The sequence below is a fragment of the Jannaschia sp. Os4 genome, assembly GCF_016820245.1.
Classification (GTDB): domain Bacteria; phylum Pseudomonadota; class Alphaproteobacteria; order Rhodobacterales; family Rhodobacteraceae; genus Jannaschia.
Genome location: NZ_JAFCAR010000006.1, coordinates 1 through 57,671 on the forward strand (window position 1 = coordinate 1; position 57,671 = coordinate 57,671).

The following is a 57,671-nucleotide window of genomic DNA, read 5'->3' on the forward strand; positions in this document are numbered from 1 at the left end:
CCCCGTCCACGTCGAGGGTGCCGTCCGTGACGGTGGTGCCGGCCGACACCGACGCCGCGCCGTCCACCGTGGTGGTCGCGCCCGTCACCTCCAGCGTGCCGGTGATGCTCCCCGCGAGGTCGCTGTCGCCCGCGCTGGTCACGTTGCCCGCGATCGCGCCGTCGAGGTCCAGCGCCCCGTCGGTGCGGACATCCACGTTCGAAGTCAGCGTCTGGTCGACGTCGAGCGTGCCGTCCGTGACCGTGGTGCCCGCCGAGGCCGAGGCCGCGCCGTCCACCGTGGTGGTGCCGCCCGTCACCTCCAGCGTGCCGGTGATGCTCCCCGCGAGGTCGCTGTCACCCGCGCTGGTCACGTCGCCCACGATCGCGCCGTCGAGATCCAGCGCCCCGTCGGTGCGGACATCCACCGCCGAGGTGAGGGTCTGGTCCACGTCGAGCGTCCCGTCCCGCACGACCGTGCCGCCCGTCACGGTGCTGTTGCCGTCCACCGTGGTCGTGCCGCCGTTCACGATCAGCGCGCCGCCGAGGTCGGCGGCCAGCGTCGTGGTCCCGGTCGAGGTCAGGTCGAACGCCCCCGTCAGGGCCGCGTTGACGTCGAGGACGCCCGCGTTGGTCGATGCGGCGCCGAGCGCCGTGGCCGCGTTCACCGTCAGCGTGCCGGCGGCGTTGCGGAACCCCGCCGTGAGGGTCGTGGCGCCGTCGATCGTGACCGACCCGGTGCCGTCCTGGCTCAGGCGGTCGGTGACGGTGCCGGCCAACGTGCTGGCGCCCGCGCCCCGGAAGCGGAGCTCGCCGTCGACGGTCCCGCCGTTCAGGTCGAACACGCCCGCGTCGTCGATGGTCGTCCTGCCGCGGAGCGTGCCCTCCACGGTCACCGTCCCCGCGAGCGAGCGGATCGTGTCCGCCTCCAGCGTCGCGTCCGCGGCCACCTCGATCGCATCGACCGAGGTGGAGCGGTTCGTCAGCGTCGTGATGCCCTCGACGGTCGTGGAGCCGTTCACGTCGATCGTGCCGGTGCCCCGCTGGGTCAGCGCGTCGTCGCCCACGGTCACGGTCGTGCCGGTGCCGTCGAACACCAGCGCGCCCTCGTTCGTGATCTCCTCGTCGCCCGCGTCGTCCGCGTCCGCGTCGAGCGTGCCGTTCCCCTCGAAGGTGATCGTGCCCGTCGCCTCGTTCACGATGGCGCCGTTGTCGACGATGGCGCCGCCGTCGGCGACCGTGGTCGCGCCCGAGTTGGTGAAGGTGTTGCCGGTGCCCTCGACCGTCGCGTTGGCGCCGATCTGGAGGGTGCCGTTCTCCTGCACGTCGAAGGAGCCGGCCGTGAGGGTCTGGCCCGCGCCCACCGCCACGGTGCCCGTCTCGGCCACCACCACGTCGGTGGAATCGTTCGCCGTCCCCACGGTGATCGAGTCCGACACCGTGACGGTCGCGCCGTTGGACACCTCGAGGTCGTTGGACTGGTCGGCGGAGAGGGTCGCGTCGATGCCGTAGTCGACGAGCGCCGTGTCGAAGGTCACGGTGCCGGTGGTCGCGTGCCCGGCCCGCAGCTCCACCCGCTCGGCTTGGATCGTCAGCGAGCCTCCCGCGACCGCCACGATGTCGCCCGCGCCGGTGTAGGTCTCGTCCAGCACGATCGTCCGGTCGACCGCGCCGCTCGAGCGGATGGTCCCCGCGTTGGTGATCGTGTCGCCGGTGACCGTGCCCGTCAGGCGCAGGAGGGATTCGTCGCGCACGTCGACGTCGCCGTCGAACGCGCCCTCAACGAGCAGCGTCGACGCGCCCGCCGCCGTCCCGTCCCCCACGACCACGCCCGACCGCGCCGAGAGGTCGCCCGCGGCCTCGACCGTCAGGTCCCCGCCGGCGAGGTCGATCTGACCCGAAACCACGCTGGTCCCGTCGACCGCCCCCGTGCCGCCGGTCAGGCGGAGCGTGCCCGTCAGGTCGCCGGACAGCACCACCTCGCCGGACGACTCGACGTTCCCCGCGAGCGTGCCCGCGCTGGTCAGGCGCCCGCCGCCCGTCACCGAGATGTCGATGTCCTCGCTCTCGCTCGAATCCGCCGTGAGCGTGCCCGCGTCGACCTGCAGCGTCCCGCCGGAGACGATCACCTGCTCGGCCACGTCGAGGTCGCCCGTCACCTGCGTCGTGCCGTCCGTCACCTCGAGGCGCCCGCCCACGGACCCGCTCAGCGACAGCGTGCCCGCCTGGCCGGCGGTGAGCGTCCCGGTCGGTCCCGTCGAGAGCGAGACGTCCCCGTCCCCCGCCGTCGCGAGGTCGCCCTGCACCGCGTTCCCGGTCAGCGTGGCGGACGCGCCGGTGCCCACCGTCAGCGCGCCGCCCACCGACAGCGTGTCGTCGCCCGCCGCGTCGATCGTGACGGTCCCGTCCACGGCGACGTCGTCGGCCTCGGCCTCGTAGGCCGCGCCCGCGTCGTTGATCGTGACGGTGTAGGTGCCGGCCCCGAACGTGGCGTCGTCCCCGGCCTCGAACGCGGCCGGATCGCCGCCCGCGTCGGTCCAGTTCTCGTCCGTCCCGTTCCAGTCGTTCTCGCCGATGGTCCAGGTCAGCGGCTCCGCCCGAGCGGGCACTGCCAGCGCGAGCAGCGCGCCGGTGGCCAGCACGAAGACCAGCTCCGTCGCGCGGCCCATCCGGCACGCGCGCGTCAGGCTGCGCTGGCGGATTCCGGTCTGGCGAACGGCGGCGGAGGGGGTCGCGGTGGAGCGGGGCATGGGCAGGGAACCGGTCTGGGAGGCAAACAGTTGGGCCTACCTTTGGCACCGACCCCGTGATGACAATGGGGATCGTGTCGCCTCGGCCACCCTATTGCCCCCGCGTCACACCCCGCCCCGCGATCGCCTCACGTCGGCACCGTCTCGCGGCCCCGTGCCCAGTCGGTCGCGGCGGTGGCCGCCGCCGCGCGATGCGCCCGCAGCGCGGCCTCCGCGCGCCGCGTGCGGGCGTCGACCTTCTCGACAACCTTCGGGTCGTCGAGTTCGCGGCGCACCCATTTCTTGGTCCCGTCGGGGCGGGTGACCTTCTTCAGGACGCTCCCCGGCGTCTCGTAGTTGCGCAGCACGTCCGACGTCGCCGTCCGCAGCCGCACCCCCCCGCGGTTCAGCCGCCGCCAGACGCCGCGGTAGTCGCGCCTCATCTCGTCCACGAGGTAGGCCAGCTGCATGTCCATCAGGAACAGCACCCCCGGGCCCGCCGGGATGCCGCGCCACGTGAACTCGAACAGCCCCCGCCGCCGCGCGCCGGACGTCCACTGCGCGAGGCCCACCCCCGCGGAGCGGGGCCCGCGCGTGCCGCGCCGCCGCGTCGCCACCGCCCGCGCCGAGAACCGGCGCCGGGCCTTGGACCCCGCGGCGCGCGCGGCGCGCGGGTCGGCGGCGCCCGATCCCTCGACCCGCTGGGGCAGGATCGAGCTCTCCGCGTCGAGGTTGCCGACGATCGCGGCGGCGGCCACGTCGGACAGGCCGTGGCGCCCGGTCAGCACCGTCATCGCGTGCCGCCGCCGGTCGTCGATGTCGACCATGGTCCAGTCCACCATCGGCCCGGCCCGGCCCAGCGAGCGCCGCAGCAGCACCATCGCCTTCGGATCGACCCGTGCCGGGGGCGTGCCGCCGAACCGGGCCGCCACCACGCCCCGCGCGATCAGCGCCCGCGCCGCCGCGGCGTCCGCCCCCAGGCGGACCGGACCGGTCCCCGCGCGGTTGCGGTCGTGCTCGCGCTCGAGGAACGCCGTCACCCGCCGCCAGTCGTCCGCGTCCATCGGCATCGCGGGCAGCACCGCGCGGGCCCAGCCCGCCGCGCCGGTGCCGAGGCCGCGCCACCCGGACGCGGCGTGGAGCGCCTCGCCCACCGACAGGGCGGCCCCGCGCGCGTCGCGCGGCAGCGCGACGGCGCCCGGCGGCACCCGGTAGGGCGGGCGGCGCGGCGGCAGCCGGAGCGTGCCGTCGTCCGGGCGGTAGCCCGCCGTCAGCCACGTGGCCACGGCGCTCCATTGGGTCTGCGTGAGGGTCGGGGTCATGGCATCGGTCTCCTTTGGGTGAAGGGAAGCGGCGCGGATGGCCGCGAGCGCGGCCTCGGGGCGCACCGCGCCGGCGGCGCTGCCCAGCCCCGCGCCGGGCGGGTCGGGCGGCAGGGCCGCCGCCGTCCGGGCGAGGGCGGCGCGCAGGGCCGCGGCGTCGGCCTCGGGCCGGGCCTGCAGCATCAGGGCGCAGAGCCCCGCCACGTAGGGGGCGGCCATGGAGGTGCCGCTCTTGCGCGTCGTGCCCCCCGTGGCCCGCGCCGGGCCGCCCGCCCGCGCCGCGCGGATCCACGTGCCGGGGGCCGCGATCACGGGGACCGCGCGCCCGTCGCGCGACGGCCCCGCCGACGAGAAGGACGCGATGGCGCGCCCCGTCCGGTCCAGCGCCGCGCAGGTCAGCGTCCGCCGCCCGTGGGCGATGGTGCCGCAGGTGTGGCTGTCGGAGACCGGGCCGCGCACGAAGCGCGACTGCTGCGTCCCGCGCCCGTCCCGCTCGATCCATGCGTGCCAGCGCCCGTCGCGGACGCGGTCCCCCCGCAGCCCGACCGTCCACAGGCCGGACGGGGCCGAGGGGTAGAGGAACACGTTGACGTGCGTGTCGCCGTTCCCCGGGTCGCGGAGCCGGTGGTAGGCCCGCCCGACGATCCGCCCGCCGAGCCGTAGGGCCCGTCGGGCGCCGGGCGGCACGTCGACCGCCCCGAGGCCCGGCCCCGTGAGCGTCACGCCGATCCGGTCCGCGCCCGGATACCAGATCTCGAGCTCGTTCGTGGTCGCGTCGCCCGGCGCCACCGCCCAGCCGAGCGCGTCCGCGCCGCCGCCGCCGAGGCGCCCGTGCGCGTGGATCGCTTGCCCGCGGTAGTTGCCGGCGCTCTGGACCACGACCGTGCGGGGCCGCCCGGCCACGTGGTCGAGCGCCTGCTCGATCAGGGTGCTGCCGTCGTGCGGACCGCCGTGGCGCCCCATCGAGATGTTGAGGACGCAGGGCCGCCCGCCCGCCGTGCGGAGCACGAAGTCCACCGCCTCCAGCACGCGCGCGCTGTCGCCGAAGTTGCGTCGTCCCCCGGTCCCGCGCGAGGCGACGTGGACGAAGACGAGGTCGGCCTCCGGTGCCATGCCCGTCGGCGCGCCGGGCCGCGCGCTCCCGGCGGCGATGTCCATCACGTGCGTCCCGTGCCCCGACCCGAGGGCCAGCGGGTCGTGGCCGGCCGCCGCGTACGGGTCCGGCGCGGCGAGCGCGGCGTCCAAGGCGGCCCGGTCGAGGACGCGCCCGTAGCCGAGATGCGTCCGCTCGCCCGGCGCCGGGCGCCCGTGCTGGTCCCACAGCGCGAGCAGCCGCGTGCCGCCGTCCGGGCGGCGGAAGGCGGGATGGACGAAGTCGCAGCCGTAGTCGATCACGCCCACGACCACGCCGCGCCCCGTCTCGGGCACGCGCGGGCGGCGGCGGTCGCCGCCGGGCGCGGCGCGGGCGCGGCCGTGGGGCGGCGCCGCGCCGTCCGGCGTCCGCAGCCGCCGCCCCGCCTTCAGCGAGGCCACCGCCGGGTGCGCGCGGACCGCGAGGATGTCGCGGCGGTCCAGCCGCGCCGTGACGATGGGGCCGAACCGGGCCCGCAGCCGGAGCGCGGCGGGCGGCGCGATCCCGGGCCGGAGCCGGGCGATCGCCTCGACCGACGAGTCCGGCGCGCCGTGCGCGATCTCCTCCCAGAGCTGCGGATCCATCCTGTCGGTCCTCGTGGCGGGGTGGGGAAGGGGGCGGCCCGGCGCACCGGGCCGCCGCGAAGGGCCTCAGCCCTTCTTCGCGGAGGCGGGAGGGGCCTCCAGCGCGACGAGGCGCCCGTCGAACGCGACCAGCCCCTCGCGCATCTCGTCGCGGCTCGCGCGGACCAGCTCGTGCAGGTCCTCCGCGAGCGGCTCCATCGCCTTGCGCACGACCTTCGGCTCGGCCTCGACCATCCGCTGCACCGACCGCGCGAGCGACTCCCGCCCCTCCGGGGTCCGGAAGAACCCCTCCACGGAGGCGGCGGTGACGACCTGCTCCGTCGAGGGGTCGTCGGCCACCACGACGTCGTCCGCGTCCCCGTCCGAGCCGATGGCCCTCGCCTTCGGCAGCCGGCTCTCGATGAGCCGGTCGGAGAGGATCAGCTTCACCAGGAGGTTCCCGGGGATCATGCTGGTCAGCAGCGCGACCCGGTCCGCCTCGGAGGCGTCGAGCCCCTTCTCGCGGCCCCGACGCTGGGCGAGCACGTAGCTCCCCACGTCGAAGCCGCCGGGGGCGGCGTCGAACACGCCCATGGCTCAGTCCCCCCCCTTGATGGCGTCCGCGAAGACGAGGAGCATCAGCGGGTTGTCGAAGCCCATCCCGCCGCCGTCCTTGCCGCCGAGGCCGCCACTCATCAGCAGCGGGAGCAGCTTGGAGAGCATGTCGCCCTTCTCGGAGAGCTTGACCTCCTTGCCGACGCCGAAGTCGGACCCGGCCTGCACCGTGTAGGTCTTGGTGCCGCCGTCCATCAGCGAGAACAGCATCTGCATCTGCGCCTGCGACGCCATGTCGGCGCGCATCTTGTCGATGGCCTTGGTCTGGACCTTGTCGACCCGCGCCAGCGTCCCGATCCGGCGCGCGTTGGCCTTGATCGCCTCGTCCGTGGTCCGGATCGCCGCGCCGTTGCGGCGCACGTCCACGCGCACCTTGCCCAGCGACTTCGCCAGCTCGGCCCGCGTCACGAGGCCCCGGATCTGGCGGCTCGTGACGTAGCCCCGCCCGGTCGCCGTCCGCAGCGTGCGCCGCACGCCGCGCCGCACCCGGCGCCGCCCGCGCCGGCGGATGTTGCGGACGAGCCCGCCGATGAACTCCGGCGCGTCGTCGTCGAACGCTTCGTCGTCGTCGTCGTCGTAGAAGCCCTCGTCCTCGTCGCCCCAGTCCTCGTCGTCGTCGTCGTCCCAGTCGAACGACCCGTCGAGATCGTAGGCGTCCAGGTCGCCCATGTCCTCCCAGTCGTCGTCGCCGCGGTCGAACGCCATGTCCTCCGGCGCGAGGCCCTCGGCCGCGCGGATCTCGTCGTAAGTCATGTCTCGTCTCCTTCGAGCAGGATGGCGCCGTCCCAGCGGACGCGGCGCGGATGGTCCGGGCGGCGGAGGCCGCCCGGCATGGCGGTCCGGCGGCCCCTGCGGGCCAGGACCGGAGCGATGAAGAAGGCGAACCCGTCCGGGTCCGGCGCCCGCGCTCCCGGCGCGCCGCGCCCCGCGCAGGCGGGACAGCCCCCGTCCGTGCCGAAGCAGCAGGCGCAGGCCCCGATCGCGGCGGCGAAGCGCGCGATCAGGTCCGCCCGCGCGTCGATGCGGTCGATGTCGGGCGAGGCGTCCCCCTCGGGCGGCGGGAGGTCCGCCCCGATCGCCTCGCCCGCGTCCGCCTCGGCGGACGATCCGGCCATGTGGTCGAGCAGCGCGCGCTGCAGCGGCGACAGGTCGTCGCGCCGCGCGCCGAGCGCCTCCATGAGCAGCTCCGGGGTCATCGGACGATGTCGAAGGGATGGATGTCCCCCGCCTCGTCCCAGTCGTCGTCCCCGTCATCGTCGTCGGACCAGTCGTCCCAGTCCCCGGCCGCCTCGGTCAGCGCCTCGAGGGCGGCCGGATCGCCCGGGACGGCGGCCAGGAGCGCCAGGGCGTCCTCCGCCTCCTCCCCCGCGCCGCCCTGCGCCGCGAGGCCCACGCTCGACATGACCGCGTCGACCGGCACCCGGCGCCCGCCCACGATCACGGTGCCCCGCCCGGCCCGCCCGATCAGCGCGGCCATGATCGACTGCAACACCTCGGGTCGCGCCAGCATCTGCATCAGCAGCTGCGCCGCGATCGCGCTCGCCGGAGCGGGGGCCTGCCGCGCGACCGTCCGGCGCAGCCGGACCTGCGGTCGCGTGGGCGGGCGCACGGGGCGGCGGCGGGGCGGCCCGTGCGGGCGCCGCACATGGGCGCGGGGCCGGGGCCGCGCGGACCAGGTCGGGCGGGGCGCGGGGCGCGGGGCCGGGCGGCGCGGGGCCGCGCCCTGCTTGGCGAAGCTGCCCAGCAGCGCGAGGCCCGCCCCGGCGCCCGCGCCGATCGCGGCCCCCTTCGGCCCCAGCATCATGCCCGACTGCGCCCCGGAGGAGGCGCCCTTCGCGATCGCCGGGAGCGCCTTCACCAGGGCGGGGCCGACCGTCTTGGCCACCTTGCCCACCGCGCGCCCGATGCTCTTGAGCGACCACTCCGCCTCCTCGGCCGAGAGGCCGGACAGCGCCTCGAACTCGACCGCGAAGGCCTCGTCGTCCAGCGGGCCCAGCTCCTCCGCCGCCACGGCGCGCAGGGTCGGGTAGCGCGAGCCCGGCCACCCCGCGTCCTCCGGGCCGGAGTCCGCCCAAGCCTCCGCGCCGTCGAGGCCGAACAGCTCGTCGTCGTCGTAGGGATCCCGCATCTCTCGTCTCCTCGCTGCATGTCGGATCGCGTCTCCCCACCCTCATCGCGCACCGAATCCACGACTCCCTCACGGGCCGCTCACGCCACGCTCACGGACGGGGCCGATCGTCGATTCGCACGGCCCCGCATGGGGGCCGAATTCGAAACGGAGCCTTTGATGACCCTTCGCATCCACCTCTTCGGCGGCCTCCGCCTCCAACGCGGCCCCCGCGCCCTGCCCCTCGCCGCCGACACGCCGCGCGCCCTGCTCGCGATGCTCGCGCTCAACCCCGGCCAGACCTTCGCCCGCGGCGAGTTGTCCGGACGGCTCTGGCCCGACCTCGACGGCGAGCGGGCCCGCGCCGCGCTCTCGACCGCGCTCTGGCGCCTCAAGCGCGCGACCGGCGGACTCGATCTCGTGGAGGCGCCCTCGCGCGGGACCGTGCGGCTGGGCGGCGCGGCGCGCCCGTGGATCGACGTTCCCGCCTTCGAGCGGCGGCTCGACCGGCTGCGCGCCCTGCCCGCGCCCGACCTGCGGCTGGCGCGCCGCGCGGCGGAGGCCTGCGCGCGGCCCGCCCTGCTTGACGTCGAGGGCGAGTGGGCCGCGACCGAGGCCGAGCGGCTGCGCGGCCTGCGGTCCGAGGCGCTGGAGGCATGGATGCGCGCGGCCCGCGCCGAAGGCCGCGCCACCGAGGCGCTGCACGCCGCCGCGATGCTGATCGAGGCCGAGCCCTTCGAGGAGGCGCCGCGCGCCCTGCGCTGCGCCCTGCTCGCCCGGCGGGGCAGCCGGGCGCGGGCGCGGATGGAGCACCGCCTCTTCTCGGCCTTCCTCCAGCGCGAGCTGGGCGTCGCGCCGGGGTTCGGCCCCGACGGCGAGCCCCACGCCGATCCGACCGTCCCGCCCGCCCCGCCCGTCGGCCCCGCCGCGCCGGCCTATGCCGTCAGATGAGGTCCGCGCGCGCGACCTGCAGCAGGTCGCGGCGGCGGAGCCCCGCGACCGGATAGTCCGGCTCCAGCATCCGGCGCGGGGCGAAGCCCGGCTCCAGCCGGGCCAGCACGGCGAGCGCCTCCGCCGCCTCCGCCTCCAAGCCGGCCCGGAACGCCAAGGCGGCGACGAAGCGGCGCGGGGCGCGCGCCTCGGGGGCGTGGGCGACCGCGCGGCGCGCGTGCTCGAGCGCCGCGCCGTCCCGCCCCGCCAAGACCGCCGCCGAGGCCGCGGCCAAGGCCGCGCTCGCAGGGCGCCGCTCGGACTGGACCCCGCCGCGCGCCGCGAGCGCGAGGCGGTACGCCTCCTTCGCCCGCCCCGCATGCGCGAGGGCCGCGACCGCCGCGAAGGTGGCAATCCCCTGCCCCGCGTCGCGCCGCCGCGCCTCGCCCACGAGGTCCAAGGCGGCGCCCACCTCCCCCTGCCGCAGGCGCACCAAGGCCAAGGACGACAGCACGATCGGGTTGCCCGGCTCCGCCTCCCGCGCGCGCAGGGCGAGGTCCGCCGCCTCCGTCAGCACCCGCGCCCCCGCCAGCCGCTCGATCTCCCGCGCGTGGTAGATCTGGGCGCGCAGGGCGTCGGCCACGGCGGGCCGCAGCCCGCTCCGCCCCGAGGCGAGCACCGCCTCGTCCCGGTCGAGATCGGCGGGCGAGAACCGCCCGAACGCGTCCAGCCCCCGCAGCCCCGTCACCTCCAGCGCGGCCAGCGCCATCCGGTGGCTCGCCCGGCCCAGCCGCACGCCGAGGCCGGGGCGGTCGAGGTCGATCGTCTCGAGATGCGACCACATCCGCCCGCTGCGCTCGTCGGTGGCGCGCAACTGCACGACCGTCGCGCTCCCGCCCGTCGCCACGGCCCCGAGGCGCAGCCCCGTGCCCGCCGCGTCCCGCGCCCCCGCCGCCACCCGCAGGTCGACGAGGTCGGCCAGCCGCTGCGCCGCCTCGTGGACCAGCATCTCCGCGATGGGGTGGGGGGCCGCGCCGAGGTCCGCGCGCAGCACGAGGGGGCCGTCGCCCGGCGGCGCGGCCCCCCGCCCGTCCTCCGCCTCGAAGCCCATGCGCCGCTCGCGGAGCCAGTCGTCGAACTCCGGGTCGGGGATGTCGAGGTCCGCGCAGAAGCGCGCGCCCTCCGCGACCGGGGGAAGGCGCACACGCACCGCCTCGGGGTCCAGCCCGATCCAGCCCGGCCCGCCCACGAGCGCGCCCCGCGCGTCCCTGAGGCCGCGCCGGATGGCCCCCAAGGTCGTGCGCAGGCTCGCCCCGCCGCGCGCCGCGTCGCTGTCCGACCACAGCCGGTCCTGCACCGCCGCCCGGCTCAGCCTCAGGCCCGGCGCGCAGCCGAGCAGCGCCAGCACCGCGCGGGCCTTGGCGCCGCGCGGCGTCAACTCCTGCCCGTCCGGCGTCAGAACCCGGACGGGACCGTCGAGGACCAAGTCGAGCACGGCCTCCCGCCCCTTGCCTGATCGGACCAGCCTAGACAGTATCGCCTCCACCGCAACGGCGCACCCCGCTCGCGGCGGGACGCGCCCCCATCCGGAAGGGGCCCGCCCATGTCGTTCCTGCACGCCGAGCACGCCGAACATGCGGAGCACGCCGAACACGCCGAGCATGCCGAGACCGCGCGCGGCCAGCGGGGCGGCGTCCTGGCGAGCGCCCTGATCCGGGCACGCGAGGCGCTGGTCGGCACCGACGAGATCGCGGTCGACCCGTCCATGGTCCGCGCGGAGGAGGACGAGGCCGGCGGCGAGGCCGCGCGCCTCGCCCGCCTCGCCGCCGGCCACCGCGCCGCCGTGCTCGCCTTCGCCGCGATGGAGGGGCTACGCGTCGCGCCCGCAGCCGGCGGCGTCGCGCTGCACCGGGACGGCGCCCCCCTCGCGACCTTGGTCCGCCCGTCGCCGGAGGTGCTGGCCGAGGGCCTCGCCCTCGTGGCGGGCTACGCCGACCTGCGCACCGACCGCGCCGCAGAGATCGACGCGCAGGTCACCGCGCTCCTGCCCTTCCTCGGCGCCGTCGCGGGCCTCTCCGCCGCCCGCACTCCGCGCACGCTGGACCTGCTGTCGCTCGTGATCGACTGGTCCGGCGCGGTCGGCCAGCGCATGAAGCTCGCCCTCGGCGTCCCCCGCCCGCACACGCTCTCGCCGCTGGTCCAGCCGATGATCCGCACGCCCGACCACGGCGCCTACCCGTCGAACCACGCGGTCCAGTCCTTCGCCGCCGCCGAGACCCTCGCCGCGCTCGCGGGCGACCCGACCGGCGACGGCGCGCTGGCCGAGCAGCTGCGCCGCATGGCCGCCCGCATCGCGATGAACCGCACCGTCGCGGGGGTCCACTACCCGGTCGACAGCGCGGCGGGCGCGGTGCTGGGCACCACCCTCGCCCGCCACCTGCGCGCCCGCGCCACCGGCGGCCCGGCCCCCGCGCCCGCGACCTTCGACGGCACCGGCTGGACCGCCGCCGACCTCCACGGGACCGGCGTGGCCGCCGCGCGCGACTTCCACCTCGACGCGATCCGCGACCGCCTCGCGGACGCACCCGGCGACCCCGTCGCCCGCGATCCGCTCCTCGGGGCGGCGTGGGACGCGGCGGCGGCGGAATGGCCGTGACCCCGCCCGACGCCCCCCGCTGGTCCGCGCCCCGCCGCCCGGAGGATGCGCCGGACCTGCCCTATGTCGACCACTGGTTCCACGCCCGCGCCGCCCGGACCGCCGCCGCGCCGGCATGGCGGAAGCACGTCGAGCCGCCCGCCGCGGACGTCCCGCGCGCTCTGTCCGACGCGGTGGAGCAGGTCCTGCGCGACACCGACGAGGCCGCATCGTGATCGCCCGCGAGCAGCTCGAGGCCTTCCGCCCCCTCAGCGAGAACCTCTCCGCCTTCCTGCGGCCCGACAGCGTCCATCCGCGCGCGGGCGGCCCCGGCGACCCGCGGGCGACCCACCCCCTCGCCTATCCCGACGGGCCCGAGCCGGACCCCCACGGCTTCCTGTCGGACGGCGCGGTCCCGGAGGACGAGGACTTCCGCATCCTCGCGGTGATCGACGACGTCCTGCCGCTCACCCACCGGACCCTGCAGGCCGCCGACGGCGCCTCGCGGATCGCCTCGGTCTGGCTGCAGGGCGCCCGCGCCGCCCCGTCCCGCGACCCGGACGCGCCCGGCCGCGACCTGCCCTTCGGCCGCGAGCTGCGCGGGCCCGCCATCGACGCGCTGCGCCACGCGCACACCCACGGCGGCACGCTCGACGAGGAGGCGATGCTGCGCGCGGCAGGCCTCGTCGATCCGGGGCGCGGCGCGCTCCACTGCGGGGGGCGCCGCGCCCGCCACGGGGCCGCGGTGACCGACCTCCTCGCCGGGGCCGAGCCGGGCGACCCGCTCGCCCGGTGCCCCGTGATCGGCGTCGGCCTCGCCCCCGAGGTGGTCCGCGACACCCTCGGGACCTTCGCGCCCTACTACATCCTCGCGGCGACGCTGCACGTCCTGCACCGCGCCCGCCGCCTCTGCCGCTGGATCGAGGCCCGGCGCGGCTGGGAGGCGGGGCGCCTCGCGCCGCCGGTGGTCGTCAACCTCAGCTTCGGCCTCACCGCGGGGCCCAAGGACGGCTACGGCCTCGTCGAGCGGTTCCAGGACGCCGTCGCCCGCGAGGCCGACCGTCCCGGCGCGGACCCCGCCGACCGCCTCGGCCCGGTGCGCTTCATCCTGCCGGTGGGCAACCACCGCCTCGCCCGGTGCCGCGCGGCGCTCCGCCCGCGCGAGACCGTGACGTGGCGCGTCGCCCCCGGCGACCGCACCCCCTCCTTCGCGGAGATCTGGGGCCCGCCGCGCAGCGCCCTGCCCGAGCGTCCGATGCAGGTCGCCCTGCGCCTTCCGGGCGGCGCGGAGATGCGGACCGCCTTCACCGCGCACGGGCAGCGCACGGATCTCGAGGCCCCGGACGGCACGAGCCTCGCCACCGCCTATCTCTCGCGGGCCTCCGTCGGCGGCACGGTGCGCGAGACGATCACCCTCGCCCTTCCCCCGACGGACGGCTCCGTCCCCACGGCGGGGCCGGGCGGCCACGGGATCACGCTGCACGCCGACGCGCCCGCAGACCTCTACGTGCAGCGCGACGATTCGGTGCGCGCCTACGCTTCCGGCGGCCGGCAGTCCCACCTCGACGACGGCGCCTACGCGCCGACCGACCCGTCGGGCCGCCCCCGCGCCCACGACCCCGGCACGCCCGGCCCCGTGCGGCGGAGCGGGACCGTCAACGCCTTCGCCTGCGGACGCCATCAGGTCCGGGTCGGCGCCGTGACGGAGGCCGGGGCGGAGGTGCCCTACTCCGCCCTCCCCGAGGGCGCGCCGGACGGGCGCGACCACGCAGCGGTGGCCGAACGCGGCGTCGCCCGGCGCGGGGTCGTCGCCCGGGGCCTCTATGCCGCCTCCGCCGAGGCCGCCTCCGGGACCAGCTTCGCCGCCCCCCAAGTGGCCCGCGCGCTCGTGGCGGACGGGGGGACGATCGGCCCCGCCGCCCTCGTCCGTCCGTGGCGCGCCCATCGGGAGTGGTGAGGGCGTTAGAGCGGCCCGAGTAGCCGCTCGATCTCGTGCATCACCGCCTCGACGACCTGCGTCGACACCGGCCCCTCGAAGCGGATCATGTGACCCTTGGCGTCGGTCACGTGCCGGGCCGACATGCCGTTGGCGAGCTCGACCCTACGATAACCCACTGATTTCGATAGTTTATCGGCGGGATCGATCCCCCCTGCCCCGCCGTCCTTCGCCCTCCTGCGCCGGGCGCCGTCCTCCGGCGGCAGGACCGCGGCCAGGACGGGGGCGAGCACCCCCCACTCCGCCTCCGCGTCGGTCCCCATCCCTGTCCCCAAGGCCTGCCGGAGCGCCGGCCCCTGCCGCGCCTTGATCGCCTTGGCGAGGCGTAGGCACTGCCGCTCCGACAGTTCCTGCGGGAAGGTCAGCAGGTCGCCCAGCTCCTCGTGGACCAGCGCGAAGGACCGGACCTTCGACCGCTTCGCCTTGGACGCCTGCGCGAAGAGCGCGTTGGTCGCCGCCTCGAGGTCGGGGAACGCCCCGTCCCGCACGGCGGTCGCGGCGATCCGCCCCCGCTCGTAGGAGGACAGGTCCGCGCGCATCTCGTTCTCCTCGACCATCGCGACCAGCGCCTCGGGTCGGCTCCGCGCGGGCCGGACGAAGGCGCGGATCGTGGCCCCCTGCCCCGCCACGTCCCGCGTCGCCGTCAGCCGCCGGAGCCCGGACACGAGGTCGTACTGCCCCCCGTCCCGCTCGGTCACCTCGATCGGCAGTCGCAGCCCGTTCTCGCGGATCGAGCCGCGCAGCTCCTCCATCCCCTCGGGATCCAGCCTCATGCGGTCCCGCGTCATCCCGTCCGTCCGGATCGCCTCGAGGGGCAGGTCGCGCACGAGCCAGCCCTCCGCCTCGGCGCGCCGCCACGCCTCCGCGTCGCGTCGGTCGCGGACCCGCGCCGCTTCCTGCTCGGGCGTCTCGGCGCTGCCCAGCGAGGCGGCCTCCGCCGCGACCTGCGCGATCGGCGCCATCCGGGGTTTCGCTGCGAAACCGCCGGCGGCCGTCTCCGCGTCCAGCTTCGCGAGGTCCTCCGCGGACGGGGCCTCCAGCTTCCTGCGCCGCGCCATCACTCGCCTCCCCCGTTCCGTTCCATCTCGTCGCGCCACCAGCATCCCAGCAGCAGGTCCTTGAAGTCGGCGTAGGTCCGGTCGAACGCCTCGCGCCCCCTCAGGTAGGTGTCGCGGTTGAAGTCCCGCGGATCGGCCTCGTAGATGCCCGAGACCCGCTCGCCGGCCTGCCCGACGAGTGCCGTGAACTCTTGGCGGTGGGGGGCCATCATGTCCCCGAAATAGGCCTGCACGACGTTCGCGAGATCGGCCTGCTGCCCCGCGTCGTAGCGGGTGAGCACCGTCCGGACCGCATCCCACTCGAACCGCTGCTCCGGCAGCCCCGCGGTGCGGCGCACGGCGTTGTCGCCCTCCTCGATGCTGGCGAAGGTCGCGTGGAGCATGTCGAAGAACCGGCCCGTCGAGTCGAACTCGAGGAAGGACGCGCCCAGCGGGACGAGCAGGATGTCCGCCGCCGAGAGCGCGTTGATCGTCAGGTAGCCGAGGGCGGGCGGCGTATCGAGCAGGACGATGTCGTAGGCGTCGAGCAGGCCCTCGGCCTCGAGGAAGTTGGGCAGGGCGTCCCAGAGCGGCCAGTCGCGGGCGGTCATGCGCCAGACGGGGATCTGGAACTCGGCCCAGTAGAGGTTCAGCTGCGCGCCGATGAGGTCGATGTTGGGCCAGTGCGTCGTCTGGACGACGTCCTTCGCCGTCACGTCCAGAGCGGCGGTCATCGTCTCGTCGAGGGGCAGGGGGGCGAGGCCCTCCGCCTCCCGGACGTGGTTTCGCTGCGAAACGTGGCTGGCGTAGTCCTTGGCCAGCAGGGGGAAGACCGTGGACCATTCGTCGGGCACGTCGCCCCCGAGGATGGAGGTCATGGAGCCTTGGGAGTCGAGGTCGATCACCAGCACCCTGTAGCCGTCCAGCGCGGCGGCCATCGCGAGATGGGCCGCAGTGGAGGTCTTGCCGACCCCGCCCTTGAAGTTGGCGACGGCCACGACCTTGGCCTGCACGCCGTCGGGGCGCCACGGCTTGTACTGCTTCGCCTTCGACCCCTCGGAGTCGAAGTGGTCCCGGAGGGCCACGATCTCGTCGAGGGTGAACCACCGCGTCCCGCCCGATCCCTCGCCTTGGGGCAGGTCGGGGTTCGACTTGAGCACGCGCCGGAAGTGGGCGGGCGCGACGGGGATCATGTAGCGGCAGATCTCCCACGTGGAGAACCGGCGGAGGCGCTTGGTCCCGTCAGGGGCGTAGCCGCGCTTGGCGAGGTCCGTGCGGCCGTGGGCGGCGCGGGCGGCGGCTTGGGCGAAGCGGCTGGTGCCGACGGGCTCGGTGAGGCGGTCGAAGCTGCGCTCGGGGTCGAGGCCGTGATAGGGGGGCGGGGGGAGGTCGGGCTTGCGGGTCATGTCGCTCTCTGCTCGGGCGGGTCATGCGATTCCACGCATGTTGCCCGAATCGTCGCACATGAACCGCCCCGAGTGAATCGGTTTCCCCGAATCCGGAGGAGACGCGCAACAGCAAGGTTGTGAGTCTTGAGGGTCTTTAGAAGGTTTGGGTCGCGTAACCCACGCCGTGCCAAGCGAAACCTCGGGGCAGGGGACCCAGACGCGGGACGGGGGGCACCCGGCTGCGGGATCGGAGGAACCCGGATGCGGGGGAGCAGGCACCCGGGGACGGGGCGACGGGAACCTGCCTACGGGACCGATTCGCCGGCGGGACGCGGAGCAGGGCCTATTGCAAGGGAATCGGACGATCCGGGGCCGGGCGAACGGTGCTCCGGCCCGCCGCGCAACGGGCCCTGCTCCGGAGTATCCCGGAAACGGGTGCCTTTCCGTCCCGTAGACGGGTTCCCGTCGCCGCAGCGCGGCAGAGGTGGTACGGGTACCCGGAGGCGGTTGGCGGACGGGTGCCCGTCGTGCCAGAACGGCGGGGCAGGGGAATCGCGGATGGAGCGGGCGATGGCGCGCAAGCTGGTGGATATCCCGAGGACGGCGCTGCAGGGACCGCTGCGGCGGGAGACCGTGAAGAAGAACGTGGCAGCGATCCACGTCTCGGGCAAGCTTTCGCTGCTGCAGCGCAAGCTGTCGAACGTGCTGCTGCTGAACGCCTACGACCACCTGACGGACCGCCCGTCGCACCGGATCGACGCGCGCACGCTCTGCCTGATGATCGGCTACAACTCCAACGACGTGGCCACGCTGAAGGACGCGCTGCGCTCGCTGGCCGAGACGACGGCGGAGTGGGACATGCTGGACGAGCGCGGGCGGCAGGAATGGGGGGTCTCGGCGCTGCTGTCCTACGCCACGCTGAAGGACGGGGTCTGCGAGTACGCCTACTCGCCCGCCTTGGCGGCCAAGCTGCACGACCCGAAGGTCTTCGCGCTGATCAACATGAACATCCAGCGCCGCTTCACGAGCGGGCACGCGCTGGCGCTCTACGAGAACTGCTACCGCTTCCACCGGGTCGGCAGCACCGGCTGGTGGCCGATCGACCTGTTCCGGCGGCTGATGGGGGTGGGCGAGAGCGCCTACTACGAGAGCTTCAAGCACCTGAACGCCAAGGTCATCAAGCCGGCCGTGGCGGAGGTGAACGCCACGTCGAACATCGTGTTGGAGCCGGAGACGCGGCGCGAGGGGCGGCAGGTGGCGGCGATCCGCTTCCTGATCCGGGAGAACCCGCAGCTGGCGATGCTGGACATGGGCGACGCCGAGGGCGCGCGGGGCACGGACGCCTACGCCCGGCTGCGCGAGACCGGGGTGGCGGACCGGCTGGCGCGGCAGTGGATCGCGGAGCACGGCGAGGACTGGGTGGCGGACAAGCTGGACTGGCTGGCGGGGCAGGGGGGCGTGCGCGAGCCCGCGCGCTACCTGTCGGCGGCCATCGCGGGCGGGTGGGCCGGGGAGACGGCGGGGCCGGGGCCGGAGGCGCCCCCCTCGGAGGAGGCGGTCGCGGCGGCCGAGGCCCGGCGCGTGGAGGCCGTGGCCGCGGACGCGGAGGCCGAGGCGCGCGAGGCGGCGCGCGCGGCGCGGGGCGCGCGGCTGGAGCGGGTGCTCGCCGTGGTGGAGGCGCGTAGCCCGACGCAGCGGGACGCGGACCGGCGGCTCTTCCTCGGGACGCTGGAGGGGGAGATGGAGCGCGCGGACTTCGCGCGGCGCGGATGGCGGTCGGCGCTGAACGCGGGCGCCGTCCATGCCTTCTGGGAGGGGCTGGAGCCCGACATCTTCGACGGCCTGTGAGCGGGCCTAGCCCTCGGCCTCCAGCGCGAGGTTGAGCAGCGTGCGGTAGTCGGCGCTGCCCTGCTCCAGCTCCTCGCGCGTGCCCGCCGCCACGAGGCGCCCGCCGTCGAGCAGCAGGATCCGGTCCACGTAGTCAAGGGTCGCGGGACGGTGGGTGACGAAGATCAGGGTGCGGTCGGCGCGCGCCCGGCCCGCGACCGCCTCCAGCACCCGGCGCTCGGTCTCGACGTCGAGCGCGGCCGTGGCCTCGTCGAAGATCGTGACGGGCGCGTCCTTGAGCAGCGCGCGGGCGATGCCGACGCGCTGCCGCTGGCCACCCGACAGGCTCTTGCCGCCGGGACCGACGATCGTGTCGATCCCCTTGGGGAGGGCGGCCACCACGTCCGTCAGGGCCGCGCGCTCCAAGGCGTCGGCGACTTGGGCGTCCGTGGCGTCGGGGCGCCCGTCGCGGACGTTCTCGGCCAAGGTCGCGTCGAACAGGAACACGTCCTGGGAGGTGAGCGCGACGGTGCGGCGCAGGCCCTCGGGCGAGGTGTCGCGCAGGTCGTGGCCCCCGATGCGGACCGTGCCTGAGGAGGGGTCGTGGAACCGCTGCACGAGGTCAATGAGGGTCGACTTGCCCGCGCCGGAGCGCCCGATCACGGCGACGCGCTCGCCCGGCGCGATCTCGAGGGTGACGTCCTGCAGCGCGGGGCTGCCGCCCTTGTAGACGAAGGAGACGTTCTCGAAGGCGACGGCGGGCGCGCCCGCGGAGGGGTCGGCCCCGCCCTCGGCCCGCAGGACGGGCGGCGCGTCGATCAGGCGGAACATGCGCTGCGCGTGGATGAGGTTCTTCTGCACCTCGACGTAGATCTTGGAGAGCCGCGAGGCGGGCTGGTAGGCCATCAGGAACGCGGTGAGGAAGGCGGTGAACTCGCCCGGCGTCTCGCCCTGCGCGATGGTCTGCCACGCGGCGTAGACGACGAAGAGGCCGACCACGAGGCCGCCGAGCAGCTCCATCATGGGCGAGGTGGCCGAGGTGACGCGGGCGATCGACAGCATCCGGTCCTCGAGCGCGGTCACGGCCCGCTCGAACCGGTCCACGGTCTTCGTCTCGAGGCCGTAGGACTTGACCGTCTTGATGCCCTCGAACGCCTCGGCGCCGATCGCGATGTAGGCGGCGTCGGCCTCGCGCTCGGCGGTGGCGAGGTCGCGGACCCGCTTGGAGAGGCGCGAGACGGTGAAGAAGATGAGCGGCAGGAAGACGGTGCAGAACAGCGTCATCCACGCGTCCTGCATCAGCATCACGCCGAACAGGGCGATCACGGTGAGGATGTCCATCGCCATCGTGTTGGCGACGCCGGTGACGATCTTCCCGGCGGCGTTCCCGAAGAGGCGGACCTGCGCCATCTGGCCCGCCGCATGGTCGCGGGCGAAGAAGCCCGCGTCCTTGGCGATCATGCGGCGGAACACGGTCTTCTGGTAGCCGGCGGTGATTGAGCGCTTGAACACGAGCGAGACGACCGAGTTGGCGTAGGTGAACCCCGCCTTGCCCAGCGTGACGCCGACGATCAGCGCCGCCGCGCCGAGAGCGGCCGCTGTGTCGGCGGCCACGAAGACGTCGTTGACGATCACGCGGGTGGAGTAGGCGAGCGCGGCGGTGAAGCCCGCCACCCCGAGGATGCAGACGATCATCGCGCCGTAGAGCTTCCAGCGCGGTGGGATGGACTCGCGGATCAGGCGCACCGCGACGGCGGCGGTGTCGGCTCCGGTGACGCCCGGCTTGGGGGCGGCCTCGGCCTGCGGGGGCGCGGCGTCGGTCATGACGGCCCCATCTCGTCGCTCGGAGGGGGGAGCGCAAGGGTGCGCGGGGCGGCGACGTCGGGTCCGCGCGGCGCGCGGCCATGGCGCGGAGGCCCCGGCGGGGGCGTGGGGCGACATCTCCGCACGGGGGAGGGTGGACGGCGGAGGCGTGCCGTCGGGCGGAGGCGCGGAGCCGGTCGGGGGCGCTGTCCAGGGTCGGTAGGGACGGCCCGGGACAGCGCTCCGGCGGGCCGGAACGGGCTCTATTCATATGTTTCGAGCCGAATCCGGCTCCGTGTCCCCCGCGCGGATCCGCGCCCGTCCCGGCCGATGCAGCGAGGGCACGGTCAGCGCGGGACCGCGCGGGCCACCCCTTGCCACCCGCGCGCGGCCCCGACCTATTCGCACGAGAGATCGGGCGGCGAAGTCCGGCGCAGGGGTTCTGATATCGGGGCGGGCCTTGGGGTCCGGGCAGTGAGCATGGTTTTCGGACGGACGATCCGCGCCTTGGGGCGCGTCGGCGCCTTGGCGCTTGGGCTGGGCCTGTGGTCGGGCGGGGCGGACGCGACCCCATTCACCACCCAGGTGCCCGGCACCGGACTGACGATCCCGGCGAACTACCCGGAGGCGGGGGGCGCGGTGATCGTGCTCGTCGGGGTCAACGGCAACAGCTACTTCCAGTTCTCCGACCCCAGCGGCGCCTTCCGCGGGTTCCAGAACAGCGGCCAGCCCGCGCGGTTCCGCGGCAACCCGTTCACGATCAACGACCCGATCTCGCTCGACTGCGGCGCGTCGACCTGCGCGACCTACTTCGGCGGGTCACTCGCGGCGGCCTACGTGCGCTTCACCGCCTACGACGGCGACACGGCGCCGGGGGAGTTCGACGAGAACCGGATCACGCTGCGGCTCAACGGCTTCGACGTGGGCTCGTGGTCCGGGCTGCCGACGCAGGCGACGAACCTCGCGGGGACGACCGCGTTCTCGTCGGGGACGGGCTTCGGCAACAACCTCTTCGCGACCGGGTGGTTCAGTAGCACGAACCCGCAGCTCCTCGCCAACATCCTGTCGACGGGCCGGACGACGACGCAGGTGTTCGACCGGACACCGAACGACAACTTCTGGGACTTCACCCTCGGCAACTCGCTCCAGGACGAGGACATCCGGACGGTCGCGCCGGGCTACGAGCTGACCAAGGGGCTGGCGGCGAGCGAGCCGGACAACGACTACCTCGTGGCGGGCGAGACCTTCGACTTCGAGTATGTCGTCACCAACATCGGCTCGGTCCCGATCGACGACCTCCAGGTGATCGACGACAAGATCGCGGACGTCACCTGCGACGTCACGCGGATCGAGGACGTGGCGTTCGGGCAGACCCCGAACGCGGCGACCTGCACCGGCACCTACACGATCACCCAAGAGGACGTGGACCGCGGCTCGGTCACCAACGTGGCGCAGGCGCGGGGCACGCCGGAGGAGGGCACCCTCGGCGCGCTGACCGAGCGCTTCACCCTCGACGGGCCGCCGAACCCGGTCGCCCGCATCCGGGTGCGCAAGGAGACGGTCCCGGCGAACCTCGCCCGCTTCGGCGAGGCGGGGTCGGTGGTGTCCTACGTCCTCAACGTGGACGCGCGGGCGCCGAACGGGGCCGGGACGCCGAGCGACGTGACGCTGCGCAACGTCGTGGTCACGGACGCGCTGTTCCCCGGCTACTCCTGCACCATCCCCGAGATCGCGCCGGGCGATCGGGACTCGTCGTGCACGGTGGACTACACGGTCACGCAGGCGGACGTGGACGCGTGGCTCCTCGCGGGCGAGCAGAAGCCGGGCGGGCGGAACGGCGACGACTCCCTCCAGAACAGCGCGACCGCCGTGGGCGAGAGCGCGCGCGACGGCTCGACGGTCAGCCACACGGACACCGACAACCTCGACGGGCCGGCACCCCGCGTGACGCTGACGGTCGCCAAGACCGCGGCGCAGTCCGAGTTCGACGACGCGAACGACGAGATCGACTACACGGTCCGCGTCACCAACACCGGCAACGTGACGTGGCAGGACGGCGACCTGACGGTCACGGACCCGCTGCTCCCGGCGCTGTCCTGCCCCGCCGGCGCGGTGGCCCCCGGCGCGACCGTCACCTGCACCGGCACCTACGCGGTCGACCAAGACGACGTCGACGAAGGCGGCGTGGACAACATCGCGACGGCGGCGGTGGCGGTGGACCTCGCGGGCGGGACGGCGACGGCGCAGGCGGACGACGACCTGACCGTGCCGTCGGTGCGCACCCTGTCGGCCAGCTTGGACAAGCGTCTGGCGGCGGGGCAGGCGGGCACCTTCTCGGCAGCAGCCGACACGGTGGCGTTCGAGTACGTCGTGACCAACACCGGCACGGTGACCATCGACGCGGTGGCGGTGACGGACGACCGGGGCTTCGCGGTGACCTGCCCGGCGGGCGGGATCGCGCCCGGCGCGAGCGCGACCTGCACCGGCACGGACGACACGTTCGACCAGGAGGACCTCGACGCGGGGTCGGTGACGAACACCGCCGAGGCGGTGATCTCGGCGGACGGCCTCGCCGACGTGACGACGGACGAGGACAGCGTCACGGTCACCGTCGACGCGATGCCGTCGCTCGCGCTGGTCAAGACGCCGCCCGTGGTGGACGTGGCCGACTTCGTCGTCGGCGCGACGATCACCTACGCGTTCGACGTCACCAACGACGGCAACGTCACGCTGACGCAGGCCAACACCGGCGCGGCCCGGCTGACGGTGACGGACGACCGGATCGGGGCGGTGGACTGCGGCCCGCTGCCCTTGGCGCCGGGCGTCACGGTCCGGTGCACGGGCGCCTACGAGCTGACCGCCGACGACGTCGCGTCGGGGGTGGTGAACAACGTCGCCTCCGCCGCGGCGGGGACCGCGACGTCGCCGCAGGTGACGGCGCAGGTCTCCATCGCGGGCAACCCGGCGCTGTCCTTGGAAAAGACGTCGACGACGGCGGACGTGGACGCGGTGACGGACACGATCGACTACGTCTTCACGGTCACCAACGACGGCGACACGCAGATCGTCGCGGCGCTGCAGCCCGTCACGATCACGGACGCCCGGCTGACGGGGCCGGCGGTCTGCGCGCAGCCCCCGACCCTCGACCCGGGACAGAGCTTCCAGTGCACGGGGCAGCGCGTGGGCGTGACCCAAGCCGAGCTGGACGCCGGGTCCGTCGAGAACAGCGCGACGGCCTCCTTCCCGTTCGAGCGGGGCGGGGTGACGACGACCATCGCGTCGGACGCGGCGACCGCCTCGGTGCCGGTCGACCCCCAGCCGTCCTTCACCTTCAGCAAGGACGGCCCCGCGACCTTCTCGGCGGCGGGCGAGGAGCTGACCTACACGTTCACTGTCACCAACGACGGCAACGTGACGCTGACCTCGGCCTCGGTGTCGGACCCGCGCATCCCGGGCCTGTCCTGCGCGCTGGGGCCGATCGCGCCGGGCGGGTCGGACGACTGCACGGGCACGCTCGAGGTCAGCCAAGCCGAGTTCGACGCGGGCACGCTCCTCAACAGCGCGACGGCCAGCGTCGTGCCCGCGCAGGGCAGCGCGGCGCCGGTCTCCGACGGCCACGTCGTGACCCGCGCGCCCGGCGCCGGCACCTTCGCGCCGCGCCTCGACAAGACGGCCGACCGCGCCGCCTTCGCGGCGCCCGGCGAGACGATCGCCTACACCCTGACGGTGACGAACGACGGGACGCTGACGATCCCGAGCGCGACGGTCGCGGACCCGCTCGCGCCCGCGTCCTTCTCCTGCGTGGTGACGGACCTCGCGCCGGCGGCGAGCACGTCGTGCAGCTTCGACTACGTCACGGACCAGGACGACGTCGACACGGGTGGCCGGGCGAACGTGGCCACGCTGTCGTCGCCCTCCTTTCCGGACGTGAAGGACGGGGTGACGGTGGACGGCCCCGCGCGGACGGCCGCGCTCGAGATGACCAAGGAGGGGCCGGCGTCGTTCTCTGGCCCGCTGGAGGACGTGACCTTCCGCTTCCGGGTCCGCAACGCGGGCAACGTGACGCTCACGGACGTGACGGTGACGGACGAGTTCTTCGATCCGGACCTGACCTGCGTGATCGGCTCGCTCGCGCCGGGCGAGGAGGACGCGACCACCTGCACGGCGACCTACCGCACGGGGCAGGGCGACTTGGACGTCGGCTCGATCACCAACACGGCGGACGTGAACGCCACCGCGCCCGCGGGCGTGGCGGCGCCCGACGAGGCCTCGGCGGTCGCGGTCGTGGACGGGCCCGCGCGGACGCCCTCGGTCTCGATCGCCAAGGTGGCGGACAAGGCGGCCTTCGCGGCGCCGGTCGACAGCCTGACCTTCACCTTCGAGGTGGAGAACACCGGCAACGTGACGCTGACGGATCTCGTGGTCACGGACCCGGCGCTCGGGTTCAGCTGCCCGGTGGACGACCTCGCGCCGGGCGAGACGGCGACGGCCTGCTCGGACGCGACCCCCCTGTCGGCGGTGCGGCCGACGGCGCAGCCGGACGTGGACGCGGGGCAGGTGGTCAACTCGGCCACCGTGGCGGGCGAGGCCGCGGAGTCCGGCGCGCCGGTCGAGGACACGGTGACGATCTCGGTCCCCGGACCGGCGCAGACCGTCGCCATCGAGATGACGAAGTCCAGCCCCGACGGGGCGGGCTTCGACACGGTGGGCCAGATCGTCACCTACGAGTTCGAGGTCACCAACCGCTCGAACGTCACGCTCACCGCGCCGATCACGATCTCGGACGCGAAGGTGCCGAACGCGGCCTGCCCGGCGGGCCCGGTCGCGCCGGGCGCGTCGGTCACCTGCTCGGGCACCTACGAGGTGACGCAGGCCGACCTCGACGCCGGGACGCTCGACAACACGGCGACCGCGAGCGTCACGCAGCCGGTCGTCCCCTCCGGGCCGAACGCGCCGACCGAGCTGACCGCGACGGACGGCGGCAGCGAGAGCCTGACGCCGGCGCAGCGCCCCGCGCTGACCATCGAGAAGCGGCTGAAGGCGGGCCAGGCGGCGAGCTTCGACGCCGTGGGCGACCTGCTGACCTTCGAGTACGTGGTCACCAACGCGGGCAACGTGACGACCACCGCGCCTGTCACGGTCGAGGACGACAAGATCGCGGGCGTCCTCTCCTGCGCGCCCGCCGGGCTGGCGCCCGGGGCGTCGGTGACCTGCGAGCAGGACTACGAGGCGGACCAGACCGGCCTCGACGACGGGGTCGTGACCAACACGGCCTCGGCCAAGACGGTCTTCGACGGGGTGGAGTACGAGTCCAACGACGACAGCGTCACGATCGTGGCGCGGCAGGATCCGTCGCTCTCCATCGTCAAGACGTTCGAGGGGGTGCTCGACAGCCTCGCCGACACGACGCCCGACCCGAACGGCGGCACCTTGGACGTGGGCACCATCCTGAGATACCGGTTCGTCGTCACCAACGACGGCGACGTGACGCTGGCCGCGCCCTTCGCGGTGGTGGACTCGATCGGGACACCCGTCTGCGCCTCGCTGCCGGCGACCTTGGCGCCGGGCGGCTCGTTCGCCTGCACGATGCCCTACGTCGTGATCGACGCGGACCTCGACGCGCAGGGCGTCTTCAACAACGCCTTCGCCACCGGCACGTTCGACGGCGCGCCGGTCCGCAGCCCCGACGACGGCGCGACCTTCCCGCGCAACGTGGAGCCGAACATCGACCTGCAGAAGGAGGTCGTGGCCGTCGGGGGCGACACCGGCCGCTCGACCTTCGCCGAGGCGGGCGAGGTCGTCACCTACCGCTACACCTACACCAACGCGGGCAACGTCGGGATCCCGAACGCGATCACGATCTCGGACGACAAGATCGGCACGCGGATCTGCCGTACCGAGGGGGCGCCCTCCCTGCCGGTCGGCGGCACGGGCTTCTGCGAGTTCGACTACGTCGTCACCCAAGCCGACGCGGACGCCAACGTGGTCACGAACGTGGCCACCGCCGCGACCGAGTTCCGGGGCGCCGTCGACGTCTCGATCGTGACCTCCGAGCCGCAGTCCGTGACGGTCGAAGGCACCGCCTCGCCCGAACTCGCGGTCGTGAAGCTGCAGACCGCCGGCCCGCTGACGGCGGCGCTCGGCGAGGAGCTGACCTACACGATCACCGTCACCAACACGGGCGACCAGACCCTGTCCGCGATCGACGTCGCGGATCTCGAGATCGACGACCTCGCCTGCACGATCGACGCGCTGCCGGCGCCCGCCAACATCGTGCTCGGCCCGACCGACGCGGTCGTCTGCGTGGGCACCTACGAGGTGACGCAGGCGGACGTGGACCGCGGCTCGTTCACCAACACCGCCACCGCCACCGGCGCCACGCCGCAGGGCGGGACGGTAAGCGGGACGGACAGGCTCACCGTCGGCCTCGTGGACCAAGACACGTCCTTCGCCATCGAGAAGACCCTCTTCTCGGGCACCGAGGCGGGCGAGGACTTCTCGTCCGCGGGCCAGGTCGTGTCGTTCCAGGTCGCGGTCGAGAACACCGGCAACGTGACCATCGTCGAGGCCGTCATCACCGACGACCTCGACGTGACGCCGGCCTCCTGCACGGTCGGGCCGATCGCGCCGGGCGCGACGGACACGTCCTGCCGCTTCGACTACGAGGTGACGCAGGCCGACGTCGACGCCGAGCTCGAGATCGACGGAGAGACCCGGGGCGGGTTCACCAACGTCGCGCGCGCCACCGTCACCTACGGCGACCCCGACGGCACCGTCGAGACGGGGTCGGACGACCTGCTCGTCGTGGGCCCGCTGCGCGAGCCGCGCCTTTCGCTCGCCAAGGAGGCCGACCTGTCCGCCGTCGCCACGGTCGGCGAGACGGTCACCTACACCTTCACGGTCCTGAACTCCGGCAACGTCACGCTCGAGGGGCCGATCGAGATCGACGACGACCGGATCGGCGTCTTCGACTGCGCCGGGCTGCCGCCGGGCGGGCTGCCGCCGCTCGCGACCTACGCCTGCACCGCCACCGACACCGTGGAGCAGGCCGACCTCGACGGCGGGTCGATGGACAACGTGGCCGTGGCGACCGCGACGTCGGAGCCGCTGGCCCCGACCGCCACCGCGCGCGAATCCGTGCCCGCGACCCAGACGCCGGGCCTCGCCGTCGAGAAGGTCGCGGACCGGGCGACCGCCGCCGTCGGCGAGACGATCACCTACACCCACACGGTCACCAACACGGGCAACGTGACGCTGACCGACGTGACGCTGCGCGACCGCCACGAGAGCGCGTCGGGCACCGAGGATCTCGCGGTCACGGACGAGCGGCTCGTGACGGAGGCGGGCGAGACGGACGCCACCGACGCGACGGCGGGCGACGGCGTCTGGTCGTCGCTGGGCGCGGGCGACGTGATCGCCTTCACCACGACCTACGAGGTGACGCAGGCCGACGTGGACGCGCAGGCGGCGCTGACCAACACGGCGCGCGTGCGGGCCGACCCGGCGGACGGGAGCGACCGGCTGGTCGAGACGTCCGACGCCTCCGTCAACGTGCCGGGCAAGGCGGCCGGGCTGGAGGTGACCAAGACGGCGGACACGACCGCGCTGTCCTCGCCGCCGGCGGAGGACGAGGTCGTCACCTTCACGATCCAGGTGCGGAACGCGGGCAACGTCACCCTGACGGGCGTCGACCTGACGGACACGCCGACCGTGGGCACGACGCCGGGCGGCGCCGCGCTGACGCTGTCGGACGGGCCGACGCTGGCCTCCGGCGACGCGGATTCCGACCTCGAGCTCGATGTCGGCGAGACGTGGGTCTACACCGCGACGCTCGACCTGACGCAGGCGGCGCTCGACGCGGGCGGGCTGTCCAACGCGGCGGCGGCGACGGCGGACGATCCGCAGGGCGCCGAGGTCGAGGACGGGACCGACGCCCCGGTGACGGTGCCGCTCGACCGCGACGCGGCGATCACGGTCGTGAAGGCGGCCAGCCTCGCGGATGGCGGGGACGGGGCCGACGCGGGCGACGTGATTACCTACGACTACACGGTGGCCAACGCGGGCAACGTCACGCTCGAGGGGATCGTGCTGGCCGAGACGGGCTTCGGGGGCGTGGGCGACGCGCCGGTGCCGACGGTCGTCTCGGGCGGCCCCGACCTCGCGCCGGGCGAGTCGATGACCTTCCGCGCGACCTACGCGCTGGAGCAGGGCGACGTGGACGCCGGCGGCGTGACGAACCAAGCGACGGCCACGGGCACCGGGCCGCAGGGCGACGTGTCCGACCTGTCGGGCGGCACGGTCGACGACGACGACCCGACCGAGACGGCCCTCTTGCGCGAGCCGGGCCTGACGGTGGTGAAGTCCGCCGTGCTGGTGGACGACGGCGACGGGCGGACGGGCGAGGCGGACTCCATCGCCTACACCTACGTGGTCGAGAACACGGGCAACGTGACGCTGACGGGCGTGGGCGTGGACGAGACGGGCTTCGGCGGCGCGGGCGACGCGCCGGAGCCGGTGGTCCAGCCGGGCGGGGCGGCGACGGTCGACCTCGAGCCGGGCGGCACCGCGACCTTCGTGGCGACCTACGAGCTGGAGCAGGGCGACCTCGACCGCGGCGAGGTGGAGAACCAGGCCACGGCCACCGGGCAGGATCCCGAGGGCGCGGACGTGTCCGACGTCTCGGGCGCGACGGCCGGCGACGACGACGCCACGGTGACCGACCTGATGGGCGTGCCGGAGCTGACCTTGGTCAAGACGGTGGCGGCGGCGCTCGGCGCGGACGGGGCGACCGCGGGCGACGTGCTGACCTACACCTACCTCGTCACCAACAGCGGCACGGTGACGGTGGACGGCGTCGACGTGACCGAGCCGGGCGCGGACTTCTCGGGCACCGGCGACGATCCCGAGCCGGTCATCGAGTCCGGCGGCTCGACCACGCTCGCGCCGGGCGAGAGCGTGACCTTCACCGCGACCTACGAGGTGACGCAGACCGACGTGGACGCGGGCGAGGTGCGCAACCGCGCGACCGCGACGGGCGACGATCCGATGGACGCCGGGCTCTCGGTCCGGTCGGTGGACGGGGAGGGCGACCCCGAGACGGTCGCCGCCCTGCCCGCGACGCCCGAGGTGCTGTTCGAGAAGACCCCGTCGGTGACGGCGGACGTCGTGCCGGGCGACGAGATCACCTACACCTACCGGGTCGAGAACACGGGCAACGTGACGCTGACCGGGCTGTCGGTCGCGGACCTCCAGACCTCGGCCGCGGGGACGGCCGCGCTGGACGTGTCGGGCGAGACCTTGGTCGCCGACGCGGGGCTCGCGGACGACTCGACCGACGCCGCGGACGACGGGACGTGGGACGTGCTCGCGCCGGGCGACGCCGTGACCTTCGAGGCGACCTACGAGGTGACGCAGGCCGACGTGGACGCGGGCGACCCGCTGACCAACGCGGCGACCCTGTCGGCGACGGACAGCGCGGGCGATCCCGTGACGGCGACCGACGACGCCTCCGTCGCGCCCGAGCCGGGCGCGCCGGGGATCGAGGTGGTCAAGACCGCCGACACGGACGCGCTCTCGGCGCCGCCCGCCCCGGGCGAGACGGTGACCTTCGAGATCACCGTCGCGAACACCGGCAACGTGACGCTCGGCGCGCCGGTCCTGACCGACAGCCTGACCCGCGCCGACGCCACGCCGGTGCCCTTGGACGCGCCGGTCCTCGTGTCCGGCGACGCCGACGGGGACGACGCCCTCTCGGTGGGGGAGACGTGGACCTACGCGGCCTCGCACGTCCTCACGCAGGAGGACATCGACGCGGGCGGACTGGTGAACGTGGCGCGCGCCACCGCGGGGACGCCGGACGGCTCGGTGGTGACCGACGTGTCCGACGACGGCGACACGGGCGGTGGCGACACGGGCGACGACCCGACGCGCGTCGGGCTCGACCGCGAACCGGGGATCGAGACGGCCAAGGTCGTGACCGAGGGCGCCGACGCCAGCGAGGCGGGCGACGTGATCCGCTTCGAGATCACCGCCGCGAACACCGGCAACGTCACGCTCGACGGCGTGACGGTCGCGTCGGACGTTCTGACGCGGGCCGACGGTACCGAGCTGGCCCTCGACGCGGGCCCGGACTTCGCGGGCAACGACGACGGCTCCGGCGAGGGGACGCTGCGCCCCGGCGAGACGGCGCGGTGGACGGCCTCCTACGCGCTGACCCAAGCCGACGTGGACGCGGGCGGGATCGGCAACGTCGCGACCGTGGCGGGCACCGGCCCGGACGGCACCCCGGTGGACGACCCCTCGGACCCGGCCACGGTGACCGTGGACCCCGACCCGGCCCTGTCGCTCGTCAAGCGCCCGGCGGCGGACGCCCCCGCGGCGGTCTCGGAGGTGGACGAGGCGCTGCCCTTCGAGTTCGTCGTCACCAACGACGGCAACGTGACCATCACCGGCGCGATCACCATCGACGACCCGCTCGTCCCCGACGCGGCCTGCCCGGTGCTGGCGGAGGGCCTCGCCCCCGGTCTCTCGACGGTCTGCACCGGCACCTACGCGGTGACGCAGGACGACCTCGACCGCGGATCGGTCATCAACGCGGCGACCGCCACGGGCGGCGGCGTGACGACCGAGCGCGTGACCGCGACCGTGCCCGCGCGGCAAGAGCCGGCCTTGGAGGTCACCAAGACCGCCGCGCCGATCGCCGCCGCCGACTTCGTGGTCGGGGCCGTCGTCTCCTACGAGTACCTCGTCGTGAACACGGGCAACGTGACCCTGACCGACCCGGTCACGGTGGACGACAACCTGATCGACGCGGTGGCCTGCCCCGCGCTGCCCGCGCTCGGCCTCGCGCCCGAGGGCGAGCTGACCTGCACCGCGACCTACGAGGTCACGGCGGACGACGTCGACCTCGGGGTCGTGACGAACGTCGCGACCGCGACCTCGGGCGGCACGACCTCGATCCCGGCCACCGCGACGGTGCCGGACGCGGGCACGCCGGCCCTGTCGATCGTCAAGGCCGCCGAGGCGGGCGCGACCTTCGCCGAGGTCGGGGACGAGATCCGCTACGACTTCACCGTGACCAACAGCGGCACGCGCGCCTTCGTCCGCGCGGTCGAGGTCGTCGACGACCGGCTCGGCACGATCCTCTGCTACGAGCCCACCGCCGCCGACCCGGACTTCCGGCCCGGCGAGACGGTGAGCTGCTCGTCCACCGACGTCGCCACGCAGGACGACCTCGACGCGGGCGAGATCGTCAACGCCGCGCGCGGCACGACGACCTTCGGGGGCGGCACGCCCGTCTCCTCGGACGTGGTGACCGAGACCGTCGAGGTCGAGGAGCAGCCGCTGCTCACGCTGGGCAAGACGGTGGCCGACCTGCCCGCGACGGGGCTGGGCCAGATCCTGACCTACACGCTGACCGCGACCAACGAGGGCAACCAGACCCTCGAGGGCGTGCGCGTGACCGACCCGCTGCTGTCCGGCTTCGTCTGCGCGGCCCCGACGCTGGCGCGGGGGGACTCCCTCGTCTGCACGGGCACCTACGAGGTGACGCAGGACGACGTGGACGAGGGCGCGGTCCCCAACGAGGCCGAGGCCACCGGCGAGACCACGACCGGCACGCCGGTCGGGGCAGAAGCCTCCGTGACGGTCGACCTGCCCGACGCCGCGCCGTCGCTCGCGCTGACCAAGACCGCGACGCCCACGCCCTTCGGCCCCGTCGGCTCGACCCTGACCTACGCGCTGCGGGCGGTGAACGACGGCGACGTCACCTTGGAGGACGTGGCGGTCACCGACTCGATGGCCCCGGCGGGCTTCTCCTGCGAGGCGGCGACGCTGCCCGTGGGGGCGGCGCTGGACTGCGCCTTCGGGGTGACCGTCGGGCAGGAGGACGTCGACCGCGGCGAAATCTTCAACGAGGCCGAGGTCGTGGGCACGGGCGTGCGCGGCGGCGGCGCCTCGGACGAGGCGGAGCTGACCACGGACGGCCCGGACCGCGAGCCGGCGCTCGAGGTCACCAAGACCGTCGCCGTTCCCGGCCGCGCCGCCGGCGACGTGGTGGAGTTCGAGATCCGGGTCGAGAACGTGGGCAACGTGACCCTGACTGGGGTGACCTTGGAGGACACGCTCACCCGGTTGGACGGGACGCCGCTGCCGCTGGATGCGGCCCCCACGCTCGACGCGGCCTCGGACGCGGACGGCGACGGCGCGCTCGACGTGGGCGAGACGTGGATCTACCGCGCCGCGCGCACGCTCGACCAGGACGACGTGAACGCCGGCGGCGTCCGCAACGTCGCCTTGGCGCGGGCCTTCGGCCCCGCCGGGCGGCCGGCGTTCGACCTGTCGGACGACGGCGACGACGGCGACGGCGACTCCGCCGGCGACCCGACCGACGCGGTGATCCCGTCGGGTCCGAAACTCGACGCGGTCAAGGTCGTGAGCCAGAGCGGCGCGGCGGCGGGCGACACGGTGGTCTTCCGCGTGACGGCGACGAACGTCGGCAACGTGGACCTGACGGACCTGACGCTGTCGGACGTGCTCACGCGGGCGGACGGGACGTCGATCTCCGCCGAGGTGACGCCGGTGGACGTGCCCGCCACCCTGTCGCCCGGTGCGGCGGCGACGTGGGACGTGAGCCGTGTGCTGACGCAGGCGGACGTGGATTCCGGCGGCCTGCGCAACGTGGCGATCGTGTCGGGCGAGGCCCCGGACAGGACGCGGACGACGGACGTGTCGGACGACGGCGACGACACCGACGGCGATCCCAACGGCGATCCGACCGAGGCGCCCATCGTGGCCGCCCCGGACCTGGAGGTCGTCAAGACGCTCGTGGAGATCGGCGCGGCCGAGGGCGAGGCGGCGGTCTTCGAGATCGCCGTGCGCAACGCGGGCAACGTGACGCTCACGGGCGTGGACGTCGCGGACGAGACGACGGGGCTCGACGGGTCGGACCCGCGGGACGTCGCGCCGGACTTCGTGTCGGCGGACGCGGGCTCGCCCGCGGGCACCCTGCAGGTCGGCGAGACGGCGACCTACGCGGTCGAGGTCGCGCTGACGCAAGCCGACGTGGACGCGGGGGGCGTGCTCAACAGCGCGACGGCCAGCGGCACCACGCCGGGGGGCACGGGCGTGTCCGGCGCGTCCGACCTCGACGGCACCGGCGAGGGCCGGCCGACGCCGGGGCCCGTCGCGGCGGCGCCCGCGCTCGCGGTCGAGAAGACGGTGCTCTCCTCGGAGACGCTGTTCCCGACGATCGTGCGCTCGACCTTCCGCATCGAGGTGACGAACACCGGTAACGTGACCCAGACCGGGATGCGCGTGGCGGACGACCTCGCGGCCTTCGCGGCGCCGGGCGAGCTGCTCGCCGAGGCCTATCCCCCGATCGTGACCCAGAGCGGGTTCGGCGACGGCGCGGCGGTCAACCCCGGCTTCGACGGCGCGGCGGACACCGAACTGCTCGCGGGCGACGGCGTGCTCGGCGTCGGCGCCACCGGCACCGTCGATGTGACGGCGACCTACGTGCTGCCTGCCGGGGGCGGGGACCGCGCCAACACCGCGGCGGCGCGGTCGGACCAGCTCGGCGACCCGTCCGAGGGCTCGGCCGTCGTCGGCGCGAACGACCGCGACGGCGACGGGGTGCCCGACGACATCGAGTCGGCCTCCGCCGACCGCGACGGCGACGGCATCCCCGACGTCGAGGACTTCGACCCCACAGGCTTCCTCTACTGCGAGGACGACGGGCGCATCCTGTCGGGCGGCCAGATCACCGTGCGGGGCGGCGGGGCGGTGCAGACCGGCGTCGGCGTCACCGGGCCGATCAACGTGGTGGCGGACGGGACGCTGGGCTTCTACCAGTTCTTCGTCACCGCGCCGGGGGCCTACACACTCGAGGTGTCCTACCCGCCGGTGGGCACGCCCTCGGCCACCCGGACGCCGGGCGGCACGCTGGACGCGACCTCCCTGCTGCCGGAGGATCCGGCCTCGCTCGGCTCGAACGAGCGGCGCTCCTCGGGGGTGCTGGCGGACTTCTCGGCGGCGGCGAACCCGTTCTTCACCTCCTTCGAGTTCGAGGCGGGCGACCCCTACATCGTCAACAACAACATCCCCGTGATGTCCTGCGGCGCCGTGCGCGACGTGGTCGCCGCCAAGACCGCCGACCGCACCACCGCCGCCTTGGGCGAGTCGGTGGGCTACACCCTGTCCTTCCGCAACGACACGCAGCGGGACCTCGACGACGTCGTCGCCATCGACCGGCTGCCCGCCGGGCTGGTCTACACGCCCGACAGCGCCCGCGTGGCCGGGTCGGCGCAGGAGCCCGCGATCTTGGGCAGCGACCTGCGCTGGACGCTGGACCTCCCCGCCGGGGCGACGCGGACGGTCACCTTCCGGGCGCGCGTCACGACGCGGGCGGGCTACGGCAGCGTGGTCAACGAGACGGTCCTGACCACGGCGGACGGGCGCGTCCTGTCCAACACCGCGACCGCCGCCGTGCGGATCGAGCCGGAGGCGGTGTTCGCCTGCTCGGACGTGATCGGGAAGGTCTTCGACGACCGGAACATGAACGGCTACCAGGATCCGCCCTCGCGCGGGATCACCGATCAGGCCTACGACGCCGGCAAGGGCGGCGTCGCGCCGGCCGAGCTGGTGGGCGAGCCGGGGCTCGCGGGCGTGCGCCTCGTGGCGCCGGACGGGACGATCATCACGACGGACGGGCAGGGGCGCTACTCCGTGCCCTGCGCGGCGCTGCCGGAGCGCGAGGGGTCGAACTTCGTCCTCAAGCTCGACCCGCGCTCGCTGCCCACGGGCTACCGCGTGACGACGGAGAACCCGCGCGTGATCCGCCTGACGGCCGGCAAGATGGCGCGGCTCAACTTCGGGGCGGCGGTGGGCCGGGTGGTCGACATCGACCTGACCGCGCGCGCCTTCGCCGCCGACGGCTCGCCCCGCCGCGAGCTGGGGGCCGGGGTGGACGCGCTGGTGGCGCGCATCGCGGCCGAGCCGTCGCTCCTGCGCCTGACCTACGTGACCGGCGCGGGCGAGGACCGGGCCGCCGCCCGCGCCCGCCTGTCCGCCGTGGAAGACCTGATCCGCGCGAGATGGCGGGGGAGGTACCGCCTCGAAATCGAGAAGACCCTGAGGGAGGGCCGGTGATGCGCCTCACGACGATCTCCGCCGTCTCGGTCCTCGCGCTGCTGGCCTCGCAGGCCGCCGCCCAAGAGGACACGGGCTTCCTGATCTCCATCGACGGCGAGGCCGTCGCGGGCGACGGGTCGCTCGAGGGCATCGTCCCGCGCGCGCCGCTGGACGCCGCGGGGACCGGGCTGGCCCCCGTCGACGTCGCGCTGGCCGAGGCGGAGGTGCGGGTGCGCTTCGACGGGCTGGCCAGCGACCGGGTCCTCGCCCTCGAGGTGCTCGACGCGCCGGCCCGCCCGCAGGCGGGCGACGCGGTGCGCGTGGCGGCGCGGACGAACTACCCGGCCTACCTCGCGGGCGCCGAGGTCGTGGTGGTCGGCCGCGACGGGCGCGGATCGCGCACGCTGGCCCGCACGCCGATCGACCCGAACGGCGAGGCGGTGGTCCGGTTGCCGCGCGGCGAGGGGCTGGGCGTCATGCTGCGGGTGCGAGATGCCCGGGGCCGCATCGACGAGACGGTCGTCGTGCCGCTCGACCCGCTCGGGCCGGTCGACGTGCCGGAGGTGGGCGTCGCGGGCGTGGACGTGGAGTCGCCCTTCGACGGCACCGTGCTCGACGGGCCGTTCCGGGACGGGCTCGGCGCGCGCCGCGGGCGCCTCGACGGGCCGCGCGTGGACGGGACGCCCACGGCGGCGGCGTTGGGCGACATGGCCGCCCGGCGGCGCATCCCCGTCAACGGCGGGACGGTGACGGTGTCGGGCTCGAACGTCGTGCCGGGCGCGACCGTCTCGGTGCTGGGCGAGACGGTGCGCCCCGACGCCGACGGCCGGTTCGTCGTCAGCCGCATCCTGCCCCCGGGCGAAGTGCCCGTGGATGTGCGCGTGGTCGGCCCGAACCAGCGCACCGTGCTGGAGCGGCAGGTCTTGATCCCGCGCGCGGAGTGGTTCGGCGTCGGCGTCGTCGACGTGACCGTGGGCCGCCGGGCGGGCGACCTGTCGCTGCCGGGCGGGGGCGAGGCGGACCGGACGTGGGACCGGGGCCGGATCGCGGGCTACGGAACGGGCCGGACGGCGAGCGGCTGGCGCCTGACGGGCCGCGTGGACACCGGCGAGGAGGAGCTGTCGGACCTCTTCGACCAGCGCGACGACCAGGACGCGGCGTCGCTGCTCGACCGGATCGACCGGGAGGAGCAGGGCTACGGCGAGTTCGGGGACGACAGCCTGATCGAGGACGGCGCGCCGTCGCGGGGCAAGACCTACCTCCACGCCGAGCGGAACGGGTCGAGCCTCACGTGGGGGGACTGGCAGGCGACCGTCGGCGGCAACCGCTTCCTGCGCAACGAGCGCACGCTCTACGGGGCGCGGGGCGTCTACGTGTCGCCCGACATGACGTCGCGCGGGGATCCGCGCGTGGCCGTGGAGCTCTACGCCGCCTCGCCCGAGCGGCTGCCCCGCCGGGACGTGTTCCGGGGCACGGGGGGGTCGGTCTACTTCCTGTCCGAGCAGGACATCCACCTCGCCTCCGAGACCGTGACCTTGGAGATCCGCGACCCCGTCACCGACCGGGTGCTGGAGACGCGACGCCTGACCGAGGGGCGGGACTACGACTTCAACGCGGTGCAGGGGATCGTGACGCTGGACCGCCCGCTGTCGTCCTCGCTGGGCGGCGGCACGGTGGTGACCACGCCGGGCGGCGAGGCGGTCGTCAACCTCGTGGTGCAGTACGAGTTCACGCCCACGGCGGGCGACATCGACGGCTACGCGTGGGGCGGTCGGGCCGAGATGTGGGCGACCGACGACCTGCGCCTCGGCGTCGTGGGCCTCGCCGAGGACACGGGCACCGCCGACCAGACGGCCTATGGCGCGGACCTGCTGTGGCGTCTGGGCGAGGCGTCCTTCGTGGCCCTCGACTACGCGCGGTCCGAGGGGCCGGGCTTCGGCTTCCGCACCTCCGTCGACGGCGGCGGGACGTTCGACACCACGGCCGCCGTGGGCGGCGACGGCGAGGCGGCGGCGGTGAACCTCGATCTCGACTTCGCCGACCTGGGCTTGGCCGCGGAGGGCGGGCTGTCCTTCTACCGCGAGCGGCGGACGGCGGGCTTCTCGTCGCTCGACCGGCAGGTGACCGTGGACGAGGATCTCTGGGGCGGCGCCGTGGAATGGGCGCCCTCGGAGCGGCTGGCCTTCCGCCTCTACGCGGACGTGCTGGAGGACGACGCCGGGCGCGAGGCGTCCGAGGCCGGCATCGAGGCGTCCTACGCGCTCAACGCCCGCGACCGGCTCGACCTCGGGGTCGAGTATGTCGAGCGGCGGGGCGAGACCGCCACCACCGCCACCTCGCGCGACGAGGACGGGGACCGGACGGACGTGGCCCTGCGCTTCACCCGCGCGGCGTCGGACGACCTGACGTGGTGGGTGTTCGGGCAGGTGACGGCGGACCGGTCCGGCGACTTCCGCCCCAACCACCGTGCCGGCGTCGGCGCGGACTGGGCGCTGAACGAGCAGTGGCGCTTGGCCGCCGAACTGTCGGGCGGCGCGCGCGGGCCGGGCGGGGACGTGATCCTGCGCTACGACAACGGGGCGGGGACGACCTCCTACGCCGGGTGGAGGCTCGATCCGGGCCGCGCGTTCGACGGCGTGGCGCTGTCCGGCGACGACCGCGGCACCTTCGTCGCGGGCGGCACGCGCACGCTGGGCGAGGGCGTCGACCTCTGGGCCGAGAGCACCTACGACCTGTTCGGGCGCCGCCGCGCGCTGACGCAGGGCTACGGCGTCGACTGGCGCGCCAACGACAACCTGACCTTCACCGCCGCCGCCGAACTGGGCGAGGTGCGCGACCGGTCGCCCTTCGGGGGCGACATCGAGCGGCGCGCCCTGTCGCTCGGGGTCCGCTGGGACGAGGGCGAGGATCTGCAGGCCCGCGCCCGGCTGGAGCTGCGCCGCGACCGGGGCCTCGACGAGGGGGTCTCGCAGGACCAGGATGCGGTCCTACTGACGGCGGACGCGCAGTGGCGGATCGACGACGCGCGACGGCTGCGGTTCAACCTCGAGTACGCGGACATCGAGAGCGCCGCGAACCTGCTGCCCGAGGGCAGCTACGCCGAGGCGGGCTTGGGCTACGCGCTGCGCCCGACGCTCGACGACCGCTTCAACCTACTGTTCCAGTACCGCTACGTGCGCGACCTCGTGGGCCAGCAGGTCGACGGCGTCGCGGGGCAGGGGCCGCGGCAGGAGAGCCACGTCCTGTCGGTGGACGGCGAGTACGACCTCAACGAGCGGTGGTCGCTGGGGGCGAAGTTCGGCGGGCGCTGGTCCGAGACCTCGCCCGACGGCACCTCGCCCTTCGAGGACAACGACGCGTGGCTCGCCGTGGTGAACACGCGCTGGCACGTCACCCACAAGTGGGACGCGCTGCTGGAGGCGCGGCGGCTGGAGGCGGACCAGGCGGGCTTCTCGGACACGGGCGTGCTCGGGGCGGTGTATCGCCACGTCGGGCGCAACGCGAAGATCGGGCTGGGCTACAACTTCGGCAGCTTCTCGGACGACCTGACGGACCTCACGGCGGACGACCGGGGCGTCTTCGTCAACGTGATCGCCAAGTTCTGAGCGGTCACACCGGGGCGCGCCGCGCCGACTGGCGGTAGCCGCGCGGCGTCGTGCCGTGGTGGCGCCGGAACAGGCGGTAGAAGTGGCCGAGGTTCGACAGGCCCACCGCTTCGGCGACGGCCTCGACCGTCTGGTCCCCGTCGCGCAGCAGGCGGGCGGCGTGGTCCATGCGGACGCCGTTGAGGTAGGTCGTGGGCGACTGGCCGAGATGCGCCTTCATGGAGCGGCACAGGTGCTCGTGGCTGCGCCCCGCCGCCTCGGCCAAGGCGGCCGCGCCGCCGCGGAACACCGCCGGGTCCATCGCGCGGCGGCAGGCGCGCGCGAGCCACGGGGGCAGGCCGGGGTCGAGCGCTACGGGATCGCGCAGCACGTCCGCGATGAGGCCGGTCAGGAACGCCTCGAGCCGGAGCGGCGTGCGCGGTCCCTCGGCCAAGGCGGCGATCCCCTCGGTCGCGCGGCGGAACACGGCGGGGGGCAGGGTGACGAGGTCGGGCTCGGGCGCGTCGGTCCACCAGAAGCGCCCGGCGCAGTCCCGCGCGTGGCGCGCCCCGAGCGCGTCGACCTCGGCGGAGCGGAGGACGACGTTGAGGATCCGCGCGCGGGCGCGCCGGGGCGCGTGGACGAGATGGCGGTCGTCGGGCCGTAGGAACGCCGCCGTGCCGGTCACGAGGGCCGTGGCCGCGGTGTCCGTGCGCTGCACGAGCGGGCCTTCGAGCACGACCATCAGCTCGTGGTAGTCGTGGCGGTGCAGCGTGGCCGGGACCTGCGGGCCGATCGGCTTGACGGTCACGCCGTAGGCCTCGCCGGGGGCGACGTAATCCTCGACGTGGAAGGTCCGGCAGCGCATGGGGCCAAGTGAGCGCAGGTTTCGGCCCGTCCGTCCACGGTTTCGTCAATCCAGCGTAGCCTTTCATCAAGCGGCGGCGTCGGCGGCGGGCGGTGCCGGGCGTAGCGTCGGGGGAGGGAGGCGCGCCGACGTACCGTCGTTCGGCGCAGAAGAGACATGCTGGACGACCGCTCCGATCTGCGCTTCGCGCCGGTGGCGCCCCGCGAGGGGGGCCGCCTGTCGCGCGACGCGGTCGAGACCTACAACCGCGAGGGCTGGATCGCGCCCTTCGACGTGCTCGCGCCGGCGGAGGTGGCGGCCCTGCGGGCGTCGGTGGACGGCTGGCTCGCCGCGATGGGGGCGGAGGGCGCCTACGGGATCAACTGCTACCAAGCGCGGCTCGCGACCCTGTGGGACTTGTGCCGCCACCCGGCGATCCTCGACCTCGTGGAGGGGATCGTGGGGCCGGACGTCCTGTGCTGGGCCACCGCGATCCTGTCCAAGCCGCCGGGCGAGGCGCGGGCGGTGCCGTGGCACCAGGACGCGGGGTTCTGGCACCTGTCGCCCGCGCGCACGGTGACGGTCTGGCTGGCCATCGACGACGCGGACGACGCCAACGCGGCGATGCGGTTCATCCCGCGCACCCACGATCGGGGCGCCCTGCCGATGGAGGCGGTGGAGGGGGCGGTGTTCGCCCACGGGCTTCGCGACGCCGAGGCGCTGGGGGCGCCGGTGACGAACGTGCTGCGCGCCGGGCAGTGCAGCCTGCACGCCGACATGCTGGTGCACGGGTCGGGGCCGAACGGGTCGGACCGGCGGCGGTGCGGGCTGACGCTGCGCTACTGCCCGCCGGAGGTGCGGATCACGGACGAGGGCTGGCGCCGCGGCGTCGAGGCGGTGGCGTGCCGGGGGTCGTCGGGCGACTGGATCACCCATCCGCGCCCCGGCACGGACGACATCGCGGCGGTCACGTCGCCCCGCGCGGTGGGCAACAATTGAGCCTGTCGGTCACATGGCACGGCCAGTCCTGCGTGCGGCTGGCGGCGGACGGCCTGACCGTCGTGACCGATCCCTACACGCCCGAGGAACTGGGCTACGCGCCCGTCACCGATCCGGCGGACGTCGCGCTGGCCTCCTCGGACGACGACAGCGCGCATTGCCGGACCGACCTGATCGCGGGCCGGGACGGGGGCGACCCGATCCGGTGCAACGCGCTGGAGGTGGCGACGGCGGGCGGCGGGGACGCGGGCGAGGCGATGGTCGGGCCGCTGCACCTGCGCGCCATCGCCGCCGAGGAGTGGGAGCACCACCCCCGCGGCACCGCGGGGCAGAACGCGATGTACCGCTTCGAGATGGGCGGGCTGCGGATCGCGCACATGGGCGACGTGGGCAACGCGCTGTCGGAGGCGCAGGTCGCGTTCTTCGAGGACGTGGACCTGCTGATCGCGCCCACGGGCGGGTCGCCCACGATCCAGCTGCCCGACCTGATGCACATGATCCACCGGATGCGCCCGCGCGTCGTGCTGCCGGTCCACTTCCGGACCTTGGCCTACCGGCCGGCCAACATCCTGTGGATCGAGGACTTCCTGCGCCACTGGCGGGACGAGGCGGTGCGCTTCGCCTTCGGGCCGCGCGCCACGCTCGACCCGGCGGCGGTGCGGGCGGCGAAGGGGCCGCAGGTGCTGGTGCTGGACTACCTGCGCGGCGATCCGCCAGACTGAACTCAACCACGGCCTGAACGGCCGGGTCCTTGGGAGGAGACGAGAATGAGACTTCTGACGATGACGGGCGCGGCGGCCGCGCTGATGGCGACGACCGCCTTGGCGCAGGACGTGGCGCGCGAGGACACGGTGATCTTCGACCTCGACCGGACCATCTCGGACCCCGGCAACTTCAACTGGTTCACGGACGGCACCGGCGTGCGCCGCCTCCAGGGCGCGCACCAGACGATGTGGGAGCCGCTGTTCATCCTCAACTACGGCACCGGCGAGCTGGAGCCGTGGCTGGCCTCCGGCTCGGAGCAGAACGAGGACGCGACCGAGTTCACCGTGACGCTCCGCGAGGGGGTGACGTGGTCGGACGGCGAGACGTTCGACGCCGACGACGTGGTGTTCACGGTCAACATGGCGCTGGAGAACGAGGAGATCACCGCCCGCGAGGCCGCGACCCTGCGCGAGCAGGTGGCCAGCGTCGAGAAGGTCGACGACCTGACCGTGCGCTTCACGCTGACGGATGCGAACCCGCGCTTCCTCGTGGAGAACTTCGGCGTCCGCATCTTCGGGTCGTTCCTCATCATGCCCGAGCACGTCTGGGCGGGCGAGGACCCGGCGACCTTCACCTTCCCCGAGCCGATCGGCACCGGCCCCTACACCTTCGAGAGCGCGGCCACGAACCGCGCGATCTGGACCCGGAACGACGACTGGTGGGGCGCGGCGACGGGCTTCGCGGACCTGCCTGCGCCGCAGCGCGTCATCTTCCTCGAGACCGGGGGCGAGGAGTCCCGCGCGCAGCTGATGGCCGCCAACGAGCTGGACGCCGCGCAGAGCGTCGGCGTCGGCACCTTCGAGGCGATCCGCGCGCAGAACCCGAACGTCATCGCGTGGTATGCCGACTATCCCTACGCCGCCGCCGACCCCTGCGCCCGCCAGCTGGAGATCAACACCACCGTCGCCCCGTGGGACGACCCGCGGATGCGCCGGGCGGTGGCCCACATCATCGACCGCAACCAGATCGTGAACGTGGCCTACGAAGGCACGACCGAGCCGTCGCGCACCATGTTCGCGCAGTTCGGCTCGATGGACCCGTTCATCTCGGCGGTCGAGGAGGCGGGCTACGGCCTGTCGCCCACGGCGGACGTGGAGGCGGGGCAGGCGCTCCTGGAGGAGGCGGGGTGGACCCGCGACGGCGACTACTACGCCAAGGACGGCGAGACGCTGTCGGTCGCGATTCACGTCAACTCGGCCAGCCAAGAGTACGTCCGCACCATCGACGTCATCGTCGAGCAGCTGCAGCGCGCCGGGATCGACGCCCGCGCGGTGCCGGTCGAGAACGGCGTGTTCTGGGGCGAGGTGCTGCCCTTCGGCGCCTACGAGATGTCCTACTCGTGGCTCTCCTGCGGGTCGGTGAACGAGCCGTGGGCGTCCATGGGCCGCTACACGACCGACACCGTGGTGCCGGTGGGCGAGCGGACGCCGGGCTTCAACAACACCGCGCGCTGGTCGGGCGAGGGGGCCGAGGCCTACACCGCCATCATGGCGGACATGGAGGGCCGCGCCTTGGGCGACCCGGAGGTGCCCGCGATGGTGGCCGAGGCCTACCAGTACCTCGACGCCGAGATGCCGTTCATCCCGCTGGTGCAGGCGGCCAAGCTGGTGCCGTTCAACACGACCTACTGGACGGGCTGGCCCACCGCCGACAACGAGTACAACCATCCCTTCCACTGGTGGAACCACACGCACCAGATCCTGCAGAACTTGGAGAAGGCCGAGTAGCCGGCCTTCCCAAACCCCGGACCTGATCCGGGGCCTCGCGGGGCCGGATAGCCGGCCCCGCGCCCCCTCTGACCGGGAGGCCGCGCCATGTTCGGGATACCCCGTTCCTACCTGCTGAACCGGCTCCTCACGCTGGTCCTCACGATCGTCATCGCCGCGACGCTGATCTGGATCATCCCGCGCCTGTCGCCCGTCGATCCCGCCGAGATCGCGCTGGGGCGCATGGCCTCGGGCGCCGGGTCCGTCGCGGGATCGGACCAGATCCTCGAGACGCTGCGCGCGCAGATGGGCATCGATCAGCCCCTCGTCGTGCAGTACCTCAAGTACATCGGCGGCGTGCTGACGCTGGACTTCGGCCTGTCGACAGCGTCCTTCCCCACCCCCGTCTCCCAACTGATCGCCGCCGCCTTGCCTTGGACGCTGGGCCTGATGATCCTGTCGCTGATCATCACCTTCGTGGTGGGCAACGCGCTTGGGGCGTTCATGGCGTGGGACCGCACGCCCAAGCTGGCCCGCGTGGCGATCCCGGCGGCGATGATCTTCACCTCCGTCCCGCCGATCCTGTCGGGCCTGCTCCTGATGTGGCTCTTCGCGGCCAAGCTGCGCTGGCTGCCGCTGACGGGGGCCTACGGCCTCACGGTCGAGCCGGGCTGGTCGTGGGCCTTCGTCGGCTCGGTGATCGAGCACGGCATCCTGCCCGCGCTCTCCATCGTCGTCGTGACCTTTGGCTTCTGGGCGCTCGGGATGCGCGGCCTGATGGTCAGCGTGCAGGGCGAGGACTACGTGAAGCTGGCCGAGGCCAAGGGCCTGCGCCCGCGCTACATCCTCTACAAGTACATGATCCGGAACGCGATCCTGCCGCAGATCACGGCCTTCGCGCTGAAGGTCGGGCTGCTGGTTGCGGGGCAGGTGCTGGTGGAGCGCATCTTCGCCTACAACGGGATGGGCAAGCTCCTCTACGACGCGATCCTGAACCAGGACTTCCCGGTCATCCAAGGCGTCTCCTACGTTATCATCCTGATCACCGCGCTGTCGGTCTTCCTCGTGGATCTGCTCTACCCGCTGATCGACCCGCGCATCCGCCGCGACGCCCGCGCGGCCAAGGCGGAGGCCGAGGCATGACCGACAAGTCGACCGACGTCACGCCCCCCCACGCGGACGGCGACCTGCGCGCGCCCGCCACGCGGGAGGAGCGCCGCGCCGCCAAGCGCGCCCGGCGGTTCGAGAACCCGTGGATGAACCCCAAGCTCTACTGGGGCGCGGGGCTGCTGCTGGGGATCGTGGCGCTCGGCCTGCTCGGGCGGCTCTTCTGGGACATGGACAGCGTGTTCACGGGGGCGAACCTGCTGAAGCTGCCGCCGGTGGGGTTCGAGAACCTGCGCGGGCAGGCGGGCACCTTCGCCAACCCGCTGGGGACGGACGGGGCGGGGCGGGACATGGTCGCGCTGCTGAGCTTGGGGGCGCCGAACACGCTCTACGTCGGGCTGCTGGCCTCGCTGATCGGCATGTCGCTCGGTATCGCGCTAGGCTTCACGGCGGGCTTCGTGGGCGGGCGCGTGGACGACGTGATCCGGGTGCTGTCGGACGTGATGATCACCATCCCGCCGCTCCTGATCCTCGTGGTGGTGCAGTCGGTCTTCGGGGACGTGTCGCTGACGCTGATGGCGCTGCTGATCGCTGGCTTCGTCTGGCAGTCGCCCACGCGCCTGATCCGGGCGCAGGTGCTCTCGATGCGCGAGGCGGGCTACGTCCAGATGGCGCGCCTCTCCGGGGCCTCGACGCCGCACATTATGTTCCGGGAGATGCTGCCCAACCTCGTGCCCTACCTCTTCGGCTCGTTCATCGCGTCGGTGACGACCTCCATCGTGACGGCCGTGGGGCTGGAGGTGCTGGGGCTGGGGCCGCAGCGGGTGCCGACCTTGGGCCGCACGATCTACGAGGCGATCGACGCGGGCGCGCTGATCCAGAACCTGTGGTGGTGGTGGGGCCTGCCGACGCTGTTGCTGATCGTCATGTTCTTGGGGCTGCTGCTCGTGAACCTCGGGCTGGACGAGGTGTCCAACCCGCGTCTGCGCAAGCTTTGAGGGAGGGCGAGCGATGAACGACCTGACGCCCGACGACCCTGTCCTGCGGATCACCGACCTGTCGATCGACTTCCCCACCGCCAAGGGCGTCGTCCACGCGGTCACGGACCTGTCCCTCGCCGTGGCCAAGGGCCGCCGCGTGGGCTTCATCGGCGAATCCGGCTCGGGCAAGACGACCACCGCGCTGGCCGTGATGCAGATGCTCGCGCCGCCGGGCCGGGTGACCGGGGGCGAGGTGATCCTCGGCGGCACGGACATGCTCGCGCTCTCGGAGGACGAGATGCGGCGCGCGCGGCTGTCGAAGGTCTCCTACATCCCGCAGGGGGCGATGAACTCCCTCAACCCGATCATGCGGATCGAGGACCAGCTCTGGGACGGGGTCACCGCCCACGAGGGCGCGCGCCCGGCCGAGGAGCTGAAGCGGCGGTCGGACGCCGTGCTGGAGTCGGTCGGCCTGCCCGCCCGCGTGGGCCGCCTCTACCCGCACGAGCTGTCGGGCGGCATGAAGCAGCGGGTCTGCATCGCGCTCGGCGTGATCCTGTCGCCGGACCTCATCATCGCGGACGAGCCGACCTCCGCCCTCGACGTGGTCACGCAGCGCCACGTGATGCAGACGCTGAAGGACGTGCAGGCACGCATCGGCGCGGGGCTGATCCTGATCGGGCACGACATGGGGCTGATGGCGCAGTCGGTCGACGAGCTGGCGGTGCTGAAGGACGGGGTGCTGGTGGAGCACGGCACCGTCCGCCAGATCATCGAGGCGCCCGCGCATCCCTACACGAAGGACCTGATCTCCTCGGTCCCCCTCGTCGGCGGCCCCAGCTTCCTCGACGCCGCCGCCACGCCCGCCGCCGCGCCGCCGCGCGAGACGGAGGCGCCGCTGCTGGAGTTCCGGGGCGTCACGAAGCGCTACGGCGACGTCACCGCGCTCCAGCCGATGTCCTTCGCGCTGACCGGCGACGTGCCGAAGATCGTGTCGATCGTCGGCCAGTCCGGATCGGGCAAGTCCACGATGGGCAGCCTGATGCTGGGCTTCACCCCGCCCACGGAGGGGCAGGTTCTCTACGAGGGGGCGGACGTGTCCAAGATGGGCCAAGCCGCCGCGCTCGACTTCCGCAAGAACGTGCAGGCGGTGTTCCAGGACCCCTACGCCTGCTTCAACCCGTTCTACCGCGTCGATCACGCGCTGAAGTTCCCCTACAGGCGGTTCGGCTACGCCAAGTCCGACGCCCACGTGCAGGAGAAGATGGAGGAGGCGTGCGAGGCGGTGGGGCTCGACCCGGCCCTCATCCTGCGCCGCTACCCGCACCAGTTGTCGGGCGGGCAGCGCCAGCGGCTGATCGTGGCGCGCGCGCTGATGCTGTCGCCCAAGCTGCTGATCGCGGACGAGCCCGTGTCGATGGTGGACGCGAGCCTGCGGGCCACGATCCTCAAGAACATTCACGACCTGAAGGACCGCTACGGGATCTCGATCCTCTACATCACCCACGACCTCGCCACCGCCTACCACGTCAGCGACTACGTCATCGTCCTCTACCAAGGCCACGTCGCCGAGGCCGGGCCGCCGAGGGAGGTGATCGGCGACCCGCAGCACCCCTACACCCGGATGCTGATCGACTCGATCCCGTGGCCCGACCTCGATCGCGGCTGGGGCACGCCCAGCACCGCGCAGGAGGACGCGGAGCGGCTGGACCGCTTCGCCCGCGAAACCCGGACCGTGATGCGCGGGGGGATCGAGGGGTTCACCCTCTCGGCCTGACATGTCGGATCACGCCCGCCGCTTCACCGCGCAGAAGATCGCCAAGCGCATCGCCTTGGTGGAGCACATGGTGCACCGCCAAGCCCGCCCGCTCGACCCGTTCCGCTGGACTGCGCTGGAGAGCGAGGCGACGCCCCCGCCCATCGGCCACGACGGCGAGGGGTGGGCACCGATCGAGCCCCACGACCATTGGGCCGGACAGGACGTGCACTACTGCATGACCACGACCTTCACCGTCCCCGCCGGGTGGACCAAGGAGGACGGGCCGGTCGCGCTCCACCTGCCGATGGGGGTGGCGGGGGACATCTTCACCCACCCCGAAGGGCTGCTCTACCTCGACGGGACGCCCTACGCCTCCGCCGACCGGCATCACCACACGATCCACCTGCCACCGGAGATGGCCGACGGTCGGCCCCACCGCGTGCACGTCCACGGCTGGACGGGCCTCACCGGATGGCCCCCCGACCCCGAGAGCCGGGACCGCCTGCAGATGGGCGAATGCCGCGTGGTCGAGGTGCACGAGCCCACGCGCGACTTCCTCACCCGCGCGCAGGTGGCCTTGGAGCTGGCGCGGACGATGGACGACGCCCGCCCCGAGCGGCACGCGATCCTCGCGGCCCTCGATGCCGCCTTCCTCGCGCTCGACACCCGCGACCCCTTGGGCGAGGCGTTCTGGCGCTCGGTCCCCGCCGCCGCCGCCAAGCTGGCCGAGGGGCTGAGCCGGGCGGGCCGCCCGCTGGACGTGGACCTGCACGCCATCGGCCACGCGCACATGGACATCGCCTATCTCTGGCCCGTGGGGCAGATGCGGCTGAAGAACGCGCGGACCTACTCGAACGTGCTGCGCCTGATGGAGCGGTTCCCCGAATACCGCTTCAGCCATTCCCAGCCGCAGCTCTACGCCTACACCGAGGCGGACTACCCCGACATCTTCGCCGCCATCCGAGAGCGGGTGGCCGAGGGCCGGTGGGAGGTCATCGGCGGCATGTGGGTGGAGCCGGACACCAACCTGCCGGGCGGCGAGGCCTTGGTGCGGCAGCTGCTGCTGGGCCGCTCGTGGTATCGCGAGAAGTTCGGCGCGGCCGAGACGCCCGTGCTCTGGCTGCCCGACACGTTCGGCCTGACGTGGTCGCTGCCGCAACTGGTGGACAAGGCCGGCCTGCGCTGGATGGTCGTCAACAAGGCGTCGTGGAACCAGTACAACAAGCTGCCCGCCTCGACGCTCTGGTGGGAGGGGATCGACGGCACCCGCGTGCTGACCCAGTTCCTGACCACGCCGCGCGGGGTCCAGCACCTGCCCTATCCGACCTCCTACAAGTCCGACCTCACCGCCGAGGAGGTGGTGGGCACGTGGGAGGCCTCGACCGCCAAGGACCACGTCCGCGACCTGCCGATCGCCTACGGCTACGGCGACGGGGGCGGGGGGCCGACGGGCGAGCTGATCCGGCGCGCGCGCATCTGGTCCGACATGGCCGGCGCGCCGCGGGTGCGCCCCTCGACGGTGCGGGCCTGCATGGAGGCCATCGAGGGGCAGGCGGCCAACGTGCCGGTCTGGGCCGACGAGCTGTATCTGGAGGGGCATCGCGGGACGCTCACCTCGCAGGCGTGGATCAAGCGCGCCAACCGCAAGGCGGAGATCGCGCTGCACGACGTGGAGTTCCTGCTCGCCGCAACGGGGCGGCCCAACCCGCCGGGCCTTCGGCGGGCGTGGGAGCTGCTGTGCCTCAACCAGTTCCACGACATCCTGCCCGGTACCTCCGTGCCCGCCGTGTGGGAGGACAGCCGCCGAGACTACGCCGAGATCGACGCGATCTGCGCGGAGGCGTCGGACCTCGCGCTGCCCGGCGGGGGGCGGTCCCTCGTCAACACGACGCCGTGGGACGGCCCCCGCCTCGTGGACCTCCCCGGCGCGCCGGTGGGCGAGGGGATGCAGGCGACCGAGGGCGGGGCGCTGGCCTACGTGGACTGCGCGCCCCACTCCATCACCCCGATCCGCCCGCGCCCGCCCGAGGGCCGCGTGGCGGTCGCGCGCGACGGCGGAGGCGGCGTCACGTTGTCCAACGCGCACCTGGAGGTGGTCTTCGACGCGCAGGGCCAGCTCGTCCGCCTGCACGACCGCGACCGGGACCGGGCCGTGCTCGCCGACGGGCGCGTGGGCAACCAGCTGCAGGCCTTCGAGGACCGGCCCCTGTCGTGGGACGCATGGGACATCGACAGCTTCTTCGAGGACCGGGGCGAGGTGGTCGGCGGGCTGACGGCGATGGAGGTGGTGGAGGAAGGCCCCCTCCGCGCCCGCCTGCGGATGGAGCGGCACTACCGGGCGTCGACGATCCGGCAGGACGTGATGATCTACGCCGACAGCCGCCGCGTCGACTTCGAGACCGAGGTGGACTGGCAGGAGAGCCACGTGCTCCTGAAGGCGGCCTTCCCCGTGGACGTCTTCGCCCCCTCGGCCGCCTACGAGATCCAGTGGGGGGCCATCGAGCGGCGGACGCACCGCAACACGTCGTGGGACTACGCCAAGTTCGAGGTGCCCGCGCAGCGGTGGGCCGACCTGTCCGAGGCCGACTACGGCGTGGCCCTGCTCAACGACTGCAAGTACGGCTACGACGTGAAGGGCAACGTCCTGCGCGTCACGCTCATCAAGTCCGCCACCTCGCCCGACCCGAAGGCCGACCGGGGCCGCCACGTCTTCACCTACGCGCTGCTGCCGCACGAGGGGCGCTGGAGCGACCCCGCCGCGCCCGTGCTGCGCGAGGCGGCGTTCCTCAACATGGCGCCCGCGATCGTGCCGGGACGGGGGGACGGGCGGGCGTGGGTCCGCTCGAGCCGCGCCACCGTGGTGGTCGAGACGATCAAGCCCGCCGAGGACGGCGACGGCGTGATCGTCCGCCTCTTCGACGCCTGCCGGACGCGGGGGCCGGTGACGCTGACCTTCGCGGACGCGCCCGCCTCGGTCCATCGGTGCGCGCTGCTGGAGACGGAGGACATGGAGCCCGTGACGGTGGAGGGGGCGTCCGTGACGCTCGACGTGGCGCCGTTCGAGATCGTAACGCTGCGGGTGCGGCGCTAGGGCGCCCCGATCCGCGTCTCGAACTCCAGCACCGCGTCGCGCTGCGCCTGCAGCCGCGACTCCCACGGGAAACGCGCGACCCAGCCGTGGCGCTCGTCCCGCTCGACGGTCAGCGTCTCGCAGCGCGCCGGCCCCAAGGTGGCGACGACCTCCGGGCCGGGCACGGGGAAGGCGATGCCGCTCAGCCGCTCCTCGGTCAGGTCGACCCAGACCTCGCCCTGCGCGGCGACCGGGGAGATCCGCAGCCGCGTGACCTCGCCCTCGACGTCGAGCCGGGCCTCGACGTTGTCGCGGACGAACTTGAACATCAGCAGCCGCGCCCCGCTCGTCGTCAGCAGGCGCCCGTCCTCGCCGTAGCGCGTCAGGCGCCGCAGCGCGTCGCGGGTCTCGACCGCCTCGTAGCTCCCGACGCAGTGGGCGCGGGTCAGGTGCTGGTTGACGAGGGTGACGCGCTCGCCGGCGACCATGTCGTCGAGCACCGCCTCGGAGAGCTGGTAGCGCAGCATCTCGGGCGTCCACGTAAGCACGTTGTCCGGGAACTGGCGCTGCGGCTTGAAGACGTGCCGGTCGAGCAGGGCCGACCGCCCCTCGGCGCGCAGGCGCACGAGCCACGCGTCGACCTCCTCGCGGGGCACGTTGCGCAGGAAGGCGGCACCCCGGAACTGGTAGATCCACGACCCGTCGCGCGTCTGGACCACCTCGCCGTCCGAGACGCCTGGCGCGTCGAGCACGAGGCTGGGCGCGCGGCGGAAGAACCTGAGGCCGAGATCCTTGCGCAGCAGGTCGAGATGGTAGGACGCATGGCCGGGATCGTCCCCGTGCCAGTGGTCCGCGCCGGGCGCGATGTTGTGCGTCTGCAGCGTGTTGCCGTGATAGGTCCACATCGCGGGCGCCAGCCCGTGGTCGTGCAGAAGGTCGACGCAGCGCCGCGCGAAGTCGTGGTCGAACGACACCTTCCCGACGTCGCCATAGGTGTGCAGCGTGTCGAAGATCGGCGTCCGGAGCAGGGCGCCCACGGCGTCGGCTTGGGGGAGCGGCGACAGGTCCGCCGCGGCGAGCGCGACCTCGCATTTCCGCTTCTTCCCGAGATGGGTGAACACCCAGTAGGAGTTCGACGTCTCGAGGGCGACGTCCTCGTAGCCCTCCGCGAGGCCGTAGAGCATGCGGTGGACGCGGAAGAGCGACTCGTAGGTCGTGCTGTCGATGTCCGACACGAAGGCGAGCGCCGAACGGTAGGGGTAGGGCGCGGGCAGGGGGGCGAGGCGGACGCCGCCGGCCCCCGGCGCGGTCGCGGGCGTCATCGCGTCCCCGTCCATCATCGGCCCGACATCCGCGCCACGCGGGGGGCCACCTCGGCTAAGAGCGCGTCGGCGTCCACGTGGACGTAGCGGGCGACGTCGGCGCGGATGTCGGCCTCGGCGGCGCCGTGGAACATCAGGCTCTGCGCGCGGGCGAAGGCGGTCTCGTAGGCGACGTCGTCGAGCGCCGCCTCCTCCCGCACGCGGCGGTCGAGCTCCCCCGGCGCGGCGGGCACGGCGGGCGGGTAGTCGTCGGCCTCCGCGCGGGCGCGGAGGTAGAGCTCGTAGTCGCGGGGCAGGATCTCCTCGTTGACGATCCGCCGGTCCTCCGCCGACATCTCGTCCATCGTCATGCGGACGTCCTTGGCGCTGTTCTTGCGGTGCGCCGGATCGCCCATGCGGAACCCGTGCATCGCGCTACCCTCGGGCAGGACCTTGGCGAAGACCTCGTTCACCCGATCGAACGGGACGGGCCGCACGTCCGGCCCGCCCTTGGACGCGGTGAAGAACGCCCGCTGCGGGCGCGCCTTCGTCATCAGCGGCGGGTCGTCCGAACGCGCCAGTTCGAGGAACTCCGCCCACGCGTGCCCGCCGGTGTAGTTGCGGTGGTTCCGCTTGGCGGGGTTCGCGAGCGCCTTGCGGCTGCGCGAGTTGAACCACGACAGCAGCCACGCCGCCGGCTCGCGCACGACGCCGAACACCAGCAGGTCCTCGAACCCCGCGTCGAGTCCGCGCTCGGCGAGGAAGGCGGCCATCTGGTCGGGGGTGTCGTGCTTGTGGTTGCCGATCCGCGCATAGGCGAGGTCGGCGTCGGAGCCGGCCACCAGGTGCATCGCCTCCGTGCCGACGCGCTGGTTCGCGACGAAGGCGTAGCCGAAGCGGCGGGAGATCATCATCGGCGTGAGGTCCTGCTGCCCGGGGCGGTCCGTCGAGCGGCTACACCATCGCGCGGGATGGGGCCATCCCGACCGGCGGGATCATACCTTCCAGAAGCAGAAGACCCCCCACCCGATCGAGAGCGCGAGCGCGCCCCAGACCGGCTGGCCGAAGAGGAAGAGCCAGCCGAGGAAGATGAAGGCGGTGCCGAGCAGGGTCAGGAACAGCCGGTCGCCGCGCGTGGTGGTCAGGCCGAGCACCCCGTCGCGGGGGGCGCCGCCGGGGCGGCGGATCTCCAGCACGGTGAGCACGCCCATCGCCGCGAAGATGCCGGCGAAGACGGCGAGGGTGGCGGGCGTCCACGCCATCCAGAACCCGTCGAAGAGCGGCCGGGTCCAGTCGAAGCCGGTCTCCTCGGGCTGCTGGCCGACATTGCCCCAGCCCGCCTGCTGGGCGTGGGCGGCGCCCGAGACGAGAGCCGGGAGGAGGGCGAGGCGGACGAGCCGGCGCATCGTCACACCCGCCCCATCGCGAAGCCCTTCGCGATGTAGTTGCGCACGAACCAGATCACGATCGCGCCCGGGATGATCGTCAGCGTGCCCGCGGCCGCGAGCAGGCCGAGCTCGTAGCCGGACGACGACGCGGTGCGCGTCATGGTGGCGGCGATGGGCTTGGCCTCCACGGCCGTCAGCGTCTTGGCCAGCAGCAGCTCCACCCACGAGAACATGAAGCAGAAGAAGGCCGCCACGCCCACGCCCGCCTTGATGGTGGGGATGAAGATCGTGACGAAGAAGCGCGGGAAGGAGTAGCCATCGACGAAGGCCGTCTCGTCCAGCTCCTTGGGCACGCCGCGCATGAAGCCTTCGAGGATCCACACCGCGAGGGGGACGTTGAACAGCGTGTGGGCCATCGCCACGGCGAGATGCGTGTCGAAGAGGCCTACCGCCGAGTAGAGCTGGAAGAAGGGCAGGGCGAAGACGGCCGCGGGCGCCATGCGGTTGGTCAGCAGCCAGAAGAACAGCTGCTTGTCGCCGAGGAAGCGGTAGCGCGAGAAGGCGTAGGCCGCGGGCAGGGCGACGGCGACCGACAGGACCGTGTTGATCGTCACGTAGATGATCGAGTTGATGTAGCCCCAGTACCATGTAGGGTCGCTGAAGATCGTGCGGTACGCGTCGAGCGTGAAGGTCTGAGGGAACAGGCTGAACCCGCCGAGGATCTCGTTGGTCGTCTTGAACGACATCGCGACGAGCCAGTAGATCGGCAGCATCAGGAACGCGATGTAGAGGATGGGGACGAGGGGCTTGAGCTTGCTCATGGATCGTTCCGCGTCATCAGGGTGTAGAAGAGCCACGACACGAGGAGCGTGATGGCGAAGTAGATCAGGCTCATCGCGCCCGCGGGGCCGAGGTCGAACTGGCCGAGTGCGATTTTCACGAGGTCGATCGACAGCAGCGTCGTCGCGTTGCCGGGGCCGCCGCCCGTCAGGGTGAAAGGCTCGGTGTAGATGTTGAAGCTGTCGATGAAGCGCAGCAGGATCGCGATGGTCAGCACGCTCTTCATCTTCGGCAGCTGGATGTGCCGGAACACGGCCCAGCGGGACGCGCCGTCGATCTCGGCCGCCTGGTAGTAGGCGTCGGGGATCGAGACGAGGCCCGCATAGGCCAGCAGCACCACCAGCGACGTCCAGTGCCACACGTCCATCGCGATGATCGTTACCCACGCGTCGATGGGGTCCTGCGTGTAGTCGAACTGCCAGCCGACCACCTCGTTCAGGAAATAGCCCAGCAGGCCGATGTCCGGCAGCGCCATGATGTTCCACATGGAGCCGACCACGTTCCACGGGATCAGCATCGGCAGCGCCATCAGCACGAGGCAGACGGGCACCCAGACGCCCTTCTTTGGCATGCACAGCGCGATGGCCACGCCGAGGGGCACCTCGATCAGAAGGATGATCGACGTGAACAGCACCTGCCGCCCGAGGGCCGCGTGGAACCGCTCGGAGGTGAGGATCTGCTCGAACCACTGCAAGCCCGACCAGAAGAAGGTGTTGTTCCCGAACGTCTCCTGCACCGAGTAGTTGACCACGGTCATCATCGGCACGAGCGCGTTGAAGGCGACCAAGAGGACGACCGGCAGGACCAGCAGCCACGCCTTCTGGTTCCACGTCTTGTTCATGCGCCCCCTCCCGAGACGAGCCAGCCATCCGCGTAGGCGCGGGTGCGGTCGGGGCGGAAGGACAGGCCCACCGCCTCGCCGGGGCTCGGCAGCCCGCCGGCCCCCGCGTTGGTGATGGCGGAGACCTTGGCGCCGCCCGCGTCGGTCTCGACGACGGTGTGGCGCCCCACGTCGGCCACCTTGGTGATCGTCGCGGGGATGCCGGTGCCCGGCGCGCCGAGCGTCACGAACTCGGGCCGCACCCCGATCTCCAGCCGTCCCGCGGCGTCGGCCGCGATCGCGCCGTCGAGCGCGACGTCGTGCCCGTGGAACCGCGCGCCCGCCCCGCCCCGCTCCGCGGGCAGGACGTTCATGCCGGGCGAGCCGATGAAATGGCCGACGAAGGTGTGGGTCGGCCGCTCGAACAGCTCGACCGGCGTGCCGATCTGCACGACCTCGCCCTCCTGCATCACCACCACGCGGTCCGCGAAGGTCAGCGCCTCGGTCTGGTCGTGGGTGACGTAGATCATCGTCGCGCGCACCCGCTGGTGCAGCTCCTTCAGCTTGGAGCGCAGCGCGAACTTCAGGTGCGGATCGATGACGGTCAGCGGCTCGTCGAACATCACCACGTTGACGTCGTCGCGCACGAGGCCGCGGCCCATCGAGATCTTCTGCTTGTCGTCCGGCGCGAGGCCGGAGGCGCGCCGGTCGAGCATGCCGTCCACCTCCAGCATCGCGGCGATGGCGGCCACCTGCCGGTCGATGGTGGCTTGGTCGACGCCCCGGTTCACCAGCGGGAAGGCGAGGTTCTCGCGCACGGTCATGGTGTCGTAGATGACGGGGAACTGGAACACCTGCGCGATGTTGCGCCGCGCGGGGGGGAGGCCGGTGACGTCCTCGCCGTCGAAGAGGATGCGGCCCTCCGAGGGGCGCAGCAGCCCCGACACGATGTTCAGCAGCGTGGACTTGCCGCAGCCGGAGGGGCCGAGCAGCGCGTAGGCGCCCCCGTCCTGCCAATCGACGTCGAGCCCCTTGAGCGCGTAGTCCGCCGGGCCCGAGGGCGCGGGCAGGTAGCTGTGCGCCAGCCCGTCGAGCGTGATGCGCGCCATCGTCAGCGGCCCTCCTGCACGGGCGCCCCGTCGGGGCCGAACCAGAACCCGTCGGCGGGGTCCATGTGGAAGGTGTGCGGCTCGCCCACCCGGTAGGGGTGGACGCCGTGCGCGAGCGACACCCACGGGCGGCCGTCGAGGTCGAAGTGGGCCGACGATTCCGAGCCGGAAAGTTCCGTGACCGCGACCGTGCCCTCCAAGGCGACGCCGTTCGCCATCGGCTGGGGCAGGACGTGGTGGGGGCGGATCGCGAAGGTGTAGTCGCCGTCCGCCCGCGCCGCCGCCCACGTGGCCGATCCCATCCGCGCGGTGCCGCCCGAGACGGTCACGGGGGCCGCGTTGATGGGGGGGTCCGAGAAGGTGCGCGCCGCCGCCAGCGAGGCGGGGGCGCGGTAGATGTCCGCCGTCGGGCCGAACTGGCGGACGTGCCCGTCCTCCATCAGCGCGGTCTCGCCGCCGAGCAGGAGCGCCTCCTCCGGCTCCGACGTCGCATAGACGACCACCGCGCCGCGTCCGGCGAAGAGGTCGGGCAACTGCTCGCGCAACTCCTCGCGCAGCTTGTAGTCGAGGTTGGCCAGCGGCTCGTCGAGGAAGACGGCGCGGCTGTCCTTGGCGATGGCGCGGGCGAGCGCAGTCCGCTGCTGCTGCCCGCCCGACAGCTCGTGCGGGCGGCGGTCCAGCATGGGCCGCAGCTTCAGCACGTCGGCGGCGGCCTCGACGCGGCCTTGGATCTCGGACTTCGGAACGCCCGCCACGCGCAGCGGCGAGGCGATGTTCTCGAAGACCGTCATGTGGGGGTAGTTGACGAAGAACTGGTGCACGAGGCTGATGCGCCGCTTCTGCGGGTTGCGCCGGGTCACGTCCTCCCCGTCGAGGATCACCTTGCCGGACGCGATCGGGTCGAGCCCCGCCATCATCTTGATCAGCGACGTCTTGCCCGCGCCGGTGGGGCCCAGCAGGACGTTGAAGCGCCCCGGATGCAGCTCCAGGGTGGTGGGCTTGATGTGGGTCCGGCCCTCCACGACCTTCGTGATGGCCTCCAGCCGCAGCGTCATGTCGTGCCCTTCGTTGGCCGGGCCGGGCCCGGATCGCGGGAGGTCCCGCGCGGTCGTCTGGGAAGAGGGGTGCGGCGGCCCCGTGGGGGGGCCGCCGCTCGGGGCCCTACTGGGCGTCCTGCCAGCGGGCCACGAGGTCGTCGTAGTTGACCGTCATGCCCTGCGGCTTCTCGTTCTCGAGCTTGGGCTTGGCGCCCCCGTTCTCGAACCAGAAGGCCGCGTCCTGCGGCTCGTTCAGGCGCGGGCCGCAGCCGCCGTAGACGTTTGCGGACACGTCGGCCTGCTCCATGCGGGCCATGGTGTCGTCCATCTCGGCGGCGAGCGCGTCCATCGCCTCCTGCGGGGTCGCGGAGCCGGAGTTCACGTTGCCGATCTGCTGCCACCAGATCTGGGCCAGCTTCGGGTAGTCCGGAACGTTGATGCCCGTGGGCGTCCACGCGGTCCGGTCCGGCGAGCGGTAGAACTCGATCAGGCCGCCGAGACGCGGCGCGCGCTCGGTGAACGACTCGCCGCGCACCGTGCTGTCGCGCGCGAAGGTCAGGCCGACGTGGGACTTCTTGGTGTCCACCGTCTTTGAGGTCACGAACTGCGCGTAGAGCCATGCGGCCTTGGCGCGGTCCTCCGGCGTGGAGTTCAGGAACGTCCACGATCCGACGTCCTGGTAGCCGACCTTCTGGCCCTCCTCCCAGTAGGGGCCGTGCGGCGAGGGCGCCATCCGCCAGAGCGGCATGCCGTCCTCGTCCACGGTGTTGTTCCCCTCGGACCGCGGCTTCACCATGTCGGCGGTGAAGGCCGAGTACCAGAAGATCTGTTGGGCCACGTTGCCTTGGGAGAGCGCGGGCAGCGACTGGTAGAAGTCGTAGCTCGCGGCCTGCGGCGGGGCGTAGGCGCGCAGCCACTCGTCCCACTTGCGGATCGCGTAGACGGCCGCCGGGCCGTTCGCCGCGCCGCCGCGCTCGACGCTGGCGCCGACCGGGTTGCAGGTGCCCGCCTCCATGCGGATGCCCCATTCGTCGATCGGGACGCCGTTCGGCGTGCCGGGCGAGCCCGCGCCAGCCATCGACAGCCACGCGTCGGTCATCCGCCACCCGAGGTCGGGCGCGCGCTTGCCATAGTCCATGTGGCCGTAGACCGTCGAGCCGTCGATCTC

At 73.5% G+C, this 57,671-nt stretch carries 32 protein-coding genes and 1 pseudogene (1 of these 33 running past the window's edge); 14 read left to right on the plus strand and 19 right to left on the minus strand.

Annotated features, from left to right (window positions below; all coding sequences use genetic code 11):
• The 6 genes and pseudogenes from JQC91_RS16950 to JQC91_RS16975 all read right to left on the minus strand — a co-directional run.
• Positions 1-2,728 (minus strand): annotated as a pseudogene (locus tag JQC91_RS16950) (hypothetical protein); the annotation flags it as partial.
• A gap of 128 nt (positions 2,729-2,856) precedes the next feature.
• Positions 2,857-5,745, minus strand: a complete 2,889-nt coding sequence (locus JQC91_RS16955) for a phage tail tip lysozyme (RefSeq protein ID WP_203288713.1) — start codon at positions 5,743-5,745, stop codon at positions 2,857-2,859.
• A gap of 66 nt (positions 5,746-5,811) precedes the next feature.
• On the minus strand, positions 5,812-6,318 hold the full coding sequence (locus JQC91_RS16960; protein WP_203288715.1) for a hypothetical protein: 507 nt from the start codon (positions 6,316-6,318) through the stop codon (positions 5,812-5,814).
• 3 nt (positions 6,319-6,321) lie between these two features.
• Entirely contained in the window at positions 6,322-7,092 is a 771-nt protein-coding gene (locus tag JQC91_RS16965; RefSeq protein WP_203288717.1) for a hypothetical protein, read from the minus strand.
• On the minus strand, positions 7,089-7,535 hold the full coding sequence (locus JQC91_RS16970) for a hypothetical protein (RefSeq protein ID WP_203288719.1): 447 nt from the start codon (positions 7,533-7,535) through the stop codon (positions 7,089-7,091). Before JQC91_RS16970 ends, JQC91_RS16965 begins: the two co-directional genes overlap by 4 nt.
• Positions 7,532-8,467 carry a hypothetical protein gene (locus JQC91_RS16975; protein ID WP_203288721.1) on the minus strand — a complete coding sequence of 312 codons (936 nt, stop codon included), beginning with the start codon at positions 8,465-8,467 and terminating at the stop codon, positions 7,532-7,534. Before JQC91_RS16975 ends, JQC91_RS16970 begins: the two co-directional genes overlap by 4 nt.
• 159 nt (positions 8,468-8,626) lie before the next feature.
• On the opposite strand from JQC91_RS16975, the gene JQC91_RS16980 reads away from it, so the two are divergent.
• Positions 8,627-9,397, plus strand: a complete 771-nt coding sequence (locus JQC91_RS16980; RefSeq protein WP_203288723.1) for a BTAD domain-containing putative transcriptional regulator — start codon at positions 8,627-8,629, stop codon at positions 9,395-9,397.
• On the opposite strand, the gene JQC91_RS16985 is transcribed toward JQC91_RS16980, so the two are convergent.
• Positions 9,390-10,871 (minus strand): hypothetical protein, encoded by a 1,482-nt coding sequence (locus tag JQC91_RS16985; RefSeq protein ID WP_203288725.1) that lies wholly within the window; start codon positions 10,869-10,871, stop codon positions 9,390-9,392. The genes JQC91_RS16980 and JQC91_RS16985 overlap by 8 nt on opposite strands.
• Before the next feature lie 108 nt (positions 10,872-10,979).
• Between JQC91_RS16985 and JQC91_RS16990 the strand changes: the two genes are divergently transcribed.
• Genes JQC91_RS16990 through JQC91_RS17000 form a run of 3 tightly spaced genes read left to right on the plus strand, consistent with a single transcriptional unit; the run spans position 10,980 to position 13,968 of the window.
• Positions 10,980-12,032 (plus strand): phosphatase PAP2 family protein, encoded by a 1,053-nt coding sequence (locus tag JQC91_RS16990; protein WP_203288727.1) that lies wholly within the window; start codon positions 10,980-10,982, stop codon positions 12,030-12,032.
• Complete coding sequence (locus JQC91_RS16995) at positions 12,023-12,247, plus strand: hypothetical protein (RefSeq protein ID WP_203288729.1); 225 nt, start codon at positions 12,023-12,025, stop codon at positions 12,245-12,247. The genes JQC91_RS16990 and JQC91_RS16995 overlap by 10 nt, the downstream gene beginning before the upstream one ends.
• Positions 12,244-13,968: a hypothetical protein gene (locus JQC91_RS17000; RefSeq protein WP_203288731.1), complete on the plus strand. Its 1,725-nt coding sequence runs from the start codon at positions 12,244-12,246 to the stop codon at positions 13,966-13,968. The genes JQC91_RS16995 and JQC91_RS17000 overlap by 4 nt, the downstream gene beginning before the upstream one ends.
• A 5-nt stretch (positions 13,969-13,973) precedes the next feature.
• Here JQC91_RS17000 and JQC91_RS17005 read toward each other — a convergent pair whose 3' ends face one another.
• Both JQC91_RS17005 and JQC91_RS17010 read right to left on the minus strand, forming a co-directional pair.
• On the minus strand, positions 13,974-15,065 hold the full coding sequence (locus JQC91_RS17005; protein WP_203288733.1) for a ParB N-terminal domain-containing protein: 1,092 nt from the start codon (positions 15,063-15,065) through the stop codon (positions 13,974-13,976).
• Positions 15,065-16,450: an AAA family ATPase gene (locus tag JQC91_RS17010; RefSeq protein WP_203288735.1), complete on the minus strand. Its 1,386-nt coding sequence runs from the start codon at positions 16,448-16,450 to the stop codon at positions 15,065-15,067. The genes JQC91_RS17005 and JQC91_RS17010 overlap by 1 nt, the downstream gene beginning before the upstream one ends.
• 552 nt (positions 16,451-17,002) lie before the next feature.
• Between JQC91_RS17010 and JQC91_RS17015 the strand changes: the two genes are divergently transcribed.
• Positions 17,003-18,280: a replication initiation protein gene (locus tag JQC91_RS17015; protein WP_203288737.1), complete on the plus strand. Its 1,278-nt coding sequence runs from the start codon at positions 17,003-17,005 to the stop codon at positions 18,278-18,280.
• 6 nt (positions 18,281-18,286) lie between these two features.
• Here the strand turns inward: JQC91_RS17015 and JQC91_RS17020 are convergent, their stop codons facing one another.
• Complete coding sequence (locus tag JQC91_RS17020) at positions 18,287-20,083, minus strand: ABC transporter ATP-binding protein (RefSeq protein WP_203288739.1); 1,797 nt, start codon at positions 20,081-20,083, stop codon at positions 18,287-18,289.
• Between the two features lie 459 nt (positions 20,084-20,542).
• Between JQC91_RS17020 and JQC91_RS17025 the strand changes: the two genes are divergently transcribed.
• Both JQC91_RS17025 and JQC91_RS17030 read left to right on the plus strand, forming a co-directional pair.
• The gene (locus JQC91_RS17025) at positions 20,543-35,209 is read left to right on the plus strand and encodes a DUF11 domain-containing protein (protein WP_203288741.1); all 14,667 of its coding nucleotides are present in this window, start codon (positions 20,543-20,545) and stop codon (positions 35,207-35,209) included.
• Entirely contained in the window at positions 35,209-38,796 is a 3,588-nt protein-coding gene (locus tag JQC91_RS17030) for a TonB-dependent receptor (RefSeq protein WP_203288743.1), read from the plus strand. Before JQC91_RS17025 ends, JQC91_RS17030 begins: the two co-directional genes overlap by 1 nt.
• A 4-nt stretch (positions 38,797-38,800) precedes the next feature.
• Here the strand turns inward: JQC91_RS17030 and JQC91_RS17035 are convergent, their stop codons facing one another.
• The gene (locus JQC91_RS17035; protein WP_203288745.1) at positions 38,801-39,643 is read right to left on the minus strand and encodes an AraC family transcriptional regulator; all 843 of its coding nucleotides are present in this window, start codon (positions 39,641-39,643) and stop codon (positions 38,801-38,803) included.
• 156 nt (positions 39,644-39,799) lie between these two features.
• On the opposite strand from JQC91_RS17035, the gene JQC91_RS17040 reads away from it, so the two are divergent.
• The 7 genes from JQC91_RS17040 to JQC91_RS17070 all read left to right on the plus strand — a co-directional run bounded on the left by JQC91_RS17040 (position 39,800) and on the right by JQC91_RS17070 (position 50,029).
• Positions 39,800-40,621, plus strand: coding sequence for a phytanoyl-CoA dioxygenase family protein (locus tag JQC91_RS17040; RefSeq protein ID WP_203288747.1), 822 nt, complete (start codon positions 39,800-39,802; stop codon positions 40,619-40,621).
• Positions 40,618-41,343, plus strand: coding sequence for an MBL fold metallo-hydrolase (locus JQC91_RS17045; RefSeq protein WP_238941653.1), 726 nt, complete (start codon positions 40,618-40,620; stop codon positions 41,341-41,343). Before JQC91_RS17040 ends, JQC91_RS17045 begins: the two co-directional genes overlap by 4 nt.
• Positions 41,344-41,388: 45 nt before the next feature.
• Complete coding sequence (locus JQC91_RS17050; RefSeq protein ID WP_203288749.1) at positions 41,389-43,113, plus strand: ABC transporter substrate-binding protein; 1,725 nt, start codon at positions 41,389-41,391, stop codon at positions 43,111-43,113.
• 87 nt (positions 43,114-43,200) lie between these two features.
• A complete protein-coding gene (locus JQC91_RS17055; protein ID WP_203288751.1) occupies positions 43,201-44,235 on the plus strand; it encodes an ABC transporter permease in 1,035 nt (344 codons plus the stop codon).
• Entirely contained in the window at positions 44,232-45,197 is a 966-nt protein-coding gene (locus JQC91_RS17060; protein ID WP_203288753.1) for an ABC transporter permease, read from the plus strand. Before JQC91_RS17055 ends, JQC91_RS17060 begins: the two co-directional genes overlap by 4 nt.
• Before the next feature lie 13 nt (positions 45,198-45,210).
• The gene (locus JQC91_RS17065; RefSeq protein WP_203288755.1) at positions 45,211-46,956 is read left to right on the plus strand and encodes an ABC transporter ATP-binding protein; all 1,746 of its coding nucleotides are present in this window, start codon (positions 45,211-45,213) and stop codon (positions 46,954-46,956) included.
• A gap of 1 nt (position 46,957) precedes the next feature.
• Complete coding sequence (locus tag JQC91_RS17070) at positions 46,958-50,029, plus strand: glycoside hydrolase family 38 C-terminal domain-containing protein (RefSeq protein ID WP_203288757.1); 3,072 nt, start codon at positions 46,958-46,960, stop codon at positions 50,027-50,029.
• Here the strand turns inward: JQC91_RS17070 and JQC91_RS17075 are convergent.
• The 8 genes from JQC91_RS17075 to JQC91_RS17110 all read right to left on the minus strand — a co-directional run.
• Entirely contained in the window at positions 50,026-51,348 is a 1,323-nt protein-coding gene (locus JQC91_RS17075; protein ID WP_203288759.1) for a hypothetical protein, read from the minus strand. The genes JQC91_RS17070 and JQC91_RS17075 overlap by 4 nt on opposite strands.
• Entirely contained in the window at positions 51,345-52,223 is an 879-nt protein-coding gene (locus JQC91_RS17080; protein ID WP_203288761.1) for a hypothetical protein, read from the minus strand. Before JQC91_RS17080 ends, JQC91_RS17075 begins: the two co-directional genes overlap by 4 nt.
• A gap of 81 nt (positions 52,224-52,304) precedes the next feature.
• Complete coding sequence (locus JQC91_RS17085; RefSeq protein WP_203288763.1) at positions 52,305-52,715, minus strand: DUF2160 domain-containing protein; 411 nt, start codon at positions 52,713-52,715, stop codon at positions 52,305-52,307.
• A 2-nt stretch (positions 52,716-52,717) separates the two neighbouring features.
• Entirely contained in the window at positions 52,718-53,518 is an 801-nt protein-coding gene (locus JQC91_RS17090; RefSeq protein WP_203288765.1) for a carbohydrate ABC transporter permease, read from the minus strand.
• Positions 53,515-54,378, minus strand: a complete 864-nt coding sequence (locus JQC91_RS17095) for a sugar ABC transporter permease (protein ID WP_203288767.1) — start codon at positions 54,376-54,378, stop codon at positions 53,515-53,517. The genes JQC91_RS17090 and JQC91_RS17095 overlap by 4 nt, the downstream gene beginning before the upstream one ends.
• The gene (locus tag JQC91_RS17100) at positions 54,375-55,466 is read right to left on the minus strand and encodes an ABC transporter ATP-binding protein (RefSeq protein WP_203288769.1); all 1,092 of its coding nucleotides are present in this window, start codon (positions 55,464-55,466) and stop codon (positions 54,375-54,377) included. Before JQC91_RS17100 ends, JQC91_RS17095 begins: the two co-directional genes overlap by 4 nt.
• A gap of 2 nt (positions 55,467-55,468) precedes the next feature.
• A complete protein-coding gene (locus JQC91_RS17105) occupies positions 55,469-56,521 on the minus strand; it encodes an ABC transporter ATP-binding protein (RefSeq protein WP_203288771.1) in 1,053 nt (350 codons plus the stop codon).
• Positions 56,522-56,627: 106 nt separating this feature from the next.
• On the minus strand, positions 56,628-57,671 hold the 3' portion of the coding sequence (locus tag JQC91_RS17110; RefSeq protein WP_203288772.1) for an ABC transporter substrate-binding protein. The gene runs 696 nt beyond the window's last position; 1,044 of the gene's 1,740 nt are visible here — the last part of the coding sequence; the start codon falls outside the window, past its right edge — the gene reads right to left on this strand; its stop codon occupies positions 56,628-56,630.

Coding starts and splice junctions, on each gene's coding strand:
- JQC91_RS17020 (WP_203288739.1), bottom strand. CDS start 20,083: ATGACCGACGCCGCGCCCCCGCAGGCCGAGGCCGCCCCCAAGCCGGGC.
- JQC91_RS17005 (WP_203288733.1), bottom strand. CDS start 15,065: ATGGCGCGGCGCAGGAAGCTGGAGGCCCCGTCCGCGGAGGACCTCGCG.
- JQC91_RS17085 (WP_203288763.1), bottom strand. CDS start 52,715: ATGCGCCGGCTCGTCCGCCTCGCCCTCCTCCCGGCTCTCGTCTCGGGC.
- JQC91_RS17060 (WP_203288753.1), top strand. CDS start 44,232: ATGACCGACAAGTCGACCGACGTCACGCCCCCCCACGCGGACGGCGAC.
- JQC91_RS16980 (WP_203288723.1), top strand. CDS start 8,627: ATGACCCTTCGCATCCACCTCTTCGGCGGCCTCCGCCTCCAACGCGGC.
- JQC91_RS16975 (WP_203288721.1), bottom strand. CDS start 8,467: ATGCGGGATCCCTACGACGACGACGAGCTGTTCGGCCTCGACGGCGCG.
- JQC91_RS17095 (WP_203288767.1), bottom strand. CDS start 54,378: ATGAACAAGACGTGGAACCAGAAGGCGTGGCTGCTGGTCCTGCCGGTC.
- JQC91_RS17035 (WP_203288745.1), bottom strand. CDS start 39,643: ATGCGCTGCCGGACCTTCCACGTCGAGGATTACGTCGCCCCCGGCGAG.
- JQC91_RS17055 (WP_203288751.1), top strand. CDS start 43,201: ATGTTCGGGATACCCCGTTCCTACCTGCTGAACCGGCTCCTCACGCTG.
- JQC91_RS16960 (WP_203288715.1), bottom strand. CDS start 6,318: ATGGGCGTGTTCGACGCCGCCCCCGGCGGCTTCGACGTGGGGAGCTAC.
- JQC91_RS17105 (WP_203288771.1), bottom strand. CDS start 56,521: ATGACGCTGCGGCTGGAGGCCATCACGAAGGTCGTGGAGGGCCGGACC.
- JQC91_RS17100 (WP_203288769.1), bottom strand. CDS start 55,466: ATGGCGCGCATCACGCTCGACGGGCTGGCGCACAGCTACCTGCCCGCG.
- JQC91_RS17015 (WP_203288737.1), top strand. CDS start 17,003: ATGGCGCGCAAGCTGGTGGATATCCCGAGGACGGCGCTGCAGGGACCG.
- JQC91_RS17050 (WP_203288749.1), top strand. CDS start 41,389: ATGAGACTTCTGACGATGACGGGCGCGGCGGCCGCGCTGATGGCGACG.
- JQC91_RS17040 (WP_203288747.1), top strand. CDS start 39,800: ATGCTGGACGACCGCTCCGATCTGCGCTTCGCGCCGGTGGCGCCCCGC.
- JQC91_RS17010 (WP_203288735.1), bottom strand. CDS start 16,450: ATGACCCGCAAGCCCGACCTCCCCCCGCCCCCCTATCACGGCCTCGAC.
- JQC91_RS16970 (WP_203288719.1), bottom strand. CDS start 7,535: ATGACCCCGGAGCTGCTCATGGAGGCGCTCGGCGCGCGGCGCGACGAC.
- JQC91_RS17070 (WP_203288757.1), top strand. CDS start 46,958: ATGTCGGATCACGCCCGCCGCTTCACCGCGCAGAAGATCGCCAAGCGC.
- JQC91_RS17025 (WP_203288741.1), top strand. CDS start 20,543: ATGGTTTTCGGACGGACGATCCGCGCCTTGGGGCGCGTCGGCGCCTTG.
- JQC91_RS16995 (WP_203288729.1), top strand. CDS start 12,023: ATGGCCGTGACCCCGCCCGACGCCCCCCGCTGGTCCGCGCCCCGCCGC.
- JQC91_RS16965 (WP_203288717.1), bottom strand. CDS start 7,092: ATGACTTACGACGAGATCCGCGCGGCCGAGGGCCTCGCGCCGGAGGAC.
- JQC91_RS17075 (WP_203288759.1), bottom strand. CDS start 51,348: ATGATGGACGGGGACGCGATGACGCCCGCGACCGCGCCGGGGGCCGGC.
- JQC91_RS16990 (WP_203288727.1), top strand. CDS start 10,980: ATGTCGTTCCTGCACGCCGAGCACGCCGAACATGCGGAGCACGCCGAA.
- JQC91_RS16955 (WP_203288713.1), bottom strand. CDS start 5,745: ATGGATCCGCAGCTCTGGGAGGAGATCGCGCACGGCGCGCCGGACTCG.
- JQC91_RS17065 (WP_203288755.1), top strand. CDS start 45,211: ATGAACGACCTGACGCCCGACGACCCTGTCCTGCGGATCACCGACCTG.
- JQC91_RS17080 (WP_203288761.1), bottom strand. CDS start 52,223: ATGATGATCTCCCGCCGCTTCGGCTACGCCTTCGTCGCGAACCAGCGC.
- JQC91_RS17030 (WP_203288743.1), top strand. CDS start 35,209: ATGCGCCTCACGACGATCTCCGCCGTCTCGGTCCTCGCGCTGCTGGCC.
- JQC91_RS17090 (WP_203288765.1), bottom strand. CDS start 53,518: ATGAGCAAGCTCAAGCCCCTCGTCCCCATCCTCTACATCGCGTTCCTG.